54 protein-coding genes (1 of these 54 only partly in view) are annotated in these 55595 nt (G+C 72.4%); 31 read left to right on the forward strand and 23 right to left on the reverse strand.

The window, feature by feature from the left end:
• Positions 1-1508 carry the 5' portion of an NHL repeat-containing protein gene (locus ACYVGT_RS09515; RefSeq protein WP_460856105.1) on the reverse strand. 382 nt of this gene lie to the left of the window's left edge, so the window shows 1508 of its 1890 coding nt (coding positions 1-1508); it begins with the start codon at positions 1506-1508; its stop codon lies beyond the left edge, outside the window.
• Positions 1509-2166: 658 nt separating this feature from the next.
• Here ACYVGT_RS09515 and ACYVGT_RS09520 point away from each other — a divergent pair.
• Entirely contained in the window at positions 2167-3090 is a 924-nt protein-coding gene (locus ACYVGT_RS09520; RefSeq protein WP_460856106.1) for an AraC family transcriptional regulator, read from the forward strand.
• A 55-nt stretch (positions 3091-3145) separates the two neighbouring features.
• Here the strand turns inward: ACYVGT_RS09520 and ACYVGT_RS09525 are convergent, their stop codons facing one another.
• The gene (locus ACYVGT_RS09525; RefSeq protein ID WP_460856107.1) at positions 3146-3832 is read right to left on the reverse strand and encodes a maleylpyruvate isomerase family mycothiol-dependent enzyme; all 687 of its coding nucleotides are present in this window, start codon (positions 3830-3832) and stop codon (positions 3146-3148) included.
• Between the two features lie 227 nt (positions 3833-4059).
• Between ACYVGT_RS09525 and ACYVGT_RS09530 the strand changes: the two genes are divergently transcribed.
• The 3 genes from ACYVGT_RS09530 to ACYVGT_RS09540 all read left to right on the forward strand — a co-directional run bounded on the left by ACYVGT_RS09530 (position 4060) and on the right by ACYVGT_RS09540 (position 4738).
• The gene (locus tag ACYVGT_RS09530; RefSeq protein ID WP_460856108.1) at positions 4060-4248 is read left to right on the forward strand and encodes a hypothetical protein; all 189 of its coding nucleotides are present in this window, start codon (positions 4060-4062) and stop codon (positions 4246-4248) included.
• Between the two features lie 57 nt (positions 4249-4305).
• Positions 4306-4446 carry a hypothetical protein gene (locus ACYVGT_RS09535; RefSeq protein WP_460856109.1) on the forward strand — a complete coding sequence of 47 codons (141 nt, stop codon included), beginning with the start codon at positions 4306-4308 and terminating at the stop codon, positions 4444-4446.
• A gap of 64 nt (positions 4447-4510) precedes the next feature.
• A complete protein-coding gene (locus tag ACYVGT_RS09540) occupies positions 4511-4738 on the forward strand; it encodes a hypothetical protein (RefSeq protein ID WP_460856110.1) in 228 nt (75 codons plus the stop codon).
• Positions 4739-5019: 281 nt separating this feature from the next.
• Here the strand turns inward: ACYVGT_RS09540 and ACYVGT_RS09545 are convergent, their stop codons facing one another.
• Both ACYVGT_RS09545 and ACYVGT_RS09550 read right to left on the reverse strand, forming a co-directional pair.
• The gene (locus tag ACYVGT_RS09545) at positions 5020-5919 is read right to left on the reverse strand and encodes an NAD(P)-dependent oxidoreductase (protein ID WP_460856113.1); all 900 of its coding nucleotides are present in this window, start codon (positions 5917-5919) and stop codon (positions 5020-5022) included.
• Between the two features lie 232 nt (positions 5920-6151).
• Positions 6152-6784 (reverse strand): HD domain-containing protein, encoded by a 633-nt coding sequence (locus tag ACYVGT_RS09550; protein WP_460856115.1) that lies wholly within the window; start codon positions 6782-6784, stop codon positions 6152-6154.
• A 145-nt stretch (positions 6785-6929) separates the two neighbouring features.
• Between ACYVGT_RS09550 and ACYVGT_RS09555 the strand changes: the two genes are divergently transcribed.
• Positions 6930-7526, forward strand: a complete 597-nt coding sequence (locus ACYVGT_RS09555; protein WP_460856117.1) for an HD domain-containing protein — start codon at positions 6930-6932, stop codon at positions 7524-7526.
• Positions 7527-7675: 149 nt separating this feature from the next.
• Here the strand turns inward: ACYVGT_RS09555 and ilvA are convergent, their stop codons facing one another.
• A complete protein-coding gene (gene ilvA / locus ACYVGT_RS09560) occupies positions 7676-8956 on the reverse strand; it encodes a threonine ammonia-lyase IlvA (protein WP_460856119.1) in 1281 nt (426 codons plus the stop codon).
• A 474-nt stretch (positions 8957-9430) separates the two neighbouring features.
• On the opposite strand from ilvA, the gene ACYVGT_RS09565 reads away from it, so the two are divergent.
• The 6 genes from ACYVGT_RS09565 to ACYVGT_RS09590 all read left to right on the forward strand — a co-directional run bounded on the left by ACYVGT_RS09565 (position 9431) and on the right by ACYVGT_RS09590 (position 15696).
• Positions 9431-10207 (forward strand): enoyl-CoA hydratase/isomerase family protein, encoded by a 777-nt coding sequence (locus ACYVGT_RS09565; protein ID WP_460856121.1) that lies wholly within the window; start codon positions 9431-9433, stop codon positions 10205-10207.
• Positions 10208-10895: 688 nt separating this feature from the next.
• A complete protein-coding gene (locus ACYVGT_RS09570) occupies positions 10896-11723 on the forward strand; it encodes an alpha/beta fold hydrolase (protein ID WP_460856123.1) in 828 nt (275 codons plus the stop codon).
• Positions 11724-11918: 195 nt separating this feature from the next.
• On the forward strand, positions 11919-12437 hold the full coding sequence (locus tag ACYVGT_RS09575) for a toxin-antitoxin system HicB family antitoxin (protein ID WP_460856125.1): 519 nt from the start codon (positions 11919-11921) through the stop codon (positions 12435-12437).
• Positions 12438-12636: 199 nt separating this feature from the next.
• The gene (locus ACYVGT_RS09580) at positions 12637-13470 is read left to right on the forward strand and encodes a DUF4097 family beta strand repeat-containing protein (RefSeq protein WP_460856127.1); all 834 of its coding nucleotides are present in this window, start codon (positions 12637-12639) and stop codon (positions 13468-13470) included.
• Positions 13471-13858: 388 nt separating this feature from the next.
• Complete coding sequence (locus ACYVGT_RS09585) at positions 13859-14884, forward strand: ATP-binding cassette domain-containing protein (RefSeq protein ID WP_460856128.1); 1026 nt, start codon at positions 13859-13861, stop codon at positions 14882-14884.
• A complete protein-coding gene (locus ACYVGT_RS09590) occupies positions 14881-15696 on the forward strand; it encodes an ABC transporter permease (protein ID WP_460856132.1) in 816 nt (271 codons plus the stop codon). Before ACYVGT_RS09585 ends, ACYVGT_RS09590 begins: the two co-directional genes overlap by 4 nt.
• A 78-nt stretch (positions 15697-15774) precedes the next feature.
• Here ACYVGT_RS09590 and ACYVGT_RS09595 read toward each other — a convergent pair whose 3' ends face one another.
• The 4 genes from ACYVGT_RS09595 to ACYVGT_RS09610 all read right to left on the reverse strand — a co-directional run bounded on the left by ACYVGT_RS09595 (position 15775) and on the right by ACYVGT_RS09610 (position 17986).
• Positions 15775-16356 carry a hypothetical protein gene (locus tag ACYVGT_RS09595; protein ID WP_460856135.1) on the reverse strand — a complete coding sequence of 194 codons (582 nt, stop codon included), beginning with the start codon at positions 16354-16356 and terminating at the stop codon, positions 15775-15777.
• Positions 16357-16460: 104 nt separating this feature from the next.
• Positions 16461-17231, reverse strand: coding sequence for a GNAT family N-acetyltransferase (locus tag ACYVGT_RS09600; protein ID WP_460856136.1), 771 nt, complete (start codon positions 17229-17231; stop codon positions 16461-16463).
• 66 nt (positions 17232-17297) lie between these two features.
• Positions 17298-17690 (reverse strand): VOC family protein, encoded by a 393-nt coding sequence (locus tag ACYVGT_RS09605; protein WP_460856140.1) that lies wholly within the window; start codon positions 17688-17690, stop codon positions 17298-17300.
• Positions 17687-17986 carry an ArsR/SmtB family transcription factor gene (locus tag ACYVGT_RS09610; protein WP_460856143.1) on the reverse strand — a complete coding sequence of 100 codons (300 nt, stop codon included), beginning with the start codon at positions 17984-17986 and terminating at the stop codon, positions 17687-17689. The genes ACYVGT_RS09605 and ACYVGT_RS09610 overlap by 4 nt, the downstream gene beginning before the upstream one ends.
• A gap of 139 nt (positions 17987-18125) precedes the next feature.
• Between ACYVGT_RS09610 and ACYVGT_RS09615 the strand changes: the two genes are divergently transcribed.
• The 4 genes from ACYVGT_RS09615 (at position 18126) to ACYVGT_RS09630 (ending at position 22216) form a co-directional block, all read left to right on the forward strand.
• Positions 18126-18506 carry a hypothetical protein gene (locus tag ACYVGT_RS09615; RefSeq protein WP_460856145.1) on the forward strand — a complete coding sequence of 127 codons (381 nt, stop codon included), beginning with the start codon at positions 18126-18128 and terminating at the stop codon, positions 18504-18506.
• Positions 18507-18659: 153 nt separating this feature from the next.
• The gene (locus ACYVGT_RS09620) at positions 18660-19484 is read left to right on the forward strand and encodes an SAM-dependent methyltransferase (RefSeq protein WP_460856147.1); all 825 of its coding nucleotides are present in this window, start codon (positions 18660-18662) and stop codon (positions 19482-19484) included.
• Positions 19485-19784: 300 nt separating this feature from the next.
• Positions 19785-20612 carry a hypothetical protein gene (locus tag ACYVGT_RS09625; RefSeq protein WP_460856148.1) on the forward strand — a complete coding sequence of 276 codons (828 nt, stop codon included), beginning with the start codon at positions 19785-19787 and terminating at the stop codon, positions 20610-20612.
• A gap of 242 nt (positions 20613-20854) precedes the next feature.
• The gene (locus tag ACYVGT_RS09630) at positions 20855-22216 is read left to right on the forward strand and encodes a pentapeptide repeat-containing protein (RefSeq protein ID WP_460856150.1); all 1362 of its coding nucleotides are present in this window, start codon (positions 20855-20857) and stop codon (positions 22214-22216) included.
• A 20-nt stretch (positions 22217-22236) separates the two neighbouring features.
• Here the strand turns inward: ACYVGT_RS09630 and ACYVGT_RS09635 are convergent, their stop codons facing one another.
• Positions 22237-23145 (reverse strand): LysR family transcriptional regulator, encoded by a 909-nt coding sequence (locus ACYVGT_RS09635; RefSeq protein WP_460856152.1) that lies wholly within the window; start codon positions 23143-23145, stop codon positions 22237-22239.
• A gap of 376 nt (positions 23146-23521) precedes the next feature.
• On the opposite strand from ACYVGT_RS09635, the gene ACYVGT_RS09640 reads away from it, so the two are divergent.
• The 5 genes from ACYVGT_RS09640 to ACYVGT_RS09660 all read left to right on the forward strand — a co-directional run bounded on the left by ACYVGT_RS09640 (position 23522) and on the right by ACYVGT_RS09660 (position 29053).
• Positions 23522-24853 carry an MFS transporter gene (locus ACYVGT_RS09640; RefSeq protein ID WP_460856154.1) on the forward strand — a complete coding sequence of 444 codons (1332 nt, stop codon included), beginning with the start codon at positions 23522-23524 and terminating at the stop codon, positions 24851-24853.
• A 177-nt stretch (positions 24854-25030) separates the two neighbouring features.
• Positions 25031-26782 (forward strand): NAD(P)-binding domain-containing protein, encoded by a 1752-nt coding sequence (locus tag ACYVGT_RS09645; protein WP_460856156.1) that lies wholly within the window; start codon positions 25031-25033, stop codon positions 26780-26782.
• Entirely contained in the window at positions 26779-27447 is a 669-nt protein-coding gene (locus ACYVGT_RS09650; protein ID WP_460856158.1) for a DUF1028 domain-containing protein, read from the forward strand. Before ACYVGT_RS09645 ends, ACYVGT_RS09650 begins: the two co-directional genes overlap by 4 nt.
• Positions 27434-28579 carry a M20 family metallopeptidase gene (locus tag ACYVGT_RS09655; protein ID WP_460856160.1) on the forward strand — a complete coding sequence of 382 codons (1146 nt, stop codon included), beginning with the start codon at positions 27434-27436 and terminating at the stop codon, positions 28577-28579. The genes ACYVGT_RS09650 and ACYVGT_RS09655 overlap by 14 nt, the downstream gene beginning before the upstream one ends.
• 84 nt (positions 28580-28663) lie before the next feature.
• Positions 28664-29053: a hypothetical protein gene (locus tag ACYVGT_RS09660; protein ID WP_460856163.1), complete on the forward strand. Its 390-nt coding sequence runs from the start codon at positions 28664-28666 to the stop codon at positions 29051-29053.
• Positions 29054-29124: 71 nt separating this feature from the next.
• On the opposite strand, the gene ACYVGT_RS09665 is transcribed toward ACYVGT_RS09660, so the two are convergent.
• Both ACYVGT_RS09665 and ACYVGT_RS09670 read right to left on the reverse strand, forming a co-directional pair.
• Entirely contained in the window at positions 29125-30165 is a 1041-nt protein-coding gene (locus ACYVGT_RS09665) for a 2,3-butanediol dehydrogenase (RefSeq protein WP_460856165.1), read from the reverse strand.
• Between the two features lie 249 nt (positions 30166-30414).
• On the reverse strand, positions 30415-30621 hold the full coding sequence (locus ACYVGT_RS09670; RefSeq protein WP_460856168.1) for a hypothetical protein: 207 nt from the start codon (positions 30619-30621) through the stop codon (positions 30415-30417).
• 683 nt (positions 30622-31304) lie between these two features.
• Here ACYVGT_RS09670 and ACYVGT_RS09675 point away from each other — a divergent pair.
• Positions 31305-31490, forward strand: a complete 186-nt coding sequence (locus ACYVGT_RS09675; RefSeq protein WP_460856170.1) for a hypothetical protein — start codon at positions 31305-31307, stop codon at positions 31488-31490.
• Between the two features lie 74 nt (positions 31491-31564).
• On the opposite strand, the gene ACYVGT_RS09680 is transcribed toward ACYVGT_RS09675, so the two are convergent.
• A complete protein-coding gene (locus ACYVGT_RS09680) occupies positions 31565-32179 on the reverse strand; it encodes a methyltransferase family protein (protein ID WP_460856173.1) in 615 nt (204 codons plus the stop codon).
• Positions 32180-32277: 98 nt separating this feature from the next.
• Between ACYVGT_RS09680 and ACYVGT_RS09685 the strand changes: the two genes are divergently transcribed.
• Positions 32278-32658, forward strand: coding sequence for an ArsR/SmtB family transcription factor (locus ACYVGT_RS09685; protein WP_460856176.1), 381 nt, complete (start codon positions 32278-32280; stop codon positions 32656-32658).
• Positions 32651-34576, forward strand: a complete 1926-nt coding sequence (locus ACYVGT_RS09690; RefSeq protein WP_460856179.1) for a heavy metal translocating P-type ATPase — start codon at positions 32651-32653, stop codon at positions 34574-34576. Before ACYVGT_RS09685 ends, ACYVGT_RS09690 begins: the two co-directional genes overlap by 8 nt.
• 608 nt (positions 34577-35184) lie before the next feature.
• On the opposite strand, the gene ACYVGT_RS09695 is transcribed toward ACYVGT_RS09690, so the two are convergent.
• Both ACYVGT_RS09695 and ACYVGT_RS09700 read right to left on the reverse strand, forming a co-directional pair.
• The gene (locus ACYVGT_RS09695; RefSeq protein ID WP_460856182.1) at positions 35185-35412 is read right to left on the reverse strand and encodes a hypothetical protein; all 228 of its coding nucleotides are present in this window, start codon (positions 35410-35412) and stop codon (positions 35185-35187) included.
• A 511-nt stretch (positions 35413-35923) separates the two neighbouring features.
• The gene (locus tag ACYVGT_RS09700) at positions 35924-36628 is read right to left on the reverse strand and encodes a hypothetical protein (RefSeq protein ID WP_460856185.1); all 705 of its coding nucleotides are present in this window, start codon (positions 36626-36628) and stop codon (positions 35924-35926) included.
• A gap of 278 nt (positions 36629-36906) precedes the next feature.
• On the opposite strand from ACYVGT_RS09700, the gene ACYVGT_RS09705 reads away from it, so the two are divergent.
• Positions 36907-38073, forward strand: coding sequence for an amidase (locus ACYVGT_RS09705; protein ID WP_460856187.1), 1167 nt, complete (start codon positions 36907-36909; stop codon positions 38071-38073).
• A gap of 262 nt (positions 38074-38335) precedes the next feature.
• Here the strand turns inward: ACYVGT_RS09705 and ACYVGT_RS09710 are convergent, their stop codons facing one another.
• Together ACYVGT_RS09710 and ACYVGT_RS09715 are read right to left on the reverse strand one after the other, a co-directional pair.
• Complete coding sequence (locus ACYVGT_RS09710; RefSeq protein WP_460856189.1) at positions 38336-38950, reverse strand: DUF4352 domain-containing protein; 615 nt, start codon at positions 38948-38950, stop codon at positions 38336-38338.
• A 467-nt stretch (positions 38951-39417) separates the two neighbouring features.
• On the reverse strand, positions 39418-39657 hold the full coding sequence (locus tag ACYVGT_RS09715) for a hypothetical protein (protein ID WP_460856192.1): 240 nt from the start codon (positions 39655-39657) through the stop codon (positions 39418-39420).
• A 521-nt stretch (positions 39658-40178) separates the two neighbouring features.
• Here ACYVGT_RS09715 and ACYVGT_RS09720 point away from each other — a divergent pair.
• Together ACYVGT_RS09720 and ACYVGT_RS09725 are read left to right on the forward strand one after the other, a co-directional pair.
• Positions 40179-41084 carry a MerR family transcriptional regulator gene (locus ACYVGT_RS09720; protein ID WP_460856195.1) on the forward strand — a complete coding sequence of 302 codons (906 nt, stop codon included), beginning with the start codon at positions 40179-40181 and terminating at the stop codon, positions 41082-41084.
• Between the two features lie 220 nt (positions 41085-41304).
• Positions 41305-43596 carry a S9 family peptidase gene (locus tag ACYVGT_RS09725; RefSeq protein WP_460856197.1) on the forward strand — a complete coding sequence of 764 codons (2292 nt, stop codon included), beginning with the start codon at positions 41305-41307 and terminating at the stop codon, positions 43594-43596.
• 184 nt (positions 43597-43780) lie between these two features.
• On the opposite strand, the gene ACYVGT_RS09730 is transcribed toward ACYVGT_RS09725, so the two are convergent.
• From ACYVGT_RS09730 to ACYVGT_RS09750, 5 genes are all read right to left on the reverse strand, one after another.
• A complete protein-coding gene (locus tag ACYVGT_RS09730; RefSeq protein WP_460856199.1) occupies positions 43781-44293 on the reverse strand; it encodes an HAD domain-containing protein in 513 nt (170 codons plus the stop codon).
• A gap of 124 nt (positions 44294-44417) precedes the next feature.
• On the reverse strand, positions 44418-44771 hold the full coding sequence (locus tag ACYVGT_RS09735) for a ribosomal protein L7/L12 (protein ID WP_460856201.1): 354 nt from the start codon (positions 44769-44771) through the stop codon (positions 44418-44420).
• Between the two features lie 225 nt (positions 44772-44996).
• A complete protein-coding gene (locus ACYVGT_RS09740) occupies positions 44997-45320 on the reverse strand; it encodes a CU044_2847 family protein (protein ID WP_460856204.1) in 324 nt (107 codons plus the stop codon).
• A 106-nt stretch (positions 45321-45426) separates the two neighbouring features.
• Positions 45427-49593 (reverse strand): nSTAND1 domain-containing NTPase, encoded by a 4167-nt coding sequence (locus ACYVGT_RS09745; protein ID WP_460856207.1) that lies wholly within the window; start codon positions 49591-49593, stop codon positions 45427-45429.
• 729 nt (positions 49594-50322) lie between these two features.
• Positions 50323-50832 carry a hypothetical protein gene (locus tag ACYVGT_RS09750; protein WP_460856210.1) on the reverse strand — a complete coding sequence of 170 codons (510 nt, stop codon included), beginning with the start codon at positions 50830-50832 and terminating at the stop codon, positions 50323-50325.
• Positions 50833-51594: 762 nt separating this feature from the next.
• Here ACYVGT_RS09750 and ACYVGT_RS09755 point away from each other — a divergent pair.
• The 5 genes from ACYVGT_RS09755 to ACYVGT_RS09775 all read left to right on the forward strand — a co-directional run bounded on the left by ACYVGT_RS09755 (position 51595) and on the right by ACYVGT_RS09775 (position 55230).
• On the forward strand, positions 51595-51957 hold the full coding sequence (locus ACYVGT_RS09755; protein ID WP_460856212.1) for an iron chaperone: 363 nt from the start codon (positions 51595-51597) through the stop codon (positions 51955-51957).
• 291 nt (positions 51958-52248) lie between these two features.
• Complete coding sequence (locus ACYVGT_RS09760; protein WP_460856215.1) at positions 52249-53226, forward strand: phosphotransferase family protein; 978 nt, start codon at positions 52249-52251, stop codon at positions 53224-53226.
• Positions 53227-53672: 446 nt separating this feature from the next.
• Entirely contained in the window at positions 53673-54317 is a 645-nt protein-coding gene (locus ACYVGT_RS09765; protein ID WP_460856218.1) for a CHAP domain-containing protein, read from the forward strand.
• Positions 54318-54918: 601 nt separating this feature from the next.
• The gene (locus tag ACYVGT_RS09770; RefSeq protein WP_460856220.1) at positions 54919-55059 is read left to right on the forward strand and encodes a hypothetical protein; all 141 of its coding nucleotides are present in this window, start codon (positions 54919-54921) and stop codon (positions 55057-55059) included.
• A 33-nt stretch (positions 55060-55092) separates the two neighbouring features.
• Positions 55093-55230: a hypothetical protein gene (locus tag ACYVGT_RS09775; RefSeq protein WP_460856222.1), complete on the forward strand. Its 138-nt coding sequence runs from the start codon at positions 55093-55095 to the stop codon at positions 55228-55230.
• A gap of 31 nt (positions 55231-55261) precedes the next feature.
• On the opposite strand, the gene ACYVGT_RS09780 is transcribed toward ACYVGT_RS09775, so the two are convergent.
• Entirely contained in the window at positions 55262-55417 is a 156-nt protein-coding gene (locus ACYVGT_RS09780; RefSeq protein ID WP_460856224.1) for a hypothetical protein, read from the reverse strand.
• Positions 55418-55595: the final 178 nt, after the last annotated feature.

Consider the following 55595-nt stretch of genomic DNA (forward strand, 5'->3'; position numbering starts at 1 on the left):
TCACCGGGATGCCCGGGGTTCTCCCCGCCGGGCGGCGCGGGCAGCTCCGGTTCTTCGAGCTCGGGCAGCTGCAGTTCCGGGTCGGGCAGCCCGGGGCCCCCGTGCCCGGGGCCGGGCTGCTCGGGACGTCCCGGGCCGTGGCCCTCCTCGGGCCGCGCGGGCGGCGCCTCCCCGCCGTGGCCGCCGCCGGGGGCGTCCTCCGGTTCGCCCTCCTCTTCCTCCGGGCGCGCCTTCGGCTCGCCGGCGAGGTGCTCGCCCTCCTCGTCGGGGCTGCTCGCGTCGCCGAGGTCGGGCCGCTCGGGCACTTCCGGCTCGGATCCCTCGACGTAGTCGTCTCCGGGGTCGGAGCCGCTCTCCGCGGGGGCGCCGCCGTCGCCTTCGCCGCCGGGATCCGGCTCGGGCTCGTATTTGCTCACTTCGCGCACCGAACCGTCGGTGTCGACGATCAGTGCGAGGTCGGACGAGGGCGCGTTGATGAACAGGTGCTCGTCGCGCAGTTCAAGGTGGACTTCGCCGGTGTCGCCGCCCGGCACCTCGATCCGGCTGCCCTGGCCGCCGTCGGCACCGAATTCGCGCACCGAGCCGTCTGCGGGCTGCGGAACGTAGATGCGGTCCGCGAAGGCGAGGGCGGGGTCGGGCCGGCCGCCGGGCACCGCCACCTCGTCTGCGGCGAGGTCGCCGTCGAGGCCGTCGACGGCGACGACGCGCGCCGCGTCCGGAACGGTGATCGGGGCGAGCCCGCCGTGGGTGCGCTCGGGCATCTCGGCGCCGTCCAGCGGCACCGGGGAGTCGACCGTGTGCGGGCGCCCGTCTCCGGCGCGCGTGATGACGCCGGTGTCCCGGTCGGCGACGAGGACGCCGGTGTCGAGCACGGTGGCCACCAGGTCGGCGCCGGGGTCGCCCACGGCGACGCTGTCGACGGCTTCCGGTGCGCCGTCGCCCGCCGGGTCGACGGCGACCGCGGTGCCCTGCGAGGGGACCGCGAACCACAGGAGGCCCTGGCCGTCGAAGGCGCCGCCGGCGATCGGGCCGGAGACCCGCAGCGGTTCGCCCACCGGCTGCAGCGTCTCCGGGTCGACGCGGCGCACCTCGCCCGCCTCCCGGTCGATGACCACGGCGCCCTTCGGACCGAAAACCAGGTGGTGGTCGGCGCCGGCCTCGGCCGTACCCGACTGCTCCAGGCGGACCAGGTCGATGGAGGTCATGGTGCCGGCGTCGAGGTCGTGCACCACGACGTGCTCGCCGTTCTGCGCGAGGCGCACCGGGTGGTCGGCGGCGGCTTCCACCCCTTGGGCGAGCTCTACCCGTCCGCTGTAGGCGTTGACGCGGGCCACCTCCCCGGTGGCGCTCCACAGCCAGGTGGACCCGTCGGAGAGCTCGTCCCAATGGCTGACGGCGCCGACCCCGAACACTGCGGTGCCGACGAGGCCCGCGGCGATGGTGGAGACGGCGCCGACGGTCGCGACCCGTGCGGGCGAAGACCGCTGGTTGTCGGATGCGTCCTGCACTGCGCCCTCCTACCGGGATGTGGCGGACTCGTGGAGCACCGGGCGGCGCCCCGGCCGGCGGGCGCAGGCGTTGCCCCTGCGCCCGCCGTGCTCCCGATGGACCGCCGTCCCGAACGGGGGTTCCGGGCCAGCGGCTGGGCCTCCGGGATCCGGCCGCGGCCGACAGGATCGGACCATATCCGCACGGAGGCGAAATAGGAGGAAAGAAAACCTCGCCGGTGGACAACCGCAACACGAGGCATTAGGAGACACCACGGAGAGGTGTCGTTCAGCGCCACCCCGGATTGCCTGAAGCGCACACTGAGTGCGGAACATACGTGGCGAGGCCGACAGTCTGCAGCGCCGGATTCGCAGTTCCCGGATGGCGCAGAAACGCTACGATCCAGGCGATCCCCACGGCGGCGTCCGCGCTTCCGCGCCGCGGATCACGCACACTGCAGGGGGAGCGGGCGTCCAGCGGCCGGCGGGCGGGCCGGGGGCCGGACACCTGTTCCGCGGAGACGCGCCGAGGGAATCTGAGTATCCGGACGGGCCCGTCGGAAATGGCGCTGCATTCCGGAACGAAGGCCAGGATCAGCGGAATCGGACCGGCGTTTTCCTTCGGGGACGCCGACTGGGAAATGAATGCCCTGAGCGGGCGGTGTGGGGGTTCACTCCGATGACGGAATGCAGACAGGAACCCGGTGTCGCGATGGCGGCCGCGACGGTCCGGGGCGACCAGATCGACGCGGGCGGGCTGGGGCTGGCCGACGCGCGGCACCTGTGGGGCGAGTGGGGTGTGCAGGGCGACGTGCGGACGGGCCGGGTGCTCTCCGGCCGGGTCCTCAACCGTCCGCCCGACCGGCCGCCGGCCGCAGCCGGCGGCCGGAGCGCAGCAGACCCCTACCTGGTCTTCATCAGCCAGAGCGGGTGGCTGCGGCTGGAGCAGAACGGCCTCTGCATCCGGGTGGCGCCCGGCCAGGCGGGCCTGGCGACGGCGGCGCAGCCGTTCTCCATCGACCAGCCCGCATCATCCCGCTCGCTCGTGCTGTCGCTGCCGCGTGAGCAGGTGGCGGCGCGCATCGGAGCGCAGGCGCGGATGCCGAGCCCGCTCGACCTGTCGTCCGGCCTGGGCGCGGTCATCGCCGCGATGGCGTCCGCCGTGCTCGACCGGTACTGGGAGGTGACCGAAGGGGAGTTCGACGCGGTGGTGCAGCGCATCGCCGAGATCACCTGCCTCTCGCTGGGCGGCGGCCCCGGCTCCCGGTTCCGCGGCCGGCTCGCCGGAATCGAGGAAGCGGCCCGGCAGCACGTGCGGGTGCACGCCGGCGACCCGGACCTGCGCGGCGAGACCATCGCCGCCGATCTCGGCTGGTCGCTGCGGCAAGTGCAGCTGGCGCTGCAGGCCGCCGGCACCACCCCGCGCCGGCTCATCAAGGAGACCCGCCTCCAACTGGCACGGGAGCTGCTCGGCGATCCCGCCCACCGCGCCCTGCCGGTCGCCGAAGTGGCGCGGCGGACCGGCTTCACCTCGCCGAGCGCGTTCAGCGTGGCGTTCCGGGAGAGGTTCGGCCTGGCGCCGCGGGACGTCCGCCGCCGCTGACCGGTGACGGCGGCGCAGCACCGCACCCCCGGAGGCACAGCCCCGTGCCCGCCGCTCAGTACGCTGCGCCGCTCTGGCAGCGCTCCCGCAATAGGCCGACGCCGTCGCCTTCCAGCTCGGTGCAGTAGCAGGAGCGGCCGGCCATGGCCATGAGAAGGGCCAGCGTCCGGCCGGCCACCTCCTGCCCGGTCCCGCCGTTGAAGGGGCCGTCGGTCGCAATGAGCCGGAGGCCCGCGGTGCGCCGGCCGACGACGGGCAGCACGTCGGTGCGGTGGTAGTACCGGGCGGCTTCGGTCGCGGCGACGACCGATCCCTCGCGCCGGATTCCGAGGGGCCTCCGGATGTCCTCACCGTGCACCAGGACCTCGCCGAGCACCGCTGACGCCGACAGCACCGGCTTCACTGTGCTGGAGACCGTCTCGCGGAACAGTTCCAGCGTCTCTCCGGCGTCCGCCCCCAGGCACTCCTGCAGCGCCATCGAGATCTGGCGGTCGCGGTCGAACCCGGACCGCACGAACGCGACGGCCCACTGGGCGGTATTCATCCGCGCGGTGGAGGTCAGGTGCGCGAGGATCTCGCGCACGGTCAGGCTGCGGCAGAGCGAGACCGTCTCCCACCGCTCGGCCGGCAGCGCTTCGAGGTCCTCAACCAGGTCGGCGCGCTCAGTATGGATCATCGGCCACAGTCCGCCCTTGATCTCGACGGGCGTCTCCTCCGGCCGGGCCGGTTCGTCCTCCTCCATCGCGCGCCTCCCCCGTGCCGCGCGGCGCCCGGCTGCGCTGCCGCCCGCTCCGAAGGCGGCCGGCGCTCCGGGCCTTGACCACCCCCTACCCCGCAATGGGTGCCTCCATGACCACCCTGCGGCAGCTCTTCACTGCACCCCTCCGGTGCTTCCCATGACAGCCGTCATGGGAAGCACGTGATCCCGGCGACTGGGGCAGCGGCACCGCTGCGGGACAGGATCGGCCCATGGCAAACAGAGCAGAGGGCAGCGCGAAGGACGCGAACTGGGGCCTGGCCGCCGGGGCCGCCGCCGGAATCGGACTGGCCGCGGTGACGGGAGACCTCCTCGCCTCGGCCGCGACTGCCGCGTGCTTCGCGGCGGCCTTCGCGGCGGTCGGCTGCACGCGCGGCGCCCCGGAGCAGGCACGCGGCTGACGCCCGGCAGCCGCGCAGCAGAAGAGGCCGCAGCGCTACCGTTGTGAGGGTCCCCCGATGAACACCACCAAGACGGGCTCTTCCACGATGGCCCTCGGCATCGCCGTCGCCCTCTTCCTGGGCGGTCTGCCCTCCTGCATCCTCCCGGCGGGCAGCGGTCCCGCCCGCGGCGCTGAGGACCCCACCGCCAGTGCCTGACCCGCCGCCACCGGCAGCGGACCGCGCCGCCGCCCGACCGTCCACCCGCCAAGGAGCCGCTGCCATGCCCGCCGACGAAGCGCCCGAACCGCAGAAGGGCAGCCCCAACTACGCGATCGGTGTCGGCATGGGGCTGCCGATCGGCGTCGCACTGGGGACTGCGCTGGACAACCTGGCGATGGGCATCGCCATCGGCCTGTGCCTGGGTGCGGGGCTGTCCTTCGCGTTCACCGCAAAGGCCGAGAAGGCCGACGGCGGAGACGGCACCGAAGGCACCGAAGGCACCGGCTAAGCAGAGCGAGCAGCCGCTGAAGGGGCGGCTGCGGGCCGCGGCGCGTACTCAGCGCCACCCAGCCGAGGACTCTGCCCGGGTGCTTCGGGCCCGCCCGCGCGCCCAGCAGTCCTCTGCGCAGAAGAACCCCGGCGGCTCGACGCACCCACCCCCCGAAGGATGCGGAGCTCACCGGGGCCACGCCCTCTGGGGGCGTCCCTCCAGGTTATGCAGTCCGGGTAGGACTGTGCAGAACGGCGGACGTGTGCTTCGTCTCGCTCATCCGCGCCCCCTGAGCCGAGTCACGGGCGCAGGACCTCGGCCACGCGGGTGAAGCCGTCTGCTCCGTGGCCGAGCCCGATCGCGCGGCGCGCGAGCCCTTCAACCACGCGCATCACGCTGGCGTCGATTCCGTGCGCCTCCGAGGCGGCGACGATGTGGGCCATGGCCGACGCCGACGAGGTGATCGGGTTGCCCTCCCCGGAGTGGCTGCCGGCGTCGGTTTCCTGCGCCATGTCCGCGAAGACGCCCGGGAGGATCGCGGCGACGCCGTCGGCGAACGGGCCGAGTTCCGCCGCCGAGATGCCCTCGGTCCGGGCGGCCGCAGCGGCGTGGAGGTAGCCGGCGCAGGCGGTCCAGAAGATGTCCAGTACGGCCAGGTCGAACGCTGCTGCGCGGCCGATCTCCTCCCCTGCGTGTGTGCGGGCACCGCCCAGGGCCCCGAGCAGGGGTTCGACGGCGTCGGCCAGGTCGCGCGGGCCCGCGAGGACGAAACTCGCGTCCGGTGTCCCGATGGTGGTGGTCGGGGTGAGGATGGCGCCGTCCAGGTAGCCGATGCCCCGGTCCGCGGCCCACGCTCCGGCATCCCGGGCCCGGTCGGGGGTGTCGTTGCTCAGGTTGACGAGGGTGCGGCCCTTCAGCGCGGCGGCTGCAGCGTCGGTGCGCAGCACCGCGTCGGAGGCGTCGTAGTTGACCACGCACACGACGGTCACCGGACTTGCGGCAGCGGCTTCGGCGGCCGATGAGGCGACCGCGGCGCCGCGGGCCGCGAGACCTTCAGCCTTCCCGGACGTGCGGTTCCAGACGGTGGTGGCCACCCCGGCATCGAGGAAGGCGCCGGCGAGTGCACGCCCCATCGGCCCGAGGCCGAGGACTGTGACGGCGGATCCGGAAGCGCTGGGGTCAGCGGTTGAGGCAGGCATGGCAGGCCCTTCTGGTGGAGCGGGTGCGGGAAACGGAGACCAGTGCCGGGGACACTGGTGGTTCAGGGAGCGGCCGCTGCCTGCCGAGCCCTCTTCGGGGCTCGCTGTCCGACGCCTTCCACCCTGCCGCTCCCGCGGGCTGCTGCACAGTACGCACTTCAAAGTGCGTGTGAACGGCGCTGGCCAGCCCGTACCCGATGCCGGACCGCGCCTGCCCACCCCGACCGCGGCGCTACTCGGGCCAGGGCGAGTCGAGGATGGTGCGGACGAAGTCCCCGCGCTCGAAGCCGGGCAGGAAGTGGTGCAGGACATCCGCCTTGACGTTGCCGAACGTCGTCTCGGGCTTGGGCCGGACGCCGCGGGTGAACTCCTCCAGGATCTGCCGCTTGAAGTCGGGCCGCGGATGGCGGGCGGTCACGGCGTCGCGGTCGGCCTGGTCGATGTCGTGGAATCCGCTGCCGAGCACGTCGTACTCCACGCCGGCGGTGACCAGGGCGACCTCGGGCTCCATGAAGGCGGGGATCCCGGGGGTGGTGTGCAGGGCGATCGCGGTCCACACCCGCCGGACGCTGTCCTCCGGCACTCCGCGGGCGGCCAGGAAGCGGCGCGCCTCGTCGGCGCTGTCGACCTCGAAGCGCCGGCCGCTGCCGTGGAAGGCGGAGCCGAGCCCCAGGTCGTGGAAGAGGGCGCCGACGTAGAGCAGTTCGGGGTCGACGCTGAGGTCCCGGTTGCGTCCCTGCAGCAGCCCGAAGAAGAACACGCGCCGCGAATGGTGGAAGATCACGTCGTCGGTGCTCTCCCGGACCAGCTCGGTCGCCTCCCGGGCCAGCGCCGTGTCGGGCACGGCGCGCTCCACGTCCAGCATCGCTCCCCCTCGGACTGAACTCGGACCGTTCGCTCTCCGTCATCCCCGGACCGCCCTGCCCCGACACGGGCCGAGCGACGGAGGGCGGCCGTCCGGTGCGGCCTCCGAACCGGATCCGCGGCCGCACCTCCCCTATCGTGAGGGCGTGCATATCCCCAGTGACGAGGAGATCCGCTCCCTCCACGTAAGGTACGCGCCCACCGCGCACGCCCTCGGCCTGATCGAGGAGCACTGCCGGATCGTCGCCGCGATCGCCGAGCAGCTCATCGACCGCTCCGGGCTGGACGTCGACCGCGGGCTGGTGCGCGCGGGCGCGCTGCTGCACGACATCGGCGTCTACGCCCTCTACCGGCCCGACGGCGAGCTGGACCACGCGCAGTACATCCGGCACGGCGTCCTCGGCGCCGCGCTGCTGGAGCAGGAGGGCTACCCGGAGGAGCTGTGCCGGTTCTGCTCGCACCACACCGGCGTCGGAGTCACCGCCGACGACGTCCGCCGCCAGGGCCTGCCGATTCCGGAGGCGGACTACACGGCGGTGTCGGCGGAGGAGCAGCTCGTCATGTACGCCGACAAGTTCCACAGCAAGAGCGCGCCGCCGGTCCTCGTATCCGCCGAGACCTTCGCCGCCTCCACGGCCCGTTTCGGCCCGGACAAGCCGGCCCGCTTCGCCGCTCTCCGCGAGCGCTTCGGCACCCCCGACCTCGCATCCTTCGCCGAGGAGTACGGCTTCGGGCTGGTGTGAATGCCGCCGGCCGGGGCCGGAGCAGGCGGTGGCGGCGTCCGCACAGGTCCCGGTCCGGCCGATGGCGGCGACCGCGGTGGAGGATCCGGGGCGGCCGGGGCAGGGGGCAGGGCGTCCGCGCCCCGCGGCTCTGGCGGTGCCGGCGCAGCTCAGACCAGGAAGCCGAACACCGGGCTGTCCGGGCGGAGGCGCTCGATGCGGTGGGGTGCGGCGTCCATGCGCTTGAGGATGGGGTCGAGGTTCTCCGGCGCGCCGAGCTCCACGCCGACCAGCGCCGGCCCGGTCTCCCGGTTGTTCCGCTTGACGTACTCGAAGCGGGTGATGTCGTCGTCCGGGCCGAGGATGTCGTCGAGGAACCGGCGCAGCGCGCCCGGCTCCTGCGGGAAGTCCACCAGGAAGTAGTGCTTGCGGCCCTCGAAGACGAGCGACCGCTCGACGATCTCGGCGTACCGGCTCACGTCGTTGTTGCCGCCCGACAGCACGCACACCACCGTCGCTCCGTCGGGCAGCCCCAGGTCGGCGCCGAGCGCAGCCGCGGCCAGCGCGCCCGCGGGCTCGCTGATGATCCCGTCGGTCTGGTAGAGGTCCAGCATCTCGCTGCAGATCCGGCCCTCGGGGACGGTGGTCATGCGCGGCGGCTCCGCGGCCGCGATCGCGTGGGTGAAGCGGCCGACCGTGCGCACCGCGGCGCCGTCGACGAAGGGGTCGATCTGCTCCAGCGCGACGGGGCGGCCCGCGTCCAGCGCGGCCGCCATGCTCGGCGCCCCCTGGGGTTCGGCGCCGATCACGCGCACTCCGGGGTGGTGCGCACGCAGCCAGGTGAGCGTGCCGGCGAGAAGGCCGCCTCCGCCGACGGGGACGATGACGGCGTCCGGCGCACGGCCGAGCTGCTCGATGGCCTCCTTGGCGACGGTGCCCTGGCCGGCGATGGTGCGCGGATCGTCGAAGGCCGGCAGCAGTGTCATGCCGAGGGTGTCGGCGTCGGACTGGGCGGCCGCGGCGGCGTCATCGTAGGTGTCGCCGGTGACGATGGCCTGCACGCTGGGGCCGCCCAGGGCGGTGACGCGCTCCCGCTTCTGCCGGGGTGTGGTGCGCGGCAGGTAGATGCGCGCCGGGATGCCGAGCGAGGAGCAGGCGAAGGCGACGCCCTGGGCGTGGTTGCCGGCGCTCGCGCAGACGACGCCCTTCTGCTGGCTGGCGGCGTCGAGCGAGCGCACGAAGTTGAGGGCGCCGCGGCCCTTGTAGGAGCGGACGGAGTTGAGGTCTTCCCGCTTGAGCAGGACCTCCATACCGGTGCGCTCGGAGAGCCGCGCACTGCGGTGGAGGCCGGTGGGCGGGATGACGTCGGCGAGGCGGTCGGCCGCCTCGGCCACATGCGAGGCGGTGACCGCCTCCGGCGTCGGGTGCGGGTGCCGGCTGGTCTCGTTCACCGTCGTCCTCATCAATCCGGTCGGGGGGCCGTCGCGGCCAAGGGGCGCTGCAGCGGTGCGCCTGGTGGTGGGCCGGTCCGCGCAGCCGGCGCCGCGCCCGGCTGACCGGCGGCGAAGGGTGGGCCGCGCTGGCCCGGCTGGGCAGAGGAATGCGGGCCGATCCGGCGCCGCGGAGTCGGGGCGGGATCCCCGCCCGGCAAGGCCCACTCTGCCCCATTGCCTGCTCCCGTGCGGGAGATCCAGCAGAGTACGGGCCTGCTGCTCCCGACAGTACAAGGCCGAACCGGGGGTTCTGAGCAGTGCCCCGGCGGCTGCTTCGCGGCACGTCCCCGCGTTTGCGGATGCCGCCCCTGGTCACTGGCGGCCGCCCGGGAGAAGCGCGGTCCGGGCGGTGGCCGCCAGGCCCGCGGTGGCATGCTTTGCGGGTGCCCGGATCGCGGGCCAGGGACGTGCCGGACGGGCGAAGGGGAGCGCGTGGCAGCGGATATTCCCGCCGAAGGGCGGATCACGGTGGACGTCGCGGGCCCGGCGGCCTGGATCACCATCGACAACCCGCGCAAGCGGAACGCGATGAGCGTCGCCATGTGGCGGCGGATCCCCGAAGCGGTCGCCGAGGCGGCGGCCGGCCCCGCGGTGCGCTCGATCGTGCTGACCGGCGCCGGCGGCACGTTCAGCTCGGGCGCCGACATCTCCGAGTTCACGCCGGAGCCGGACGGCGGCGCCGACGAGGAGCAGGTCTCGGTCGCGGCCGAGCGCGCGCTGCTGGCCTGCCCGCTGCCGACCATCGCGGCGGTGGAGGGGCACTGCGTCGGCGGCGGCTACCAGCTCGCGGCAGCCTGCGACGTGCGGCTCTGCGCGCCGGGCGCCCAGTTCGGCATCACCCCGGCCAAGCTGGGCATCGTCTACCCGCCGACCAGTGTCCAGCGGCTCACCGACGTGGTGGGGCCCTCAGCCGCGAAGCTCCTGCTGTTCTCCGGTGAGATCGTCGACGCCCGCCGCGCGGTCGAGCTCCGCCTGGTCGACGAGGTCGCCGATCCGGTCCGCAAGCGCGCGGCAGCCCTCACCGAGACCATCGCCTCCCGCTCCCGCCTCACCGTCGCCGCCTCCAAGGAACTCGTCGATGCCGCCGTCACCGGCGACGCCCTCGAACCCCTGGCCCGCCGCTGGCGGACCCTCGCCACCACCACCGGCGAACGCGCCGAAGGCGTCCGCGCCTTCCACGAGCGCCGCCCCCCGGTCTTCCCCTACTGAGCGCCGCCCACCACCGCGCGGACGCCGAACCCACGCCAATTGCGGCCGTGATCTGGCCAACCGCTGTATCATCCCGATAACGCCGAACATCACCGCAGGTCAGTCCTTGCGACTCCCGCACAGGCGGGAATGGACCGGGGCCGAGGCCGAGCGCGGCCCCGGTGCCGGCGCGACTCCCGCGTAGGCGCGAATGGACCGCGAGCGCAGATAGGCCCTGCTCTGGCCCGGGTCGCGCATGCGGGAATGAAGCGACAGGGCCCCGACTTCTCCGCGCCCGCCCTCGTGAAGCCACCGGGGACGCCGGGAGACAGCGTGCGGGCGGGGTCGGGAAGGTGTGGCCGAGGCCGACGGGACGACGTAGCCTTCCGGCAAGCAGTGAGAGGCCAGGCGATGGTTGGAGTGGCACGAATGAGCTACTTCACAAAGGAACACTGCAGTTCAGAGAGCCTGCTCCCCGCGCGCGCGGGGATGGCCCCCCTCGCGACGTCCCGGGGGCCCTCGTGCCGGTCTGCTCCCCGCGCGCGGGGATGGCCCCAGGGCCCCGTCGGCAGTGGGGCCGTCGGTGGCCTGCTCCCCGCGCGGGCGGGAATGGGCCGCGGAGACCGTGCTCGCTGAGAGCGCGGGCCGTGCACCGTTCGGGACCGCGGTGGCGGGCGCCGGCGTCCGGGGGTGCGGATAGCGTCAAGCCATGCCCCACACCAGCCCCCGCCCCGTGCGCCGTGTCCTGGACCTGCCTGGCGGGCGGCGGATGTCCTACCTGGACTTCGGAGCGGGCGGCGCAGAGCGGACGGTGCTGGCGCTGCACGGGCACCTCGGAGAGGGGGCGGACTTCGCGGCGCTGGCCGCCGGCCTCGCCGCGGACGGGTGGCGGGTGGTCGCGCCGGACCAGCGGGGGCACGGGGACTCGGACCGGGCCGAGCGGTATGACCGCGCCGGCTATCTGGACGATCTGCGGGAGCTGCTGGACCAGCTGCGGCCGGGCGCCGCGGTACCGGTCGTCGGGCATTCCCTCGGCGCCGTGAACGGCTACTACCTGGCGGCGGAGGAGCCGGGCGCGGTCAGCGCGCTCGTCAACATCGACGGCCCGGCGCATCTGCCGGTGGTCGACCCCGCGCCGCTGTCCTTCCTGCTGGACCTGCCCTACACCGCGCCCTCGCGCGAGGAGCTGCTCGCCGCCTGCGGCCCGCTCGCCGGCCTGCTGGAGCCGGGGCTGCGGCCGCATCCCGACGGCTGGCGGCTCGGCGCGCACCCGGCGGACATGGTCGACTCCGACACCCGGATCCTCGGCGACCACTGGCCGGCCTGGCTCGGCTCTGACTGCCCCGCGCTGCTCCTGCACGGCACGGAGAGCACCGTTCTGCCCACCGCGCAGGCGCGGGAGATGGCGGCGCGGCGCCCGGGAACCGACCTGGCCGAACTGGACTGCGGCCACTGGGTCCACCAGCAGCGGCCGGACGAATCGACGCGCCGGATCCGCCGCTTCCTCGGTTCCCCCGGCCACGCCCCTGGTTCCTGAAGGCGCACCGACGAGGCACTGGCCGCAAGAGGACACCGGGCACGTGCCTCGCGTGACGCCACCATGGCGTCATCAGCTTGACGTGCGGAGAACCTTTCCTCGGGCGAATACAGGGGCCACGATTCCACCCCTTGGCGCCCTTCGGATTCGCAGGGACGCGTAGACATGACGCCACTATGGCGCCATAGTGATGTCATGGATCTCGCCCCGTACGTCGCCCGCCTCCACCGCGACCTCGCTGCAGCCGCCGAAGCCGGCGGCGAGGACGCGGTCGCCCTGGCCGAGCGCCTCGCCGCACCGCTGGACGCGACCGTGCGCCTGGTGCTCCTCGAAGCGCTTTCGGACGCCGCCGAGGAGATCACCCGCGACCTGGCCCCCGGCTCGGTCGAGGTGCGGCTCCGGCGCGGCGAGCCCGACTTCGTGGTGGCGCCGCCGGACACCGGGCCGTTCGCCTCCGAGCCGGTCGGGTCCGCAGCGGAAGCCTCCGCCCCGAGCCCTCCCGGCGCCGACGACGGCGGCACCGCGCGTGTCAGCCTGCGCCTGCCCGAGGGCCTCAAGGCCCGCGCGGAGGAGGCAGCTGCGGCCCGCGGGATCTCCGTCAACGCGTGGCTGGTGCAGGCCGTCTCCGGGGCGCTCGACCCGCGCAGTGCGGCCGCTTCGGCCGTCCGCGCCGCGTGGAACTCGGGACAGAACCTGCGGGGGTGGGCGCGGTAGGCAGCAGAACCCTGCACCGCCCCGTCCGCACCGGCCCGCCGGCCCTGCTGCCTCGGGCCACCGACCTGGCCGTCAGCACGCCGCACCCAGCACCGCAGTCCTCCACCACACCACGAGGGGTCCGACGATGAACCTGCCCAGCCGATCACCCCGTTCGCCGAACCACCCGAGCACCGCTGCCCCCGCGAAGGAGAGCCCCGTGGCCGCTGCCCCCGCGACCGTCACCATCGAAGCCTGGGGCGGCACCGTCACCGTCGTCGCCTCCCCCCGGGACACGGCAGACGTCGACGTCGCTCCCTTCAACGCGGAGTCGTCGCGCGACGCTGACGCGGCCCGGAACACCGTCGTCGACCGCGGCCCCGGCCGGGTAGCGGTACGCGTCCCCAAGCCCGGCGTGAAGAAGCTGTTCGGCCACCAACCGGCCACCGGGATCCGGGCGGAGGTGCCGGAGGGCACCAACGTTCGGGTGCGCGGCTGGTCGCAGATCGACCTCGCGGGCCCGCTGGGCGAGGTCGAGGTGGACGCCTCCGTCGAGCGGGTCAGCGTGGACCGCTGCCAGACCCTCGACCTGAAGAGCAGTGTCGGCGCTGTGCAGATCGGCGAGGTGGCCGGACGCGCCGATGTCACGTCGTCCATCGGCGAGGTGCAGATCGAGCGCCTCTGCGGGCCATCGACCGTCCGGTCCTCGGTCGGGCAGGTGGAGATCCACTCCGCCGAATCCGACCTGCAGGTGAAGGGAGCGCACTCCGGCGTGGTCCTGCACCGCGTCACCGGCGCCGCCGCAGTGGCGAGCACGCACGGCCGGGTGCGCATCGTGCGGCTCATCGCGGGCAGCGTCGACGTCTCGACGTCGCACGGCCCCGTGGAGATCGGCGTGGCGGAGGGCATCCCCGCCTGGCTTGACGTGCAGAGCCAGCGCGGGCGCATCCTCAGCCACCTCGACGGCAGCGGACCCGCACCGGAGGCCGACGAGGCGTCGGTGAGCGTCCGCACCCGCACCAAGTGGGGATCGATCACCCTCAAGCGGGCCTGACGGAGGCGGGGCCGCCCCGCCTCTCTACTTTCCCGCCAGCCCTTCCCAGCCGTACCTGGCGGCGGCCCCGCTGTCCCAGCGGCGGCCCGCCGGCCCGCAGCAGCGGCGCTGAGCCGCCCAGCAGCGCTACCTCCTTCCCTCTCCCCAGCAGCGCCGGCTGCGTTCCGCACTGCCTGCGGAGCACCATCCGCGGCCCCGCCCCGCGCACAGCGGCGGCCCGATCGCACCCTTGCCTGCAGCCGGCCCACTCCGCCGGCGCTTCCTTCGCCATGCCGTGACCCGGTCCGCTCGGCCGGGCCGGCCGCGCCTGCCCACTCCGCTCCCGTGCCCCGTGACCCGCGCACGGATCTCCCCCTCGCATCGCATCCATCCACGTCAGGAGAGACGTATGAATCGCGCTTCAGCCCGGCCGGACCCTGCGGTAGCGGCACCGGCGATCTCCGCCACCGGGCTGTGCAAGTCCTACGGCGAGTACACCGTGCTGGACGGCATCGACCTCGCCGTCGCGCCCGGCACGATCACCGCACTGCTGGGGCCGAACGGCGCCGGCAAGACCACCATCGTCAAGATCCTCACGACGCTGATCAGCGCCGACGCCGGCAGCGCAGAGATCGCCGGGCACAACGTCGCCGCGGAGGGCGACGCGGTGCGCGCGGCCATCGGCGTGACCGGCCAGTTCTCCGCGGTCGACGAGATCCTGACCGGCGCCGACAACCTGCGCCTGATGGCGGACCTGCACCACCTCGGCCGCAGCGAGGGCAGCCGGCGCGCGGCGGAACTGCTGGACCTGTTCTCCCTGACGGAGGCCGCCGGGAAGGCCGCGGCGACCTACTCCGGGGGCATGCGGCGCCGACTCGATCTGGCGATGAGCCTGATGTCGGATCCGCGGGTGCTATTCCTCGACGAGCCGTCGACCGGCCTCGACCCGCACAGCCGCCGCGACCTGTGGCACGTGGTGCAGCAGCTCGTGGACCGCGGCACCACCATCCTGCTCACCACGCAGTACTTGGACGAGGCCGACCGGCTCGCTGACCGGGTCGCGGTGCTGACCGGCGGCCGAATCGTCGCCGAAGGAACACCGGACGAGCTGAAGCAGCGCGTTCCCGGCGGGCACCTGGTGCTGCGGTTCGCCGACACCGGCGCACTCGACCGCGCCGCGGCCGCATTCGGCGGCGCGCACGGGACCGGACCGGTCCGGAACGACCAGGCACTCACCCTCCAGGTCCCCGGGGACGGCGGTGCCGCTTCGCTCCGCTCCGTCCTGGACCGGCTCGACCGCTCCGGCGCCGAACTGCTGGACCTCTCCGTGCACCGCCCCGACCTCGACGACGTCTTCATCGCCCTCACCGGGCGCAGCGCCGCTACCGCGGCGCCCGCTCCGGCTCCGCACCCGAAGGGACACGCGACCCGATGACCACCGCAACCCGCCCCATGCCGGCGCGCGACACCGCCACCATGCTGCGCCGCAACCTGAAGCGCCTCGTCCGCTACCCGTCCGTCACGCTGCTGCTCATCGGGATGCCGGTGGTGTTCCTGCTGATGTTCACCTACATCTTCGGCGGCTCGATGGGGGCGGGCCTCAGCGGCCCGGCCGCGTCGCTCAGCCCCGGAGACGCACGCGCCGAATACGTCACCTATCTGGCTCCGGGCCTCCTGGTCATGACGGTGGCCTCCGTGGCCCAGGGCACCTCGATCACGGTGGCCATGGACATGACCACCGGCGTCGTCGCCCGCTTCCGCACCATGGCCATCGCCCGGACGTCGGTGCTGTCGGGCCATGTGCTGGCCGCCGTGGCGCAGACCGCGATCGCCGTGGCGGTGGTACTCGCCGTCGCGCTGCTGATCGGGTTCCGGTCGCCGGCCGGCCCGGCCGAGTGGCTCGGTGTGGCGGGGGTTCTGGCCCTGGTCACGTTCGCCTTCACCTGGCTGTCGACGGCGCTGGGCCTCGTCGCCAGGAACGTGGAGACGGCTAGCAACACGCCGATGGTGCTGATCCTCCTCCCGTTCGTCAGCAGCGCCTTCGTGCCGACGGACTCGCTTCCGACCGCGGTGCGCTGGTTCGCCGAATACCAGCCGTTCACCCCGGTCATCGAGTCGATCCGCGGCCTGCTGCAGGGCACCGGCGCGGACGGCAGCCTCTGGTTGGCGGTCGCCTGGTGCGGCGCCATCACTGCGGCGGGCTACCTGTGGTCCAAGCGGCTCTACAACCGCGACCCCTCCGCCTGACCCCCGCCCGTCCGGCGCCCGCAGCCTGAACGCCGTTCCGCTGCGAGCGCCACGGCCTGCCGCTGCGCGGGAGCGCCGTCATTCCGGCGCCTCTCTGCGCAGCAGCGCCGCGCGCAGGGGAACCAGCGGTGCGTATCCGCGCCCGATGGCCCAGCGGCGCCACGCGCAGAAGGCGATCGGCGCCGCACCCGCGGCGAGGACCGCGGACAGCCCCGGCAGGTAGACCTCCCCGTGGGGAAGCCACTCGGGCGGGGTGCGGAGGCCGACCGCCGGATCGGCGACGCGATCAGCAGCGGCGCGGGAGCTGGCCGCCACCCCGGCCAGGGCCGCGAGCCCCCACAGGATCGATCCCGTGTAGGCGCGCATCCACCCGAAACCGCCGGCGATCCCGACACAGAGGACCGCGGCCAGCGCCCCGAAGGGGGACGGCTTCAGCTGGCCGCCGGGGAACTCCTCCACCGGCACCGAACCCGCAAAGACCTGCCGCCCCATGCTCATGGGGGCACTGACCATCCCCGTGGGCTGCTCGAATCCGGTGGCGGGATCCGCTGCCGGATTCATGATCGGCTGGTGCAGCGTCCAGGTGGGGATCAGCACGACCGCCGCCAGCAGCAGCGCGTAGGCGCCCGCCGCAACCCGGCGCTCCACGGACTCGGGCATGGGCCTCCCTCGGAGAGACGGGGCGGCCTCCTCCGAGGATAGGGAGGGCACCGCGCCCGCGCAGCCGCCAGCCGGTGGCGCTTGCGGCGGGATCGGCGGCGGGCTCAGTGCGCACTCCATGACCGCAGGAGGCGGCGGGGCCGGAACCCGAGGCGGGCGTAGAGGTGTTTCGGAGTGTCGTCGACCTCGGCGGAGATGCCGATCCGGAGCGCTCCGCCGGCGCGCAGGACGGCGACGGCATGGTGCAGCAGGGCGGTCGCGATGCCGCGTCCGCGGTGGCCGGGCCGGACGAAGACGTCTTCGATGACGCCCAGCCCCTCCGGCGACTGCCACGTGCACGCGAACCCGGCGATGTCCCCGCTCCGAACGGCGCAGTGGTAGACGGCTCCGCCCTCCTCCAGTGCGGCGCGGTGTGCGACGGTCGCAGCGGTGTGCTCGGCCGGCCGGGGCGGGTCGCCGCGCCGGGCGTCCTCCTCCAGGTGGTCGTCGCGGAACATCCCCGCGCGCACGGACCAGTCCGGGTCGACCGCGGAGGCCGGCCGGACCTCGCCGTCCGGCGGCACACCGGCCAGGCGGGCGCCCGGATCCAGTTCCAGCCGGAGCTCCCGGTCCAACCGCCAGTCGCGCATAGCCAGCTCGGCCTCGACCCACGCCGGCGTCGTGCGCTCCACGACCGCGCGGTGGACACCGAGCTCCGCGGCGCGCCCGAGGACACCCGCGAGCTCTGCGGGCCCGTCCGGACGCACCGCGTAGAGGAAGTTCGCCAGGTCCAGCGCCGGCGCCGCCTCCCGCCGCGCAACGACCGCCGCCCCCAGCGGCACCCGCTCGCTCCCCAACCCCCACAGCCGCACCGCGCCGTCCTCGGGATACTCCATTCCCCGACCCTACGGCTGCGGCCCGGTTCCGGCCGCGGTGCGCCTGCCGGCCGCCGAGGCGGGGCGCTACTTCGGCTCGGTGGCGATCTGGATCAGGTTGCCGCAGGTGTCGTCGAGGACGGCCGTGGTGACCGGCCCCGCGTCGACCGGCGGCTGGGTGAAGCGGACACCGAGGCCGTGGAGGCGGTCGTACTCGGCGCGCACGTCGTCCACGGCGAACTGGGCCAGCGGAATGCCGTCCCCGACGAGCGCATCGCGGTAGGTGCGGGCGGCCGGATGGCCGGCCGGCTCCAGCAGGAGCTCAGCGGCGTCGGGCTCTTCCGGTGAGACGACGGTGAGCCAGCGCGCCCCGCCGCCCATGTCCACGTCGTGCTTCACCGCGAAGCCGAGCACGTCGGTGTAGAACCGCCGCGCCTTCTCCTGGTCGTCGACGAAGACGCTCGTCATGTGGATCTTCATGGTGGGTCCCCCTTCGGCCCGGCGTTCGGCGCGGGCCATCGCTCGGCGATCCGCCGCAGCGGCTCGGTGTCCAGGTCGTGGAACTTGTAGCGGCCTTCTCGCCGCGTCACGACCAGCCCAGCAGCCTCCAGCACCGCGAGGTGCTGCGACACGGCCTGCCGGGACAGGCCGAGCCCGTGCTTCATGCTCAGCCGCCCGCAGATCTCGAACAGCGTCTGCCCGGACCGCTCCGCCAGCTCGTCCATGATGGTCCGCCGCGTCGCGTCAGCCAGGGCTTTGTACATTTCGTCGGGCACACCCCTACCATAGGCAAGCATCCACTTGCATGCAAGTGGATGCTTGCCTAACGTCGCGCACGGCTCCGCAGCCGTGAATGATGATCGGCATCCGGGAACCGGGAGCGAAGAGGGACCGCAAGGTCCGCCTGGAGGGGACATGATCGACCGGGAGCGGTTCGAGGCGGCGAAGCGGGAGATCCTCATTGACGGGCTGGCCGACTGGCCCATGCTGGTGAACGTTGCCGACATCGCCCGGGACGCGGTGGAGTCTGCGGACTGGCGCGTGTGGCGGGACCTGTCGCTGGAACTGCTGGGCGAGCTGACCGCGGAGGGCCTGGTCGAGATCGGGTCGTTCACCGGCAACCGGGGGTTCCGGCCCTGGGATGTTCCGTTCGAACAGGCGCGGGAGCGCATCGTGCGGGACTGGGAGAAGGTCGGTGCGGACATCACCCATGGCGATGTCTGCTGGGTGGCGCTCACCGAGGCGGGCTGCACCCTCGGCGAACGCTACGAGGCCGAGGAGCCCGACGAAGACTGACGCCCGCGCTGCAGCCCCGCGGCTGCTCGAACCCGGCCTTTCAAGCGGCTCCGCGGGGCGGGCAGGCCGCCCTGCACAAGGCGGCGCGGGACCCAACCCGCTGCCCCCGCGGGGCGTGGCACCCTTCTGTGTACCCCCCTCAGAGAGGCCCCCATGGAACAGAACGGCGCCGAGGAACACGGCATCAGCACGAGCCGGCTCTACCGCGCATACAAGTCGGGTGACCCGGACAGCGCCAAAGGGCTGCATCCCGCCGACCGCAAGGAAGCGCGCACGATCATGGCGCGACTGCCCGCAACCTCCAGTGCGGCGCGGTCCAATGTGGAGATGCTGCGGCGGGCGGTGGACGCGGCCGGCCGCGACGGGATCGACCAGATCATCGACATCGGCTGCGACCTGCCCATCGAAGGCGTCCCACCCCTGCACGACGTGCTGCGCGCCCACCATCCCCAGGCGCAATCCGTGCTCATCGACCACGACACCTACGTCGTCACGCACGCCACCGCACTGCTCGCCGGCGACGCCGAACGCACCGCCGTCGTGGAGGCGGACGCGCGGGAGCCGGAGCAGCTGCTCGACGCCGTACGAGCGACCGGCGCCATCGACTTCGACCGGCCCGCCTGCATCGTGCTGGGCGCGCTCCTCCATTTCGTCGGCGACGACGAGACCGGCGGCCGCGGCGCCGACGGCGTGGTCTCCGTGCTCGCATCGGCTGCTGCGCCGGGGTCGTGGATCGTGGTGACACACGGCGCCTCCGACATCAACGCCGAGGCGGCGAAGCTCGGTGTGGAGCTGTACCGGGAGCGCGGACTCGACCTGCACCTGCGCAGCCGCGGCGATATCGAGCGGATCATGGGCCCGGCCCGGCTACTGGATCCGGGGGTCGTCCCCGCCGCGGATTGGCGGCCCGACCTGCACACCACCCCGGTGCCGTTCGAGCAGGCGGGCGGCTGGGTCGCGGCCGCGGTCGTGGGTTAGCAGCCGGAAGCAGACGGTAAAGGGGAGGCCGCGTACCGCAGTCGCTGGATTCGGTGGTAAAAGTCCTGAGTCGACTCAGTGCGATGCCGGCCTGTCCCCTGCCGAGCGCAATTCGCAATGGAGCACGCTGCGGGCACGGCCGACGGCACCGAGCGCACCGGTTAGCCCTCTCCGGTGCCGCTGAAAGCTGGAGTCCGAGCAGGACAGCCCGGTGCTCCGCCTTCGCCGGCACCGCGGCACCGCTTCCCGGCGGCAGGCGCGCCGCGGCTCCGCCGCCCGTTTCGTGACGATCCATGACGATTGGACTACCCCGTGCCCTCTGAGCAGCAGACCGTCATCGAGCGCTCGGCGGCCCCGAAGCCGCTGCGGAAGACGCCGGCTTTCCTCGCTTCGGCCGGAGTGGTCGCGGCACTGCTCGCGGTGGGTGCGGTGGCAACGGTGGACCGCATGTTCGCCGAGCCCGCCGGCGCGGCGGCGGCAGAGCCGTCACCGTCCGCCTCCGCGGAGCCGGACACGGTCAGCGCCGGCGAGGGCGGCGCCGGGGATGCCGAGGACACCGCGGCCGCCTGCGGCATGGGCACCGGCTCCACGGACGAGTTCACGGCGTTTCCCGCCGACGCGAACTGGGACGACCGGGTGGCCGGCCTCCGGGTGCCGTCGTCAGAGGTGCACGGGCCCGGCGAGGTGCAGGAGTCCGGCTTCCGGCAGTGCTTCGCCAAGTCGCCGCAGGGAGCGGTGCTGGCAGGGATCTCCGTCGTCGCGATGAGCGCTGACCCGGCGATGGCGGACGAGGTGGCCGAGCGCGCCTTCACCGAGGGTTCCGCGCCGCAGGAGGCCCAGGGCGGAGGGGCCGCCGGCGGTTTCAGCGCTCTCGGCCAGAACGACCGGCTCGACGGCGCGCGCCTGGCCGCCTACGGCAGCGACCGCGCCCGCGTGGACGTCGCTGTCTCGGCCGCGGGCGCCGCTCCCGCTGCGGTCCGCGTCGACCTGGCGTGGGAGCAGGACGACTGGAAGGCCGTCCCGGCCGGCGGCGGCGCGGTCGCCGATCCGGCATCGCCCCTGCAGGACACCTCGGGCTTCGTTCCCACCCCGATGGCCGAGCAGGAGGAGGCGAACCCGCTCTCCTAGGGCGTGTTTGGTGAATGGCGTTCGTCGCGAGCGGTGTCCTGGTGCACCCGTCGCAAGGCCGACGAAGGAGTCAGGGCGGGTTTTCCCTGTCGAGAAGAGGAGAACGCCGCGAGGGGCGTGCCAGGGCGCCGCGCAGCAGGACAGTTGTCCACCAAACACGCCCTAGCCGGCACGGGCCGGTGGCCGGACCCGGCCCCGCTCCCCCTGCTGCGGCCGGCACGGGCCTGGCTACCGTTGTCGCCATGCCATCACCCGCCCCGCGGCAGTGGACCGCGATCGCCCTCGCCGCGGTGGCGCTCCCCCTGCTCACGGCCACCGCGTGGCCGCTGGGCGCGTTCCTGGCCGGCCGGCTGCCCGAAGGCTTCCCCCTGGTGCGCGCACTGCTGGGGCTGGCGTGCGCGGTGCTGCTCGCGGCCGCTGCCGTCCTGGCATGGCCGCAGCCCGGCGGGAAGCCGGTCCGCCTGGGGTGGCTGATCATCGGAGGGTGGGCCGTCGCCATCGCCACGGTGGCCGGCATCGTGCTCGCCATCTGGTTCGTCCTGGGCTCCCCCGGCGTGGCGACGGTGGCGCAGCTCTCGCCGCGGGCGCTGGACGCGATGGCCACCCGCGCCTTCGCCATCGTCGCCGGTCTCGGCGGAGTCGCGCTGCTCGTGATCGCCTACCGCCGGCAGCGCGCCCTCGAATCGGAAGGGCGGCGGGCGGCCCTCGCCCTCGATCGGGAGAACACCCGGCTGTTCACCGAGCGCTTCACCACGGCCAGCGAACAGCTGGGCAGCGAGCATCCCGCCGTCCGCCTGGCCGGGGTGCACGCGCTGGCGCACCTGGCCGACGACGCGCCCTCCGACGAGCTCGTCCAGATGGTCATCAACGTGCTGTGCGCGTACCTGCGCATGCCCTTCACACCCGCCCCCGATCCGCTCCCCGAGGGCAGCACCGCCGGCGAGCAGGCCGCCGAATACCGCGAGCGCGCACTGCGCTTCGGCGCGCTCCGGGAGGTGCGGCACACCATCATCCGCGCCATCGGCCACCGCCTCCGCGAACAGACCCGCTGGTGCGGCAAGGACTACGACTTCACCGGCGTGGTCTTCGACGGCGGCGACCTGCACGGCGCCGTGTTCTCCGGCGGGTTGGCGGACTTCTCCGATGCCCGTTTCGCCGAGGGAACGGCGGCTTTCGACGGAGCGAGGTTCAGTGGCGGGACGGCGCTCTTCCACGGCGCGCAGTTCGACGGCGGGACCACGTCCTTCACCGGGTCGGAGTTCTCCGCGGGAACGGTGGCCTTCACCGGCGCCCGTTTCACGAGCGGCCTGACGTCCTTCGACGAGGCCGTGTTCACCGGCGGATCCGTCCTGTTCACCGGAGCCAAGTTCACCGGCGGCGAGGTGTCGTTCCGCGACTCCGCGTTCACCGGAAGCAGCGTCTCGTTCACGGGCGCCCTGTTCTCCTCCGGGTGGGTCACCTTCCGCCAGGCTGACATCTCCGGCGGGCGGCTGGACTTCTCCACCACTTCCGGGGAGGCACCCGACCGCCTGCTGGAGGCGATGGAGCAGGGCTGGCCCGGTGTCGTCGCGCTGCCCAGGCGGTGGCAGCCGACCCCCGGATAGCACCGGAGGGCGCCCCTCCCTCACACCACGGTCTCCCGGCACACGTCGATGAACGCCTGCATCCGCCGGACGGAATGGCGGGCGGTGAGCTGCAGGACGTCGATGCCGAGGCCCTCGGGCTGGATGTCGAGCTCCTTGGCAGCGTACGGCAGGTCCTCGTAGCTGCGCTCCAGCACCGTACGCTGGGTGAGCAGTGCGCTGCCGAGGCCGCGGGCGACCAGGGCGCGGACCATCTCGAAGCTGGCGGTGCGGAAGCGCACGTTCGGGGTCAGGCCGGCCTTGCCGAACAGTCCGAGAAAGTAGCTGCCGGCGGGCGGCAGGTCGAACAGGATGAGCGGCTCCGCTGCCAGCTCGGCCAGGCTGACGGTGGGCTGCGCGCTTAGCGGGCCGCCGGCGGGGACCAGGACGTAGGGCGGGTCGGAGCGCAGCGGGTGCGCCGTCACTCCGGACTCGGTGCGCACGGGCGCGAACTCGTAGTGGTAGGTGATGGCGAGGTCGATACGGGTGTTGAGCAGGTCGTCGAGGAGCTTCTCGTGGGCGGCCTCGACGAACGACAGCCGCACCTTCGGGTGCCGGCGGGAGAACTCGTCGATCACGCGGGGAAGCAGGATCGGCGCGATCGTGGCGTAGCAGCCGATGGTCAGCGCGCCGTCGACCTCCTCCCGCTCCCGGCTGGCCGACTCGCGCAGCTGGTCGAGGCCGGCGAGCACGCCGTCGGCCGCCGCGACCGCGCGCTGCCCGGCCGCGGTGAGCAGCATGCCCTTCTGCGTGCGGACGAACAGGGCGACGCCGAGCGCGGCCTCCAGGTCGGCCAGCGCGGTGGAGACCGCGGACTGGGCGACGAACAGCTCACGCGCCGCGGCGGTCACCGAGCCGAGCCGGGCCACCGAGGTCAGGTACTCCAGCTGGCGCAGGCTCACGTCCGCCACTGCCTTGCCTCCTTCACCGGGCCCCGGCGGCCCCCCGGGCCTTCGGGCGCCGCGGCCGCCGCACCCGCTCGCGCGCTGAACGCGAGAGCCGCCGGCCCGCGGCGCCGCCGCAATCAACGCCACGATCTGGACATATCTACTTTTCCGAACGGAAACTTCGGAACGATGAATTGTACAGATGGGGCATACCGCCCTGAAGATTGATCCGGGCGCAGGGCAGGCGTCCGCCGGACCCCCCGTCCCCGGTGCGGCCGCCCGCCTGCGTCCTCCTCGGAGGCCGGCAACCCCCATCCACCCGAGATCGCCCTTGCGCAACGGCGCGCTTTCGCGACTTCTCGCACCGCCCCCACTCGGGGCCGCCCATCCAGGAGGAGACATGGCGAGCGAGGCGCCACAGGCAGCGGAGCAGAACGGACCGGAACCACAGAACCTGCGGCGGAGCGTGTTCGCCGGCGCGATCGGCGTCTTCGTCCACTGGTTCGACTGGGCGGTCTACGCCTACCTCGCGACCACCATGGCGCAGGTGTTCTTCCCCGAGCAGGACGGCGCCGCGGGCCTGCTGTCGGTGTTCGCGGTGTTCGCCGTGGCGTTCTTCGTGCGGCCGCTGGGCTCGGTGCTCTTCGGGCACCTGGGCGACCGGTTCGGGCGCAAGACGACGCTGTCCATCGTCATCATCTCGATGGCGGCCGGCACGCTCATGCTGGGGCTGCTGCCCTCCTATGAGTCGGTCGGCATCCTGGCGCCGATCCTGCTGGTGGTCGCGCGCATCATCCAGGGCCTGGCGGCCGGCGGGGAATTCGGGTCGGCGGCAGCGTTCCTCGCCGAGTTCTCGCCGCGCAAGAAGCGGGGCTTCGGCTGCTCGTGGATCGAGTTCGGCTCGGTCGGCGGGTTCCTGCTGGCGTCGATCGTCGTGTGGGCGATGCATGCGCTGTTCGCGCCGGCCGAGGTGCTCGACTGGGCTTGGCGCATCCCGTTCCTGCTGACGGTGCCGCTGGCCGCGGTCGGCCTCTACATCCGGCTGCGCATCGAGGACACCCCCGACTACCAGGCGCTGGAGGAGATGGACAACGTCCCGAAGCAGCCGGTCGTGGAGGTGTTCCGGGCCAACCGGAAGCAGTTCCTGCAGACCGTCGGCATCGAGACGTTCATGAACTCCACGTTCTACATCGTGCTCGTCTACCTGATCACCTACCAGGAGGAAGTCGTCGGTGTCCCGGCCGACCAGGCGGCGCTGCTGTCGGCGGCGGCGTCGGTGGTGGCGATGGGCGTGATCCCGCTGTCCGGCATCGCCTCGGACCGCTGGGGCCGCAAGCCGGTGCTGTACACGGCCGCGGCGCTGATGGTGGTGGGCGCCCTGCCGCTGTTCGCGCTGATGCAGGTGAACACATCGCTGGCCACATTCACGGCGACGTTCGGGCTGGCCGTGACGCTCGCCGTGATCCTCGGGACGCACGCCTCCGCGGTCGCCGAACTGTTCCCCACCCGCACCCGCCAGAGCGGCCTGTCGATGGCCTACAGCGTGGCCGGCGCGTTCTTCGCGGGGACGCTGCCCTACCTCATGACCTGGCTCATCGACCTCACCGGCAGCGCGATGGTGCCCGCGTTCACGCTCATCGTGATCGGCGCGATCGGCGCGCTGACCCTGCGGACCATGCCCGAGACGAGCGGCTCCGACCTGCTGCACGAAAGCGACCGCGCGCAGCGCTGACGCGTGCCCCCGGTGCGCCCCCTGGGCGCACCGGGCGGTGCCGGCGTACCGCCGCGCGAATCGGCTGCCCCGGAGCACCCGCGCCGCACGGCTGCCGCGTGCTGACCAGTGCTGCCCGGCAGCCGCACCTCAGCCCCCCGTGTCGACCGACCGTTCCCTGAGAAAGCAGAGGTAGTGATGTCGAGCCCCGAAAGCGAAGTCGTCGTCGTCGGAGGGGGGCAGGCCGGCATAGCGATGAGCGAGCACCTGACCGCGCGCGGCATCGCACACGTCGTCTTGGAGAAGGGCCGGATCGCCGAGAGCTGGCGGACCCAGCGCTGGGACTCCCTGGTTGCGAACGGCCCGGCCTGGCACGACCGGTTCCCGGGCATGGAGTTCGCCGACGTGGCGCCGGACGGGTTCGCCACCAAGGAGCAGACGGCCGACTACTTCGACGCCTATGCCGCCAGGATCGGAGCGCCGGTGCGGTGCGGCGTCGAGGTGGTGTCGGTGCGCAAGCGCGCGGGCGGCCGCGGCTTCCGGGTCGAGACGAGCGACGGCTCCCTGGACGCGCGCTATGTCGTCGCGGCCACCGGCCCCTTCCAGACCCCGGTGATCCCGCCGATCGTGCCGGAGCAGGACGGCCTAGTGCAGCTCCACTCCAGCGGCTACCGCAACCCCGGCCAGCTGCCGGAAGGCGCGGTGGCCGTGGTCGGATCCGGCTCCTCGGGCGTGCAGATCGCCGACGAGCTGCGCGCCTCCGGGCGCGACGTCTACCTGGCGGTGGGGCCGCACGACCGGCCGCCGCGGCAGTACCGGGGGCGGGACTTCGTCTGGTGGCTGGGCGTGCTGGGCAAGTGGGAGGCCGCGACGCCGCCGCAGGGCGCCGAGCACGTGACCATCGCGGTCAGCGGCGCGCACGGCGGGCACACCGTGGACTTCCGCCGACTGGCCGAGCGCGGCATCCGGCTGGTCGGGCGGGCGGAGTCGTTCGACGGCGGGGTGCTGCGGTTCGCGCCGGACCTGGGCGAGAACATCGCCAACGGCGACGCGAACTATCTGGCGCTGCTGGATGAGGCCGACGCCTACATCGAGCGCAACGGGCTCGACCTGCCCGAAGAGCCCGAAGCGCGCGTTCTGGGCCCCGCCCCGGAGTCGGTGCGCGATCCGCTGCTCGAACTCGACCTCGCCGCCGCGGGGGTGACGTCGATCGTGTGGGCGACCGGGTTCTCCGCGGACTACAGCTGGCTGCAGGTCGATGCGGTGGACGAGCAGGGCCGGCCGGCGCACCGGCGCGGCGTCTCGACCGAGCCGGGCGTCTACTTCCTCGGCCTGCCGTGGCAGTCGCGGCGGGGGTCGAGCTTCATCTGGGGCGTGTGGCACGACGCCCGGTACCTGGCCGACCAGATCGCCATCCAGCGCGGCTACGCGGCCTACACACCTCCGGCACACGGCGCAGGCAGCGGCGCCCACGCCGGCGCTACCGAACGGCACACGAAGGGGGACGGCGCGATGGCCACGCACACGCGCATCCGGACGTTCAACACGCGCGACACCTATCCCGAGCAGAACCTCGACAACGACCTCTGCCAGGCGGTGGTGGCCGGCGGCACGGTGTACCTGCGCGGGCAGATCGGCCAGGACCTGGACACGCGCGAGTCGGTCGGGATCGGCGACGTCCGGGCGCAGGCCGAGAAGGCGATGTCCAACATCGACCTGCTGCTCCGGGAGGCGGGAAGCAGCATGCAGGACATCGTGAAGGTGACGGTCTATATCACCGACCCGCGCTACCGGGAAGAGGTCTATCGGGAGATGGGCCGCTGGCTGAAGGGGGTGTACCCGGTGTCGACCGGCATCGTGGTGCAGGCGCTCGCCCGCCCGGAGTGGCTGGTGGAGATCGACGCGACAGCCGTCCTCTCGGCGGAGCGCGCGGACGGGGGTGCAGCATGACGTTCTCGATCGCAGCGCACCAGGACGGAAGGTTCGGCGTCGCCGCGGCATCGTCGTCGCCCGCGGTGGCGGCGCGGGTCGTGCACCTGCGGGACGGTGTCGGCGCGGTGGCTTCGCAGAACGTGACCGACCCCCGGCTGGGTGCGGCCCTGCTCGACGGGGTCGCGGCCGGCCGGAGTCCGGAGGCGGCCATCGCGGAGGTGGTGCGGAACGCGCCGAACATCGGCTACCGGCAGCTGACCGTCGTGGACGGCACGGGGGCCGCCGCGACCTACAGCGGCGCGCACACGCTCGGCGTGCAGAACGCGGCCACGGGGGCGCACTGCGCGGCCGCGGGGAACATGCTGGCCAGCACGGACATCCCCGGCGTGCTGTGCGCAGCGTTCACCGAGGCGAAGGGCGAGCTGGAGGAGCGGCTGTTCGCGGCCATGGCGGCGGCGCTGGCGGCCGGCGGGGAGGCCGGCCCGGTGTACTCGGCGGGCCTGTCGACGGTGTCCGGGAACGGCTGGCGCGACACGGACCTGCGGGTGGACTGGCAGGACGAGCCGATCGCGGCGCTGGGGCGCCTGGTGGAGGTGTGGCTGCCGCAGCGGGACGACTATGTGCAGCGCGGTCTCGATCCGGCCGCGTCGCCGGGATACGGGGTGCCCGGTGACGACCGCTGACGCGCAGCAGGGCCCGGCCGGCGGCGCGGAGCTGCCGGGCGCGGCGGAGCTGATGCCGCGGCTGACCGCGTACTCGGAGACGCTGCACGCCCACCCGGAGACGGCGTGGGAGGAGGTGCGGGCGGCGGCGTGGACGGCCGAGCTGCTGGAGGAGCTGGGGTTCGCGGTGACGCGGGGGTACCTCGGTTTCCCGACGGCGGTGCACGCGTCGTTCGGGTCCGGCAGCCGGGCGGTCGGCTTCGTCGCCGAGTACGACGCGCTGCCGGGCCTGGGCCACGCCTGCGGGCACAACCTGATCGCGGCGATGTCGGTGGGCGCGGCTGCCGCGCTGCGGCCGTGGGCAGACGCCCTCGACCTCCGCATCGACGTGATCGGCACGCCCGCGGAGGAGGGCGGCGGCGGCAAGATCGAGCTGCTCGACGCGGGCGCCTTCGCCGACCTGGAGCTGGCGCTGATGGCGCACCCGGGGCCGGTGGACGCGGCGCGCGCGGAGCCGTTCGCGGTGGCGCACGACCACGTCCGGTTCGCCGGCAAGTCGGCGCACGCCGCGGCCTACCCGCACGAGGGGCGCAACGCCAACGACGCCTTCGTGGTGGCGCAGGTGGCGCTGGGCCTTCTGCGGCAGCAGCTGCCGGCGGGGGTGCGCGTGCACGGCATCCAGACCGTGGGCGGCGAAGCGCCGAACGCCATCCCGGAGGTGACCGAGGGCCGCTGGTACACCCGGGCCGAGTCGCTCGCCGAGCTGGAGCCCCTCCGCAGCCGCGTCCGCCGCTGCTTCGAGGCCGGCGCCCTGGCTACGGACACCGACCTGGAGTTCACCCCGGAGTCCCAGCCCTATTCGGAGTTCCGCACCGACGAGCGAGCCCTGGCCCTCTACGTCCACCACGCCGAAGCCTTGGGCCGCCGCTTCAACGCTCCCCCGGAGCAGCAGACCATGAACCGCGCGTCGACCGACATGGGCAACGTCTCCCAGCTGGTCCCGGCCATCCACCCCTACATCGGCCTCGGCAGCTTCCCGGTCTCCAACCACCAGCCCGCCTTCACCGAAGCCTGCATCGGCCCCGCCGCCAACCAGGCCCTCGCCGACGGCGCGACGCTGCTGGCGAGGACGGCGCACGACTACTTCCAATAGACCACCATCGGAAGGAGTCCCCCGGCACCGGGATACCGGCGCCGGGGGATCATTCTTCTCGATCGGCGACCGTGGAGGAATGGCGTGGACGGCTCAACGGCGCTGACTGACGGAGGTCTCCCCCGCCCGCTCACCGGCCAAGAGCAGGCCGCCATCGACACCGTGCTCCGGGTCGACGCGGCGTGGGCCGAACAGGTGCGCGGGCAGCTTCCGTTCGCGCAGGTCTGCCGAGTGTGGGTCACCGGACTGGCGAGCGTGGATATCGGCGTCAGCGCAGCGGCTCGCGGAGCTGACGTGCCGGACGGGCCGCTGCCGGTGCGGGCGGTCGTAGTCGGCGACGAGGGCGAACTGGTCGGCGAGCTGCTGGTCTGGATGGCTGGCGGGTTCATCTCCGCGCTCGAATACGCCTGGTACACGGACGATCCGCCGCGAGGGCTGCCGAGGCCCGAGCAGATTCACGTCAGCGCCGAATAGGGCCGCATCCCGGGAGAACAGCAAGGGCGGCCGGTGGTGCCGGCCGCCCTCGCGGAGCTGGGCCCGCAGGGTCAGAGCCCGGAGCTGACCAGGAACTTGGCACCCTGTCCGCCGCGGAGGGCGTCGAAGGCGCCGGTGACGCCGTCGAAGCCGATCTCGTCGACCCAGCCGGTGGGGTCGTAGATGCCGCGGCCCATCGCTTCGATCACGGCGTCGAAGTCGGCGGGGAGGTAGGCGAGGGCGCCGACGACCTCCAGCTCGGTCATGACGAGCATCGTGGGCTGGAATTCCATGGTGCGCTCGTGGACGGCGACGACCACGAGGCGGCCGCCCGGGGTGAGGTTGGCCAGCCCGCTCGTCACCGCGGCGCCTGCGCCGGCGGCGTCGAAGACGGCGTCGACGCCGCCCGGGTTGAGGTCCTCGACGGCGGCCGCGAGGTCGCTGTTGACCGGGTCGATGGTGGCGGCGCCGAGGGCGGCGATCCGCTCGCGCCGGGTCTCCGAGGGCTCGGAGACGAGGACGCGCTGCACGCCGTTGGCCTTGAGGGCGAACCAGAGGCCGATGCCGATCGGACCCGCTCCAGCGATGAGGGCGGAACCGCCGGCCTCGATTCCGCTGCGCTCGACGGCGTGCCAGGCGACGGCCATCGGCTCGACCAGCGCGCCCAGCTTGAGGTCGACGTTGTCGGGGAGCTTATGGACCTTGGCGGCGTCGACGACGGTGAACTCGGCCATGCCGCCGCCGTGCGAGTTGAGGCCGTGGAATCCGACCACGCGGCAGGCGTTGTAGCGGCCCTGCCGGCACGCCGCGCATTCGCCGCAGTAGTAGACGGGCCAGACGGCGACGCGGTCGCCGACGGCGACCCCGGTGACGTCGGCGCCGATCTCGGTGACGGTGCCGGAGAACTCGTGGCCGAGGGTCTGCGGCCAGGTGGCCCCGGTGACGGGGTGCGGGGGCGGCGGGGTGCCGTCCTCCCCGAAGTAGAGGTGCAGATCGGACCCGCAGATCCCGCTGAACGCGTTCTTGATCTTCACCTGGTTCGCGGCCGGCGCGGGCTCGTCGACCTCGTCGACGCGGAGGTCTGCCGGGCCGTGGAACCGTACTGCGCGCATGCGAAAACGCCTCCCCATCCGGGCGCCGGGGGGCGGCCCTTGCCACCTCGACGAAGCGCCACACAGAAGAACATATCCGATTATTCTTGGACATTTGAGACGAATTCGCAGGCCAGCGGCGTTCTGCGCGCCACTCCGCGAGCGCCGAGCGGGCCAGGACTGCGCGGCCGGCGCCGCCGGCGGCCCGGGACACGCGCCATTGCCGGGGCCGGGGTCGAAACCTGCCCCGGCAATGGGCTGCAGCGGAAGTCAGCCGTCGCCTCCGGCCGCATCGAACGCGGTGAAGAAGCGCGTGAGCCAGTCGGAGACGGCGAGCGTCGCGTCCTTGGCGGCCTCAAAGAAGTCGGCCACGGGCGTGAGGTCGGGGGCAGCCGTACCGGCTGCGGCCGGCGACGCCCCCGCGAGCAGAAGCACGGCGATACCGGCCACCAGGACGGTCTTCACTGACGTGCGCATGGTTCCCCCGCTGGTCGCTTGTCCTTCCATCGTGTGCCGCGAGGGGCGCTGCGACCAGCGGACACGCCCGGCGTTCACACCAAAGCGGACATGCGGCGAGGGAGGTGCCGCACAGCCCTCCCCGGAATTCGCTTGGTGCGCAGAGCGATGCCGGGGCAGCGCCGCCAGCGCTGCCGATGAGGCGACGGCGGCAGCCACGGGCCAGACATCGGCGCCTGGGGTCCGCTCTGGAAGCACCCGGTGAGCCCGGCTCCGACGACCGCCGGATAGCGCAGGGCGCGCAAATGCGGCCGAGGACGGCCGGGCCGCCCTTGCGTGGAGACGCCCCGGAAGGGGCGGGCTCGCCGCGCCGGACCATTCGCGCGCCACCGGAACACCGGACTCGGCCGCCGGGCGTATCGATGCCCGGCCCGCGAACGGAAGGGCCACCCCGGCGCTTCGGAGTCCGGCGCGGTGCCTGGCGTCCGTCCCGGCCACCCCGGCGAGCGACCGGCCCGAGGGGGCGCCCCCGAACCGAGCGCGCGAAGAGAAGAACGATGGCGTCGGCGGGCAGCCTCCGCGGCGCTGCTGGTGCGGGCAGCGCCGGCGGTGGCGCAGACACGGCGTCGAGCCGCCACCGGGCACGTCCGTTCAGCCGGAGTACGGCGCCGAGGGGGTGTTGGAGGGCGCCCGCGCGTTGGCGGATGAATCGTGGAACGCTGCCAGACGGCGGCGCGGACTGGAAGCGCGTCCACCGGCGCATGGGGAATGACGGCGCGGTGCCCGGCAAGAAGGCCGCCCCCGACCTTCCGGAAGACGTGCGCATGCGGCTGGCGGTGTCGGTCGCCGACGAATCCATCGGTGCGGCGCAGGGCACCCTCGTCGCCTGAGTCCTGACCCTGTCGAGCCCCGCTCTGCGACCCGGTCGCGGCGGGGCTCGGTCGTGCGCGGAGGTTGGCGGGTCTCAGTCGGACGCCGGGCCGCTGAGGCGGCCGAGTCCGGGCAGGAAGCGTCCGGTTCGCTGAGCGTAGGCACGGTAGTCGTCCGGATGTGTGCGGAGGAGATAGGGCTCCTCCACCACGCGGACCTGGATCTGGACCGACGCGATGCAGATCGCCAAGGCCGCGACCGAGAGAGCCGAGGGCACCGCAGCCACCATGCCCGCGAGGAGCATCCCCAGTCCGGTGAAGATGGGGTTGCGGACGATCCCGAAGATGCCGCCGGTGACCAGGCCGGTCTGCTCGGAGTCGTCCACGCCGATGCGCCAGGAGTCGCCCATCGCCGCCTGGGAGGCCAGGACCAGGGCGAGCCCGGCGGCCATGAGCGCGATGCCTCCCCAACCCACGGCCGGGAGCACGGGCGCCAGCGGAGGGACGCCGGCCAGCGCCGCCGCGGGTGCGGCGGCCGCAAGGAGCGCCGCGACGATGAACATCCGCGCGCCCCACCATTCCGTGGAGAACAGGGGAGCGTCGGGCCATCGGAATCCGGTGTCGCCGGTGCGCCGCCAGGCGACGAGGCTGCGCAGCCCGAAGGCCAGGAGCAGAGCGGCGAGGTAGAGCAGGAGCGCGGTCAGTGCCATGGAAGACCTCCGCCTTCAGGACGGCCTCGGATGTTGGCGACCGGCCGGCGTGGTCGCCCCCCTCTTTAATGATCGTCCAAACCAGATATGATCGCCTTATGGCGATTGATAACACGAGCGGATGCCGGGCGGCAAGCGCCGGCGTCGGCGCTGCCGAAGCCCTCTTCCACAGCCTGTCCGACGGCACCCGGCTGGCCATCGTCCGGCGCCTCGCACAGGGTGAGGCGCGGGTCGCGGACCTGGTGGCGCAGCTCGGTCTCGCCCAGTCGACGATCTCGGCGCACGTGGCCTGCCTGCGCGACTGCGGCCTGGTCGGCGGGCGCCCCGAGGGGCGGCAGGTGTTCTACTTCCTGGCCCGGCCGGAGCTGATGGACCTGCTCTCTTCGGCCGAGGTCCTGCTGGCCGCTACCGGCAACGCGGTCGCGCTGTGCCCCAACTACGGCACCGACAGCAGGGACGAGCCGGTGCCCGATGAGTGACGCCTGTTGCGGCGAGGAGCCCCGCCCGGCTGGCGGGGCCGAGGAGCACGAACCGGAGACGCTGTGGCAGGTGGGTGAGATCCGCTTCGCCGCAGTAGCGGCGCTTCTCCTCGGTGCGGGGTACGGCGCGGAGTGGGCCGGCGCCGCCGGCCTGGTCGGCCTGGGGCTCAAGGCCGGCGCGCTGGCCGTGGCCGGCTGGACCTTCGTGCCGGCCACCCTGCGCGGCCTGGCCCGGGGGCGCATCGGCGTGGGCACGCTGATGACCATCGCCGCTGTCGGCGCCGTGCTGCTCGGCGAGGTGGGCGAGGCGGCGATGCTGGCCGTGCTCTACACCATCGCCGAGGGGCTGGAGGAGTACTCGGTGGCCCGCACGCGCCGAGGCTTGCGCGCCCTGCTGGACCTGGTCCCCGACCATGCGCGGGTGCTGCGCGGCGGTGCGGAGCAGAGCGTCGCCCCCAGGGACCTGGTGGCCGGCGACACGCTGGTGGTCCGGCCCGGCGAGCGGCTTGCCACCGACGGTGTCGTCCACTCCGGCCGGTCAAGCCTGGACAGCGCGGCCATCACCGGGGAGTCGGTCCCCGTGGAGGCGGGGCCGGGGGACGAGGTGTTCGCCGGGTCCGTCAACGGCGCCGGGGTCCTCGAGGTCACCGCCACCTCCGCTGCCGCCGACAACTCCCTCGCCCGCATCGTGGCGATCGTCGAGTCCGAGCAGTCGCGCAAGGGCGCGGGACAGCGCCTTGCTGACCGGATCGCCCGCCCGCTCGTTCCGGGGGTGATGGCGGCGGCGCTGCTCATCGCCGTTCTCGGGTCGGTGCTCGGCGACCCGCTCGTCTGGATCGAGCGCGCACTGGTGGTGCTGGTGGCGGCTTCGCCGTGTGCTCTGGCCATCTCCGTACCGGTCACCGTGGTGGCCGCGATCGGAGCCGCCTCCCGGCACGGCGCTCTGGTCAAGGGCGGGGCCGCCGTGGAGGCCCTGGGCCGGGTGCGCACCGTGGCCCTGGACAAGACGGGCACGCTGACCCGCAACTCCCCCGCCGTAGTCGGGACCGTCGCGGCGTCCGGCCAGACTCGCGAACGGGTTCTGGCCGTGGCGGCGGCTCTGGAGGAGCGCAGCGAGCACCCTCTCGCACCGGCGATCCTGGCGGCTGCTCCGGCGCCGCAGCGGGCGGCGGACGCGGCGTCGGTCCCGGGCGCCGGGCTCGTCGGAACCCTGCACGGGCGGGCCGTGCGCCTGGGCCGGCCGGGCTGGATCGATCCGGGTCCTCTGGCCGCAGACGTGCAGCGCATGCAGCGGGCCGGCGCCACCGCGGTTCTGGTGGAGGACGGCGGGGCGCCGATCGGGGCGATCGCCGTCCGCGACGAGCTGCGCCCCGAAGCGGGCCAGGTGGTAGCCGCACTGCGCGGCGCGGGCTACCGGGTGGCGATGCTGACCGGGGACAACCGGGCCACCGCCGCGGCGCTCGCAGTCGAAGCGGGCATCGAGCCCGGCAGTGTGCACGCGGAGCTGCGTCCCGAGGACAAGTCCCGCATCGTCGGCGACCTCCGCGCACACGGCCCGGTCGCGATGGTGGGCGACGGCGTGAACGACGCGCCCGCCCTGGCGACCGCCGACGTGGGCGTGGCAATGGGGGCCATGGGCACCGATGTCGCCATCGAGACCGCCGACGCGGCGCTGATGGGCGAGGACCTGCGCCACCTCCCCCGGCTCCTGGCGCACGCCCGCCGGTCGCGCGTCATCATGTGGCAGAGCGTGGGGCTTTCGCTGGCCATCATCACCGCCCTGATGCCGCTGGCCCTGTTCGGCGTCCTGGGGCTCGCCGCAGTCGTCCTGGTGCACGAGGCGGCCGAGGTGCTGGTCATCGGCAACGGATTCCGCGCCGCCCGCGCGCCGGCGCCGATCCCTCGCTCATCGCAATAGCGGCCACAATGCGGCCATTCTCTGTATCATCTGAATAACGCCGCACATTATCGCAGTTCGGCGCTGCGACTCCCGCGCAGGCGGGAATGGACCGATCTACACCGTGGCCGCCTGGAAGGGCGGCGTGCGACTCCCGCGCAGGCGGGAATGGGCCGCTCCGTAGGGGCACCCCGTATGCGGTGCCGTCTCTGGTGGACGCGGCGACGGGCCCAACCTGGTCGGCCACGAGGGAGTTCGCCGGGTTGCCTGCCACGTCCACGCCGAGTCCGCGGGCGACGTGGCCTGGGCACACGCCGCCGGGCGGACTCCCTGCGGCAGAGGCGGCCGCGAATGCGGGCAGCGCGACGATGAACCGGTGCACCGCTAGCCCACGCGCCTGGGCAGCCCTTGCGGCGAGATCACGGGCGCTCTGTTCTGGTTCAGCGGCTCTGCCGCCCCCTCGAGCCGCCCGGCGGAATCACGGTTGGGACTTTTGACATCGCCGAGGGGGTGGGCGCGGCGCACGATAGGCGGCGTTTCCTCCCTCGACTCGGAACAGGCTCCTGCGGCCCGCTGAGCTCTTGTGTGCGCCCTCGCTCAACGCGACGCGGGCAGCGCCACGTCCGGGCTTATCCGAAGTACAGCGGGCCGGAGACATTTCCGGCCTGGATCACTTGGCCGGTGACCGTGCCGCTGACGATGGTGTTGCGAACTTGGCCCTGAGGCCGTTCGCCGCGGGACTCGTCCTCGCCTCCGACCTGGGTGACGTCTCCTTCGACGCTTCCATCGTCGGGCGCTGCCATGGTGTTCTCGACGCTGCTCTCGTCGCCGCCGTTGTCTGCCGCGTGTCTACCCATGGTGCGCAGGGTATGCGGTCGGCGCCTGCCCAGATCACCCGGGACTGGATCAGTGAAAACGCGCACCCAACCGGGTGCGGGCGCTTTTCACGGCCGCTCCGATCGCCGCGAGCATACACAGCAGTCGGAAGATTCCCTGTGAAAAAGCGGGCACGTATTCTGCGGTCCCGCTATACCGCCGCGACGCCTACGCCGCCGGGCTCACTCAGCGGGCCGCCTCCGGATCGCGGTTGCTGATGTTCGGCTACGGCCCCGCGCTGGGACCTGATCGATGTCACGCAGGGCACCAACCCGGTGCCGACCTTCTGGTTCCCGCTGCGCCGCACCGCCTAGCCATCCCCGCCCGCGGTCCTCAGGGTTGCGGGGCCCGCGCCGCTCGGGCACGTCGAGCCCGGGCGTCCGCCGGCCATCCCCGCCGCCCGGCGGACGCGGATACACCGGCCCCGCGGCCAAGGGACCCGGCCTCCGGACGAGTCCGAGGCCCCTCACCAGCGCCGCCTGTGTTCCCTGGTCAGTCCGGTTTCTCGCTCGCCCGGAGCTCGTCGCGGCTGGCCTCCGGCCCGCCCATCTGATCCCAGCCGCTCTGGTCGAGGCGCTTGAGTTCGCGGGCGGCGTGGCCCAGCTTCTCGGTACGCGTTTCCTGGGCCACGCGCGCAGCCTCCGCGGCCGCCCGTTCGGCCTCTGCAGCGCGGGCTTCCATCTGCGCCACGACCTCTTCCGCTTCCGTCCGGTCGTCGCCTTCGCGCAGCGAGCAGGCGACCTGCCACTCGGCCTGCTCCATCACGACTCCGGCAGCGATGCGGTCCCGGCCGGCGTCAGGGCGCAGCGTGTACACGGTGTCGGAGGCGTGCTGCGCTCGCCGGAGGAGGGCCGCGGCCTGCTGGTCCAGAGAGGCGGGATCCACCACATCGCGCGGGTGCTGTTCGGCGAACGCGCGGCGCTTGCTGGCGGGGTGGCGGCGGATACGGAGACGCTGGGCCACATGGCGGCTCCCCGCGCCCGCAGCGAGGGTGGCGACGAAGGCGCCCACGATCGCGTCGAAGCCGAAGCCGATCAGGTTGACCGCCGATCCGGCCAGGCCCGCGCCGACCAGGAGGGCGGCGGGCACGGCACGGCCCATGGCCGGCGGCTCGGGATCTTCCGAGCCGCGCAGCATCTCCCGACGTTCGGTCGGCAGGTCGGGGGAAGGTGTGAGCCGGGGGCGACTGTCGGCCATGAGCGTTGTCCAGTTCTAGCGGATCGCGGACGGGCGGGCCCCGCGGGTTCGGCGTCCGCAGGGGCACAGAGGATCTCCCATCACTTCGATTGCCGGACGGCACACTCGGTTCCGCCCCGTGTGCGGGAAGTCGCGAAAGTTGCCGGGTCGTGCCGACGCACGGTGGGTTTGGAATTGAGGCACCGGACTCCGGCGCGTGTTTCCACCCCCGGGCAGGTGGCCGTGCTCGCCTCTGCTATCTGTTGCTTTTCACGGCCAAGGGGGCTATCCGCACTTCCATGTTGCAGACCGCCTGCGAAATCGCTGCCGATGTCCGAGCGGGCGAGCTGACCGCCACCGAGGCAGCAGCCGCAGCGCTCAGGCGGGCCACCGAGGATGACGGTCTCCGGGCGTTCACCGAGGTGTGGCCTGATCAGGCGCTGGCGCAGGCCGCGGCGGTGGAACGCCGGGTCCGGTCGGGCGAATGGCTGCCGCTCGCGGGTGTGCCGCTCGCGGTCAAAGCGACCGAGGGGCTGAACAGCCGGCAGACTCGGAAGCTCGTCCGGGCCGGCTGCGTTCCGATCGGGGCGACGTCCACTCCCGGTCGAGGCACGCGGTGGCAGACCTGGGGCGAGACCGGCCGCGGCCCCACCCTCAACCCGCACGATCCCCGCTGGTCGCCGGGCGGATCGTCGGCGGGATCGGCGGCAGCTGTGGCCGCCGGGACCGTGCCGCTGGCGACCGGGAGCGACGGCGCCGGATCGGTGCGGATCCCCGCGGCCTGGTGCTCGGTGATCGGCCTGAAGCCGACCAACGGCCTGGTGCCCGCCCGGGACCGGGCCGGGCTGAACATCGGCGGCCCGCTCGCCCGCTGCGCGGTGGACGCCGCCCTCTACCTCGACGCGCTGACCGGGGCCGCAACGTCCTGGCCTCCGCTTTCCGCCGAGCGGCCTTTGCGCGTTGCCTGGTCGGCCACGTTGGGATTTGCCGACACCGACGAACAGGTCGCTGGCGCGGCGCGGATCGGTCTGGACGCCCTGGCCCGCGCTGGAGCCGTGACCGTGCACGACGTCCCGGTGCGCCTGCCTGACCCGGCCGCCTGCTGGACGGCGCTCAGGAGCCGCAGCGGCACGATTCCGGATGGCGTTCGGCGGGACATCGCGAGTTTGGCCGAAGCCCTTACGCGCGTGTTCGCCGAGGTCGACCTCATCGCGACCCCGACCACCCCGAACCCGCCGCACGGCCACGACGGGCCCGGCGACATCATGAGCACTGCACTGACCTGGGCCTTCAACATCAGCGGCCACCCGGCGATCAGCCTCCCCGCCGGCTTCACCCCGGCCGGCGAGCCAGTGGGGCTGCAACTGGTCGCCCGCAAGCACCAGGAGCCTGACCTGCTGGCTGCCGCCTCCGCCGCCGAAGCGGGCAGCTGCACGGAAACGCGCACTGTGCGACGCCACCGGTAGCAGCGCGAGCGCCGGCGCAATCCAGGTGTACGGCCGCACCGACCACCCCCTCCGCGGAGGCGCGTCCACGGCTGACAACCACGGCCTGTCCTGACCAGGCCGCCCGGCATGCACCCTGCACCGGCTCATCCTCTGGTCCGCGAGAACGACACCGTGCAGAGCGCCCGTTTCACCGAAGACGCCGGTCCATTCCCGCCTGCGCGGGAGCGATGGACCCGGCCGTGAGCAGTGCGCTGGCGCACGGCCCGTTCCGGTGGAGTGGCTATTCGGGAAGATCCACCCGGACGCCGTCGTCAACCAGGGTCTTTCCGTTGACCATCATGTGGGTGATCGCGGCGTCTTCCGGAACGTCGTAGACGATTTCGGCCTCGGCGCTCTGGCCGGGGTTCACCTGGTCGAGGAAGCTGGTGTCCGTGCTCGCGCTGAGGTCGTACTCGTACTGCTTGCCGTCGTCGTCCATCAGCAGCTGGTTGGAGCCTTCGAGGTACTGCGCCTCAGAGGAGACGTTGGCCGCGGTCATGGACACCACGACATAGGTTCCGCGCGGTTCGCTGGAGAGCCCGAACTCGTCGGTGACCGACGGGAGTCCGCGCTCAACCCCGTTGACGGTGAACGCGAAGTTCCCGTGCTCGAACTCCTCACCCACCGCGTAAGTCGCCGCCTCATCACCGCCTCCCTCCGCACCGCCCCCGCCGTCGGCGGCCTGCTCCGCGTCCGCTCCGGTACCGGTGTCCGTCTGCGGCGCCCCGGCGATCAGAGCAGTGCAGCCGACCATTCCGACGATGCCGGCGAGGGTGAGGCAGCCGCATCCGCCCAGGATCCACGGCAGCGGCCCTGCCTTCTTCTTTGGAGGCTGGGGTTGGGCATTGGGGTACACGGGGCTACCTCCTCGTTGCCGCGGCGCGGCATGGGGGTGAAGTGTCCGGGTGATTCCGGCGTGATTGTGACGCCGCAGAGTGACAAAAGGAGCACCTTTTCGCCGGGTTTTTTCACTCCGGGTAATCAAGATCGTTTGGAGGATTCCGACCTGACACCCCTCGCCCCATCGCGCGCCCCCGAAACCGAAGCCGCCAGGGACACTTCACCCCTTGCAGAGCTCCGGGCACCGCTTTGGCCACGGATCTGCCGGTGGCCCCGAGCCCTCCTTCTCGGCCGGGCACCTCCGTCGCCCGGCCGGAGTGGGCCGGCCACCTGAAAACCAGAAGCCCGCAGAGCCGGTTGCTCCCAGATCTGCGCGCCGCTACGGCGGATATCAGGTAGCCCAGACAATGGAAAGCCCCCGCCGCGATGCACGATCGCGGCAGAGGCTTCCCCGATAAACCGGTTGGGCTCGATCCAGCGCGGCTAGCGCGCGAAGAGCGTCCAGGAGCCGCCGCCGGTTTCACACTTCCACTCGGTGTAGTCCACGTACGGCTCCGCCAGGTATTCCTTGGCTTCAGCGACGCAATCGTCCATCGTGCCCTTGGCCCCGCCGACCGTCTCCCAGCCGTCGTCCGCGGACGCGGCGCCCGCGGTCAGCGGAAAGACGACCGCGGCGGCACCCGCCACGAAACCGGCGGCAGCGAGAGAACGCCACGACTTCATAGAAACCTCACTTTGCTGCTAGAGAGAACGAGTCCAATGGGCATCTGCTGGCAAAAAGTTCGGTGCGCAGCTTTCGAATGAACCCAGGTCGGACATCACGCCCCACGGGGACGACAGTGCGCCGATCACCCCTTATTGCGTCCGCTTTCGGCACGCTATCGGCCACCCGCATCAATTCGAGGTAAAGAGATCGCTCCTTCCCCATCGCGCCGGTTCCTCCCACTCCGGATTCGCGGACGCCGACCATGCTGTGCCCGCTCCCTTCGGTTCGCTGCGCCGCTGTCCGGCGTCACCACGAATCTAGAGATCCGGCCTGATGGGCACATCGACCGCGCGAGCCAACCCGCCACCGACGGAAGTCGCCGCCCGCAAAGCTCCTGGGGACCGACGAAAGGCGGATCCACCGCACGTGAACTGCGGCGGCGAGGTGCATGCAGGGCGAAGCGCTTCGAGTTGCACCTTCCGTAGCGTCATGTGGTCCGCTGGACTCACATCCAGCCCCGCTGAGGAAGGCCCCGATCGTGCATCCGTCCCTCATTCCGCCGCGCCAGGTCAAGATCGGTGACGCGGCATCGTTCGCCGGCACGACGCCGCGGGCGATCCGCCACTACCACGAGATCGGCCTGCTCCCCGAGCCCGAGCGGGGTGCTGACGACCGCCGCCGCTACGGCTATGAAGACATGATCCGGCTGCTGTGGATCCGCAAGATGGCCGACGCCGGCATCGCCCTGGACGACATCCGCGACGCCTTTGCCGACGCGGATCCTGCTGGTACCGACAGCGACCACGATGTCGCGGCTGTCCTGGAGCGGCTGGAGGGAACCCTCGCCGCCCAGGAAGCGGAGCTGCAGCGCCAGCGGGCTGCCGTGCAGCGCATGCGAACCCGGGGCGGCAGGATGGGGCTGCTCTCCGATTTCGTCACCGAACGCCTCAAGGACCTGCCCGAGGGCTCCCTGCGCCAGGCAGACCTGGACAATCTGCTGGTCGTCGAGCGGCTTCTCGGCCCGCTCGGCGCGGCCGTCCACGCCGGCCGCTACATCGCCCTGGCCACCCACCCGGAGCTACGGGAGGAATCCGACCGCGTCGACGCCGCCGAGGAGGCACTCGACGACACGGTCGCTGTCGACGACCCCCGCGTGGCGCAGGTGGCAGCTGAACGGCACGCCTTCGAACAGGCCCTGAACGCCGCCAGCGAGGCTTCCGGCCTGGATGAGAGCGACGACGCGCTCTTCGACGCCTGGGACGAATTGCACCCCGCTGACAATGGCGAAGGCGAGGACGGGGCCGACCAGGGCTCGGGCAGCGGGCAGGGGTACATGAGCATGTCCGAAGCCATGCAAAAGCTGCCCTACGACCTGTCCCCGGCCCGCCTGCGCTGCATGGAGCTGCAGTTCGAAATGGACGCCCACGAGGCGTCCGGTACCTGAGCCAGGAGGCCCGGCCCAGGCTTCCGGCGCGTCTTTCGGGGAGCTCGCCGGTGGAAGCGGTCCGCACGGCTTCGCGCCCGCGCTGACCGGGCCGGCCGCCTCGGGGCCCCGGCGCCGGAGTTCGCCACGGCGGAGTGCTGAGCCGGCTCCGCGCCGGTTGACTCCGACGCGGCGTCACGGTGTGCGGTGGTCGGACCGGCCCCTGACGAAAGGCTCCGACGTGTTCGACTCCGCCCGGCAGATCCAGCTCACCGATGCCGACTACGCCCGCGCAGAGCAGATGCTGGCGCCCTACCGGGCCCGGCTGATTCCGCAGGCCGCGGTCGAGCCGCAATGGCTCGGCGGCGGAGAGCGGTTCTGGTACGGGTCCGGCGCACGCTACGTGATGGTCGATCCGGCGGCGGGCACGCGCCGGGACGCGTTCGACCACGAGCGCCTCGCCGGCGCGCTGACCCGGGCGTCCGGGCACGCGGTGGTGGCGGACGATCTGCCGCTCGGCTCGATCGAGTTCGAAGACGGTGACGGGCATGGGGACGGGGATGCGGACATGGTCCGCTTCACCGCGTTCGACGCGCGGTGGGAGTGGTCGGATCGGGCCGGAACCTGCACGCGGATCGACGAGGGCCCCGCCGTCGCCCCGGGGGAGATCGTGTCGCCGGACCGAGCGTGGGTGGCGTTCCGGCGCGACGGCAACGTGTGGGTGCGCAGCCGGGACGGGAAGCGGGAGTTCGCGCTCACCGACGACGCCGAGCCGCAGTGGGACTACGGCGGCTTGCTCGAGGCGGCGGCGAAGGTGAAGCTGCCCCTGCTGGGGCTGGAGTCGCTGCTCGTCGCGGCGTGGTCGCCGGATTCCACGCGTCTGATCACTCATCGGATCGACCAGCGCGCGCTGCCGGAGCAGGTCCTGGTGGAGGCCGCGCCGCAGGACGGCGGGCGGCCGGTGGAGCACCGCGTGCGCTACCCGATGCCCGGCGACGCGGCGCAGGCGACCGTGGAGTGGCACGTCTTCGACGTCCGCACCGGACACAGGGTGACCGCCGAGGGCGGGCCGGAGGTCCTGGTGGCCCCCTATGCCCTGGATCGGCGGTGGTGGTCCGGGAAGGGGGACGCCGTCCACATGCTGCACCAGTCCCGAGACGGACGCACGCTCGAACTGCGCCGTCTCGACCCCGACTCCGGTGCGGTGACGGCGCTGATCACCGAGAGCGACCGGACCCGGGTGGACGCGGCGCCCTACCTGCACGTCCCGCCCATGGTGCGCTTCCTGGACTCGGGGGAGATCCTGTGGTGGTCCCAGCGCGACGGCTGGGGCCACCTCTACCTCTACTCAGCCGAGGGAGAGGAGATCGGCCAGGTCACCCAGGGGCAGTGGCTGGTGCGCCGGGTCCTGCGGGTCGACGAGGAGCGGCGCAGGGTGTGGTTCCTGGCCTGCGGCCTGGATGCGGACCCCTATGTCCGCCAGATCTGCCGGGCGGACCTGGACGGCGGCGGGTTCGAGCGGCTGACCGAGGACGGCCTCGACCACGACGCGGTCGGCCCGCCGGCCGGCGGCTACCTCCTCGACCGCGCTTCCGGGGTCGCGAGCCCTCCCCGCGCCCGGGTGCTCGGCGACGACGGCCAGGTACTGGTCGAACTCGAGGCTCCGGACACGGCTGCGCTGGAAGCCGCTGGCTGGAGCCCGCCTGAGCGGTTCCGGACGACCGCTGCCGATGGGCACACGCCGATCTACGGGCTGCTCTGGCGCCCGCACGGCTTCGACCCGGAACGGCGCTACCCGGTGATCGACCACTCCTACCCCGGGCCCAACATCCACCGCGCCTCGCCCGGCTTCGGCGACCTGTTCACCGGCGAGCCGGAGGCGCTGGCGGCGCTCGGCTTCGCGGTGGTCGCGCTCGACGGCCGGGGCACTCCGGTGCGCAGCAAAGCCTTCCTCGACTACTCCTACGGGGATCTGGGCATGGCCGCGGCGCTGGACGACCATGTCGCCGCAATCCGCGAGCTCGGGCGGCGCCACACCTGGCTCGACACCGACCGGGTCGGCGTCACCGGCCACTCGGGCGGCGGGTTCTTCACGGCCCGGGCGCTGCTGACCCGCCCCGAGTTCTTCTCGGTGGGGGTCGCGCAGGCCGGCGCGCACGACTTCTCGATCTATCTGCCGTTCTGGGTCGAGCAGTACCACGGCGACATCACCGAAGAGAACCGCCGGTCCCTGGTCAACACGGCGCTGGCCGCCAATCTGCGCGGCAAGCTCCTGCTGATCGACGCCGAGCTCGACGACAACGTGCTTCCCTACCAGGGCCTGCGCCTCGTCGACGCGCTGATCGACGCCGACGCCGACTTCGACATGCTCCTCGTCCCCGGCGTCGAGCACAGCTTCCACGGCCGCGACCACTACGTCACCCGGCGCACCTGGAACTACCTCGTGCGCCACCTGCACGGCACCGAGCCTCCCGGCTACCGCCTCGCACCGTTCCCCGAAATGCCGGCCTGGGCCGTCCAGCCGCCGGGATGAGGCGGGGCGGCGACGGCTGCGTCGGCGCAGGCAGGTGGACCCGCACCGCGTCGGCGTCCCTGAACTGGGGAAACGCAGGAGTCAGGTATCGGACCGGTGCGAGCTCGGCTGCGCTGGCCCCCACGGAGCGCGGCGATGCGAGCCGGTCGCGAGCGCACGTGGCCGGTCCGGCGCCGCCCGCCGATCACTGCGGCGTATCCCGGATGGCACGCAGCCATTGTTCGAGGACGGCGAAGTCCGCACTGCTGAGACCGCGGGACGGCTCGACGCGGTGGAGGAGGGCCGGGGCGGGGTGGCGGGCGGCGGCCCAGTCCCGGTCGGCGTCGGTGATCTCGTCATCGACCCAGGCGAAGGGGCGCCCCTCCGCCCACGCCATCAGGCTGCGCGTCTTCCAGTGGAGCCCGAGCCAGCGGTCCTCGCGTTCCCGCGCGTCGGAATCCTCCGGCCACTGCACGACCGGCAGGGGCGGCAGGCCGAGGCGCGGCGCTAGGTCGGCGTTCGCCGCCTCTTCCCAGGTGGTGGCCCACACCAGCACGCAGGGCAGCGCCGCCAGGCGGGGTCCGGTATCCGGGTTGATCCGCGCCAGGCGCGTATCTGCACCGGGGCTGGCCGGCATGCGCGGCGCGCCGTCGCCGAACGGCAGGAGGGGGCCGTCGACGTCCAGGAACAGCAGCGGGCGGTCTCCCTGCTCGCTCATGGGCATCCTGCTCCTGCTCGACCGGGATGCCGTGAAGCGGGCGCCGGTTGCGGCGGCTGCCGAAGCCGCGGAGCAATCATCCCGCTCAGCACGGCCGCACCGGGATCTCTCGGCTCGCGCCGGGTCAGCGGTCGAGGGCGTCGAGGAAGCGGGAGGCCTCGGTCTCGGTCATTCCGGTGGTGCGGGACACCAGGATGACGGCTTCGGCGAGGCGGTCCTGGGCGAGGAGCTCGCGGGCCTGGTCGGCGAGGCTGATTCCGTGCCCGGGCGCGGGAACCCACTGGCCGGACTCGATGGCATCCACGGTGTCCTTGGCCTCGGCCAGGCCCATGCCGGTGTGCTCGCGCACGAGCTTGACGGCCTGGATCTTGCGGTTGGAGCGGACGAGGGCGAGGGCCTCGTCGGCGCCGGCCTGGTCGAGCGGCCTCTTCGGAGTTTCGGGTCCGGTGCCGAAGAAGTCTTTGAAGAAGCCGGCCATGCGCTGCAAACCTCCCAGAAGTAACGGGGCGGGCGCCCTGGGGAGGGAGTGTAGCGAGGCACCACGCCCCGTCCCGCACTGCGGACCGGACCTGCGGGGCGGCCGTGCCCCGGCCTCGGATAGAGCGGCTGCACCGCGCGCCAGGCCCATGTTCGGCGGACAGACGCCGGGAAAGCGCCCGAGCCGCGAGCGCGCCGCAGACCGGTGGAGCGGCGCGCCGAGCGCTCACTCCTCCTTGCCCCAGGTGAGTTTCACCGAGATCTGGGCCTCGCTGGCGGTACGGGCGACGATGACCCCGGCATCCACGGAGAACTTCATGCCGAACTCTGCGGTCACCGAGTCCGGGCGGACGGCCATCCCCGCCAGCTTCCCGGTGATCACCTCGGCCATCGGCCGGATTCGGTCCATCGCCTTGTCCAGGGACTCCGACAGGCGGCCCACCTGCGTATCGTCGTCGGCCGCCGCCGGGACGAGGCCTCCCTCGGGGGCCTCCACCTCGACCCGGACGGGTGAGCCGCCTTCGATCGGCACGTCCATGTAGAGGACCATGCGTTCTCCTTGATCGTGTCTCGTCGCCGAAAGCAGTACGGCCTCGCCCTGCCGCCCCGGCCTCGCCGTCGGCCCGGGGCCGGCCCCGGCGGCCCGGAGGGGGACCTCACTCCTCGAACTCGCAGACGCCGTCGGCCTCGACCGCGGCGGGCAGATCGCTGCGCTCCTCCTCGGTCAGCTCCCGGTCGCCGGCCACCTGGCACACGTGCCGCATCCATTCCTGCGGGTCGAGGGAGTAGGTCTGCGCCCCGCCGTGCCGCCCCCGCACGAGCAGGGTCTGGGTATCGCCGTGCACCGCCAGGGGCTCGTTCGCCGACTCCGACGGCAGCTCGGCTCTCAGCAGCTCCTCACCGGAGTAGTCCCACATGCGCAGAGTGGTGTCGCCGTCCATCACCGCGATGACGCTCACGTCGCTGGCGAGCGAGGAGATCCCGAACCCGGTGAGCAGGGACTTCTCCCGCCGCGGTGCGTCACCGCCCAGGTCCCACAGGGACAGGTCCCACCCGTCGTTGTCGGTGAAGGTGTAGGCCAGTCCGCGGTCAGCCTCGTCCGGGGAATGGTGGAAGGCGATCAACGCGCCGCCGGAGGGCAGCGGGGTGGTGGCGGTCCGCTCGCCGGAGCGTGCGTCCCAGGTGGTGAGCGCGTCGTTGTCCGGGGAGACGGCACGGAAGAGCAGTCCCTCACCCGGGACAGGGTCTATCCGCAGGCGGGCCTTACCCCCCGCCGGGGAGTCGCCCTCGGGGACGGGGATGGTGAACTCGGGCCCGGCCGGGTCGCCGTCTGCCAGGTCGTAGGCGCGGGCGCGCCCGGAGTCCTGGACCACGAGCAGGTGCTCACGGTCGGCGGCGGACACCTGCGGGAGGGCCGATCCGGGCAGATCCAGGTCCCACAGGAGCCGCTGGTCGTTCATCGCGTGCACCTGCACACGCTCCTCACCGACGGCCACGATCCGTTCGTCGTCAGCGGTGGCGGCGAACGCGCCGGGCAGGTCTATCTCGCCGAGGCGTTCGGTGCCGTCGGGGGCCCAGACCTCCACGCCGTCACCGCGGACCGGTTCGTCCTGGCGCTGCTGGAAGGGGGCGCTCAGGTTGAGCACCCGGTCGCCGCCGGTGGTGAGGGTCAGCCCGAGGGTTTCGGGGCTGGCGGACATGCTGCGGGTGTCGACGGTGGAGATGCCGACCCCGTCGAAGGCGCCGTCGAAATGGGCTGTGCGCAGGACGCCGGGCCCAGCAGGTGCTGGAAACGCCGGTGTTCCCTTGCCGTACCCGGTGTCGACCGCTTCGACCTGGCCATTCTCGGCGTCCACGTAGGCCATGCCGTAGGCGGACGCGTCGGCGGTGAGGTAGCGGCCGTCCAGGCCCAGCCCCATGCCGATACTGCACCTCACCGGAGAGGTGTACTGGTCGGTGGGGCCGTCCTCGACGGGGCGGTGGACCTCGATCTCGGTCTCCGCGGCCTGGGCGCCGGCGAGGTCCTGCTCGTCGCAGGCCAGCAGCCGGGTCCCGTCCGGCCCATGGGAGAACATCGTGATGCGGTCCGAGATTCCGTCGTTCCCGAGCGCGGGGGCCTCCAGCCGGGTGCGGGCTCCGTCGGCGAACGCGACGGCCACCGGGCCGTCGTCTTCGGGCAGTCCGTCAGCGTAGAGGGTGTCCTCGGACAGGGCGAAGATGTTGTGTGTGCCCTCCTTCGGGGGTGCCGGGACCCGGAGCACCTCCTCGGGGCGCGGGCCGGTGGTGTGAACTGCCAGGTCGCCGCGCTCGGCGTCGTAGAACCCGACGTGTCCGCCGCTCGGCGAAAATTCGATCGCCTGCCACAGGGGTTCGTCGGAGCCCAGCGGCAGTTCGGCGATGGGGGCGCCGTCGGCGCCGTAGAGACGCACCCCGTCGGGGGTCTGCAGCGCGGTGCGGGACCCGTCCGGGGAGACTGCGCCGGCGAGCGCGGCGGTGCCGCTGAGCGCCTCTTCCTCGTACCCCTGGTCGGTGCGCCGCCACAGGTACATCCGGTCGTCCAGGTGGAGGCCCACCCGGTGCAGGTCCCGCGTCACCGTCGGGGAGGGCGCGTCACCGACGGCCATGCCGGGCGGGGTCATCAGCCGGTCCAGCGCCCGGGTGCGAAAGTAGGCGCGGGACAGGAGCTCGGTGGCGGCCCGGGTGGGGGCGGTGCGGTAGGCGGCGACCGACTTGAGGAGGGCGGTCTCGCCGTGCCGGAGGGCCTGGGCGAACTCAGCGGCCAGCTCCTGGGAGGCGGCGGCGCGCTCCTCCTGGCCCGCCTGGCGGCGCCAAGCCTCGGCCGCGACCGCGGCGACGAGGGCGAGCGCCACCAGGATGCTCAGCCCGGCCGCCCACTGCCGTTTGCGGGTGCGCCTCTGCGCTTCCTCCTCGGTCGAGGCGGCGAGGTAGCGGTGTTCGGCCGCGCCCAGGTAGTCCGGCCGTTCCTTCATCAACTCCTGCATGCGGGTCAACGTGGGGCCGCGAAGCAGCAGCGACTCCTCTTCGTCGGCCCGGGACCACCGGTCGGCATCGGCGTGCAGATCGTCACGGTGAATGAGCAGGGCCCGGTCGTCGTCGATCCAGGTGCTCAGGCGGCCCCAGTGGGCGATCACCGCGTCGTGGGTGAAGCGCACCACCGCCGCCTCGCCCCGCCCGTGCACGGCGAGAAGGCCGTCGGCAGCGGGCCGCCGCACCAGGTCGGCCTCGGCCCCACTGAGGTCGGAGAGGGGCACCGCGCGGCCGATGGGAGGGGCATCGCGCAGCACTCGGACCAGCCGCAGGAACAGGCGCCGGGCCACGTCCCGATCCGGCTCGCCGAGCCGTTCCCAGATCTGCTCGGCGTAGCCGTGCACGGCGCCGCGCAGACCCCCCACGCGCTCGTAGGCCCGGTGGTCGATGACTCCGTCGCGTCGTTCGTCCCACAGCCGGGCCAGGGTGAGCTGGAGCAGCGGCAGTGCGGGGGTGTCGGTGTCCCATTTCCGGGCGGCTTCGAGGAGGACCGGGAGGAGCCCGGGGCCAAGGGTCACCCCGGGTGGCAGGGGGCCCTCGACCACCCGGGCCACCTGCTCGTCGGTCATCGGCGGGACTTCGTGGCGCCGCCAGGCGACCGGGCCGCCCTCCTCATCCTGCACTCCGGCCGCGGCGGGGGCATGCCCGTCGGGGAGCCCGAGCCGGTCGCACACGGCCCCCAAGTGGTCCGAGCGCACCGCGAACAGGCAGCGCACCGGGCTCTCGGGGCGGGACGCGGCCGCGGCGAGCCGACGTAGCAGGTCCCGGTCGCGGGGGTCCTCCACCTCTTCGACCTGGTCCACGGCGACGAGGCGGACGCCGCCGTCATCGCCGCTGCCGTCTCCGCCGGAACCGTCGCCGTCCCCGCGCCGGACTGCCGCCTCCAGCTCGTCCCGGTGTCGGGACAGTTCGTCAGGGCGCACCAGCAGGCAGCGCTCGCGGACCGACTCGCCCAGCAAGGGCAGGACGCCGGCCATCAGTACCGAAGACTTGCCGGCGCCGGACGGCCCGGTCAGCAGGACGTTGCGGCGGCGTTCGTCCCAGTCGGCAGCGAGGGCGCGGGACAGCTCCGCGCGGCCGAAGAACAGGTGGGCGTGGGCGGCCTCGAAGGGGCGCAGCCCGCGGTAGGGCGTGGGGGGCACCGCGGCGCGGGCGGGCTCGGGGACGACCCGGGACAGGGCGAGGCCGCTGACGGCGAAACTGGTGCGCCGGTCGCGCGAGGGGTCGACCAGCGCGACCATACCGAGCACGCCCTGGTGCACGTCCGACCAGAGCGGGCCGCCGCTGAAGCCCTTGCCCACCCGCGTGCCCATGATGCGCTGGTCCTCGACCTGGAGCAGCCCGAGACCGGCCCGGCCCACGACGGTGCAGTTGGCCCAGGCGGCGAGGCCGCGGCCCAGGGGGAAGCCGCCGACACGCACGTCGCTTTGGGAGGCGTCGTCATCGGCGACGATCCGGACCGGCCTGGCCCCGCCGGGGACGGGGCCTCGGAGCCGGAGCACGGCCACGTCGGCGGGGTCGCCGGTGGCGCTGGATTCCAGGCGGACGACCTCGGCCGACACCTGGGCGCCGGCGTCGACCAGGGGGAAGGCGAGCAGGATTCGGTCCTCGGGCGAGATGCGCGCGTCCTCGGGGCGGCCCAGCGCCCGTGATACGACGTGCGCACAGGTCAGCACAGTCGATTCGGACACCAGGAACCCTGATCCGACCGATGATTCCGGAGCGCCCGCGCGGCGGACGCTGACGAGCGCCGCCTCCACCGGAGCGATGGCCACGTCGGCCCTCCTCGGTCGTCGGCAGCCCAGTGACGGTCCCCGGGGGACTTGGCCGGGCCGAGTGGTCTCTGGTCCCCTGTCGGCGCACGTATTGCTGATTCGCCGCCGTTCCGATCCGCCCTCGGAACACAGCGCCGCCAGATTAGTGTGGGTTCGGGACGATGCGCAGGCCCATCCCGCTATTGCTTCACTTCGCCGCCACCGCCCGGGCATCGGAGGCATCCGAGAGGAACGCAGGTGATTACCGGCGCCTGACGGATTCGCCGGTGGAGCCGCCACTCCTCCCGCGCACTCCAGCCGCTTGCCCGGCCTCAGCGGGCCCACCACCATGCGGGGAACCCCGAAGCCGCCCCGCTCACCCTGGCCGCCGACCGCCGTCCGCGACCGGAACCCCCGGCAAGTGCCCACCGGAGCAGGAGAGGGTCCGGGGCGTCCTACGGAACCGGTGCCGTTCGACACCGCCAGTACCTGCGGAGGTCCCTTCGCCCTCTCCCACCACTTCGACCGATCAGGGGGCGCGGCGACGGCCGGGCCGGGCCGCGAGGCCGCCGCGGTCACGCCAGCAGCGGCACTCGCGCCCTGGGCTCCCGGACCGCTGCTCCTCGGACCCGATGCGCGACGTGAAGAAGAGCTGCGGCGTCACGAGGAGAAAGAGAGGAAGCTGAGACCACTCGGCCGACCGCGCCTTCCCACGCACTTCGCCCCCACCCCGGGTTCGGAATCAGATCCTTAATCGGAGTCGGACTCCTTCTGCCTCGGCCCCCCTTCAACGTCATCGAGTTCCGCACCCAACGTCGCAACCAGGACTCTATACCGCGCTCCCGCCTTCACGGCCTTTACCGAAACCGCGGCAAATGCCACCATGAGAGCCAATACGGCAGTCATGCCACTCGCAAACCAAGAGGAAATTTCCCCAAAGAATCCTTCAAGCTCGAACTCGAAGACCACCTCGACAACTATCCACGCCGCCGCGAGGGCTGCACCGATGACCAGAACTTCGATCCCGAGCTTTCTACTCAATCGAATTGTTTCGATCTGCTGGTCCAGCTGCTCCGCGTAGTAGTTGTAGCGGGTCTTCAGCGACCCGTTGATCAGAATGTCTTCCTCAACGATGTCGTGGACGGCCTTCGAATGCCCTCGCCTAAATCCAGTCAGGTAGGCGATGACCGCGCCGGCAATTGATCCAAGGGCTCCTGCCGCCGTCCAGAAGCCGCTCCACTCGATGCCGCTGAGATCCAAGGTCACTCCGTGTTGCCCAGTGGGGGTCCCGCAGAGAATATCGAGACTCAGCCCCTTTGGATACGGGAGCAGCCAGTAACCACCGGGGCCCTTGTCCCTCTGTTCGGCCTGTTCCCTCCCCGAGGGCGCCATCTCAGCGGCTTCTGAACCAGGATGAAGGGATTGCACGATGCGCAGACCAGCTCGAACGGGCGGGTGCCGTTCCCCGAAAACAGACGTGGAGCTCCGGGCAGAAGCGAGATTGCGAACCCTTCCGAGCTAGGCCGATAGGCACCACTGGCGGGCACCGGAGGTCGGAGGCCCTGCACCCCTCACGTGGACACGGAGTCCGAGTACAGCGCCGACGGCTGACCGCCAGGTGCGCGGACCGGAAGTGGGCACCCGCCGAGGACGAGACACCGGAGCCTCGGAGCACTCATCGCCGGCGCCAGCGCCGCGGCAGCCATCGGCGCCGGCCTCGTCTACATGACCCGCCGCCGCACTCCCGCGGAACCCTCCCCAGACTCGATCGGGCAGGAGAAGCCGCCCCGCCCGTGGACGGCGGGCCGGGCCCTGCGGCCCAACCCGCGCGGCCCGGAGCCATCCGGGCCTGCGCCGCAACCGCATGCAGACCGTGAGGGACGCGCCGGGAAGTATCACCACGAGCCTCCACCACCGTGGGGTTCGCCAGGGCAGGAAGCGGGAACGCCCGCGAAGACGCGGAGATCGTGCGACCCGAATCTGCCGGTGCTGAACGCTGATCACCCGGAGAGGACCAGAGCGATGAATCAGAAGGCGGCGAGCATCGACGAGTACCTGGAGGGGGTTGATCCAGCGTTCCGGACGGAACTCGAAAGGATTCGCGCGCTCGTGGCCGAACTGGTGCCGAGTGCCGAAGAATCGATCAGCTACCGCATGCCGACGCTGAAGTACAAGAACCGCGCCCTGGTGTATTTCACTGCTTCAAAGAAGCATATGAGCTTCTTCCCATCGTCCTGGGCGATCGAGGAGTACAAGGACCGCCTAGCGGACTACACGACTTCAGAACACGCGATTCGGTTCACGCTGGAGAAGCCGCTGCCCGCCGATCTGATCAGGGACCTCGTTCGGTTCCACGTACGCCAGATCGACGCCGGCCGGCACTGACCACGCTCCGTGGGCGGCCCGTGGGCCTGGAGAACTCCGCCGTGGACCACCGCCCCGGCCCAGACGTGCGACCGCGCGGATGGGGCCGGCCGCTCCGGCCACTCGACTCCCCTCAGGCCGGCACCCCCGCCACGCAGACTCAAGCACAGATCCACCCGCGCCGACCGGCGCCAGCGCCGAACCGGCCACAGCCATCAGCAGCCGCTACGAGCAACTCCGCGGGGTCGTGCTGGAATGCAGGGCGCCGCTCCGCACGGATCAGCGCCAGCACGGCTGTGGAAAAGTACGCGTATGACGCCAGAACCGAGCGCCGACGCCCATCCGCTCGACCAGTTTCGCGACCCGTCCGACGCGGCATACGTCCGAGGCTTGGCCGCCGTGGTGGCAGCCCGCTACGGCGGCGATCTCACCCGGATGCGGCGGGCGAACGGGTACTCGAACGCGACGTGGGTCGGGGGCGGCATCGCCGTGCGGATCGCGCAGACACCCGTCGGTATGGCACGCGAGGCCGCGCTCGTGCGTGCTCTGCCAAGCGGGGTCGGGCACCCGGAGCTGCTTGGGGAGGGCACAGCCGAGGGCCACGGCTGGTTCGTGACCGCGGAGGTTCACGGCCAGAACCTGCACGAGGCGTGGCCGGCGCTGGCACCCACGGAGCAGCAGCAGGCGATCCGCCAGCTGTGGGTTCGGACCAATACCGTGCACGGAGCGACCCCGTCTCTCCGACCGCATGTCGCATCGCACGGGGGTTTCGTGCCTGCCACGCTCGGCGACGCCGCCGCGGCGGCTCGGCGCGCCGACGCTGCACTCAGTCTGTCCAGCGCCCACCGATCGCGGCTCCACGAAGTCATCGAGGGGTACTTCCGGGCTGCGCCCCTGGTTGAGCAGGTCGTCAACCACGGCGACCTCGCCCTGATGAACGCCCTGTGGGACGGCGAGGTCACCGCCCTGCTGGACTTTGAGTTCGCTGTGCTCGGCCCGGCCGAGATCGACCTCTGCCGGCTGGTGTGCGAGGCCCGCGTATCCGAAGAAGGCCAGCGCGTTGATTCGGCAGCAGGCACTGCCGCACTGGAGATCGCCGCCCGTCACATGGATCCGGTTCATGGCCCCGCCCTCATCCACGGCGCCGCTGCCCTCGACCAGCTCCGCGACCTCGACCTCTGGCTCGCCAACGGCACCGCCGAAGAGCAGCCCGAGGACTGGCGCCCATGCCGCCTGCTCAAAGACCTCCTCAACGCCGAGGGCGGCTATCTCGCACCGCTACTCAGGTAGCCAACCCGTACCCACTGCACGAGGGTGGCATCGTGGCGAGCCGGCTGGCCGTGCATGCCGGCCCCTCCACGGGCGCGGCGGCTCCCGCGCAGGCGGGAATGGAATCTGCCATTGCCGAGTCGGCGATAAGATAACTCCAGCCCCGCCGATCTGTGGCCCATTACTACTGGGCCCCTGGACCCCAATTCCTGAACCCGGGGCCCAATCGCCTGGGCCCCTGGACCCTTTTTCTGGCCTCTCGATGGCAGTCTCGGGAATCACCGATTGCACGACGAGGAGTTATTACGCACAGTCTTTAGGCACATCGCAGCCCTCTTCCCCGAACCCTCTCAGGGGTCCTTGACCGCACTGGACGGCAATGCAACCTTGGATCCACATCGCCCCCCATAAGGGTGCCGGACCAACGAGAGCACCGCACTCTGGGTGGCCCGACGCAGGGACGTGAGATGACGGCACGAGCAAACAGAACCGGCGGCGAACTCAGTAGACGGACCGTGCTGACCGGAGTGGGTGCAGGCGTCCTGGCTGCCGGTTTCGGATTGAGCGCAGCCCCCGCTGCCGCCGGCCCCAGCGCCAGCAGCAAGCAGGCTGCGGCAGTGCTGGATATCGCCGACGCAGAGGTGGGCCAGGCCGGCGAACCCAAGGGGTACTCGAAGTACAACTACGCATCCAATTGGAAATCCAGCATGTCCAGCGACCACCATGCTGCATGGTGCGCCATGTTCCTTTCCTGGTGCTTCGATCAGCAATGGGGTGCGGCGGCTACGAAACGCGCGGTCGGCTACCAGGGCGGCCATTCGTATCCGACCGGGTGGTCCGCGACCTGGCTGTGGCGCGACTACCTCCGGTCCAATGACCAATGGGTCGGCTGGGAGGCGGCCCAACCCGGCGACCTGGTGTTCTTCAAATTCGGCAGCAACGGCAACCCGACCGATCACGTGGGAATGGTGGCGGACCCGCACTCCACGAACACGTACACCCTCATCGAGGGCAATGTCCCCGGCGATGACAAGCGTGTCGTGAAGTACAGGGAATACACGCGGAACAGCTACCTGATTGCCGTCTACCGTCCACTCTGGAGCGCAATCTGACGAACCGGGGCGTCCCTACGCCGCCCACGGCCGCCGGTGCCACTCAAGCAGGAAATGACCGATGCGACTTCAGGAATGGCGGTGTGTCAGGCGCCGGGACACGTGGTGTGCGGCGCCAGGTGGGCGACCACGCTGGTGACGATCGATGACCGTGGCGGCAGTGCCTCGAAAGCTGCTGGACGTCCACCACTGGTAGTTCTTTGTGCGCTGCGCGCCCACCACCGTCCAGCCGCGGCTCTCGCAGGCCGTGCCCCGTTGCGGTCGGCGAGGAAGTTGCGGCCGACGTCCGATCACCTGTTGCCGCCCGTGCGGAAGTCTGGATCTGGCGCGGCGTCTGCGATCCGGGGCCGGCCCAATAGTTCAGCGACGCCTCGGGGCGGCTGCCCCACCCGGCGGTTTGCCGACTGCGGGATGTCCGCGCTCGCCATCCGGAGCGCGAGACGATGCGGACCATAGATGTCCTCCCTGGCTATAGGTGGGCCACCCGGCGCGGTGGCCGGGGCTTTTCGGTCGGTGGCGGTTCGCCGGTGACCACATCCGGGCATTGCGTCAGCACCCGGCGTGAGCGCACAGTGGGCGGCACCCAAGAGAGGGAGCCCTCATGGCGCCAGCACTGCAGGTAGAGGACCGGATCAGCCCGACCCGCGACGAACCCGACGAAGGACCCAACCCAAACGAGTTCGACGGCCCCCCGGAACCCGACGATGACGAGGCCACCGACGACGGGCCCGACTGGGCATAGACGACCCCAGCATCGCGGAGGAAGGAAGCCCTCATGGCGCCAGCACTACAGATAGAAGACAAGCTCGGCCCGACCCGCGACGAACCGGACGAGCAGGGGCCGGCCCCCGACGAAATCGAGGCCCCGGAGCCGGACGACGAGCCGGCCGACGACGGGCCCGACTGGGCGTAGACGCACCCCAAACACCGTGGCCGGGGATCGGTCAGTGGCTGGCGGGGGGGGCGCCGGTGGGGCCGAACTGGGCGCAGTCCCCGCCGGCGCGCCGGTACAGCTCGCTGGTGTGCATGAGCTGGTCGCGGTACCACCACGCGCGGCGCTGCGCCCGTTCGGGGCCGCGGTGCCGCGCCAGCGTGCGCACAGCGACACGGCAAGCGCGGTGTGCAGGACAGCCAGCCCAGTGCGGGTGAGGGGCTGGCCGACGGTCGCCCACAGCGCCACAGCCCAGACTCGAAGTGGCTCTCCCACGCAGGCGGGAATGGACCGTAGACGCTCTTCTGACGCTCCTCCTTCTTCACGTGACTCCTGCGCAAGCGGGA

The organism is Nocardiopsis coralliicola (assembly GCF_054779695.1).

What these genes read in the sequence shown, in the direction of transcription:
- ACYVGT_RS09575 (WP_460856125.1), top strand. Translation starts at nt 11,919, where the DNA reads ATGGATCTCGCCCCGTACGTCGCCCGCCTCCACCGCGACCTCGCTGCA.
- ACYVGT_RS09690 (WP_460856179.1), top strand. Translation starts at nt 32,651, where the DNA reads ATGAGTGACGCCTGTTGCGGCGAGGAGCCCCGCCCGGCTGGCGGGGCC.
- ACYVGT_RS09670 (WP_460856168.1), bottom strand. Translation starts at nt 30,621, where the DNA reads ATGCGCACGTCAGTGAAGACCGTCCTGGTGGCCGGTATCGCCGTGCTT.
- ACYVGT_RS09620 (WP_460856147.1), top strand. Translation starts at nt 18,660, where the DNA reads ATGGAACAGAACGGCGCCGAGGAACACGGCATCAGCACGAGCCGGCTC.
- ACYVGT_RS09705 (WP_460856187.1), top strand. Translation starts at nt 36,907, where the DNA reads ATGTTGCAGACCGCCTGCGAAATCGCTGCCGATGTCCGAGCGGGCGAG.
- ACYVGT_RS09755 (WP_460856212.1), top strand. Translation starts at nt 51,595, where the DNA reads ATGAATCAGAAGGCGGCGAGCATCGACGAGTACCTGGAGGGGGTTGAT.
- ACYVGT_RS09540 (WP_460856110.1), top strand. Translation starts at nt 4,511, where the DNA reads ATGCCCGCCGACGAAGCGCCCGAACCGCAGAAGGGCAGCCCCAACTAC.
- ACYVGT_RS09760 (WP_460856215.1), top strand. Translation starts at nt 52,249, where the DNA reads ATGACGCCAGAACCGAGCGCCGACGCCCATCCGCTCGACCAGTTTCGC.
- ACYVGT_RS09715 (WP_460856192.1), bottom strand. Translation starts at nt 39,657, where the DNA reads ATGAAGTCGTGGCGTTCTCTCGCTGCCGCCGGTTTCGTGGCGGGTGCC.
- ACYVGT_RS09570 (WP_460856123.1), top strand. Translation starts at nt 10,896, where the DNA reads ATGCCCCACACCAGCCCCCGCCCCGTGCGCCGTGTCCTGGACCTGCCT.
- ACYVGT_RS09605 (WP_460856140.1), bottom strand. Translation starts at nt 17,690, where the DNA reads ATGAAGATCCACATGACGAGCGTCTTCGTCGACGACCAGGAGAAGGCG.
- ACYVGT_RS09585 (WP_460856128.1), top strand. Translation starts at nt 13,859, where the DNA reads ATGAATCGCGCTTCAGCCCGGCCGGACCCTGCGGTAGCGGCACCGGCG.
- ACYVGT_RS09740 (WP_460856204.1), bottom strand. Translation starts at nt 45,320, where the DNA reads ATGGTCCTCTACATGGACGTGCCGATCGAAGGCGGCTCACCCGTCCGG.
- ACYVGT_RS09630 (WP_460856150.1), top strand. Translation starts at nt 20,855, where the DNA reads ATGCCATCACCCGCCCCGCGGCAGTGGACCGCGATCGCCCTCGCCGCG.
- ACYVGT_RS09665 (WP_460856165.1), bottom strand. Translation starts at nt 30,165, where the DNA reads ATGCGCGCAGTACGGTTCCACGGCCCGGCAGACCTCCGCGTCGACGAG.
- ACYVGT_RS09685 (WP_460856176.1), top strand. Translation starts at nt 32,278, where the DNA reads ATGGCGATTGATAACACGAGCGGATGCCGGGCGGCAAGCGCCGGCGTC.
- ACYVGT_RS09520 (WP_460856106.1), top strand. Translation starts at nt 2,167, where the DNA reads ATGACGGAATGCAGACAGGAACCCGGTGTCGCGATGGCGGCCGCGACG.
- ACYVGT_RS09550 (WP_460856115.1), bottom strand. Translation starts at nt 6,784, where the DNA reads ATGCTGGACGTGGAGCGCGCCGTGCCCGACACGGCGCTGGCCCGGGAG.
- ACYVGT_RS09530 (WP_460856108.1), top strand. Translation starts at nt 4,060, where the DNA reads ATGGCAAACAGAGCAGAGGGCAGCGCGAAGGACGCGAACTGGGGCCTG.
- ACYVGT_RS09615 (WP_460856145.1), top strand. Translation starts at nt 18,126, where the DNA reads ATGATCGACCGGGAGCGGTTCGAGGCGGCGAAGCGGGAGATCCTCATT.
- ACYVGT_RS09590 (WP_460856132.1), top strand. Translation starts at nt 14,881, where the DNA reads ATGACCACCGCAACCCGCCCCATGCCGGCGCGCGACACCGCCACCATG.
- ACYVGT_RS09735 (WP_460856201.1), bottom strand. Translation starts at nt 44,771, where the DNA reads ATGGCCGGCTTCTTCAAAGACTTCTTCGGCACCGGACCCGAAACTCCG.
- ACYVGT_RS09650 (WP_460856158.1), top strand. Translation starts at nt 26,779, where the DNA reads ATGACGTTCTCGATCGCAGCGCACCAGGACGGAAGGTTCGGCGTCGCC.
- ACYVGT_RS09700 (WP_460856185.1), bottom strand. Translation starts at nt 36,628, where the DNA reads ATGGCCGACAGTCGCCCCCGGCTCACACCTTCCCCCGACCTGCCGACC.
- ACYVGT_RS09695 (WP_460856182.1), bottom strand. Translation starts at nt 35,412, where the DNA reads ATGGGTAGACACGCGGCAGACAACGGCGGCGACGAGAGCAGCGTCGAG.
- ACYVGT_RS09545 (WP_460856113.1), bottom strand. Translation starts at nt 5,919, where the DNA reads ATGCCTGCCTCAACCGCTGACCCCAGCGCTTCCGGATCCGCCGTCACA.
- ACYVGT_RS09680 (WP_460856173.1), bottom strand. Translation starts at nt 32,179, where the DNA reads ATGGCACTGACCGCGCTCCTGCTCTACCTCGCCGCTCTGCTCCTGGCC.
- ACYVGT_RS09640 (WP_460856154.1), top strand. Translation starts at nt 23,522, where the DNA reads ATGGCGAGCGAGGCGCCACAGGCAGCGGAGCAGAACGGACCGGAACCA.
- ACYVGT_RS09645 (WP_460856156.1), top strand. Translation starts at nt 25,031, where the DNA reads ATGTCGAGCCCCGAAAGCGAAGTCGTCGTCGTCGGAGGGGGGCAGGCC.
- ACYVGT_RS09765 (WP_460856218.1), top strand. Translation starts at nt 53,673, where the DNA reads ATGACGGCACGAGCAAACAGAACCGGCGGCGAACTCAGTAGACGGACC.
- ACYVGT_RS09525 (WP_460856107.1), bottom strand. Translation starts at nt 3,832, where the DNA reads ATGGAGGAGGACGAACCGGCCCGGCCGGAGGAGACGCCCGTCGAGATC.
- ACYVGT_RS09535 (WP_460856109.1), top strand. Translation starts at nt 4,306, where the DNA reads ATGAACACCACCAAGACGGGCTCTTCCACGATGGCCCTCGGCATCGCC.
- ACYVGT_RS09600 (WP_460856136.1), bottom strand. Translation starts at nt 17,231, where the DNA reads ATGGAGTATCCCGAGGACGGCGCGGTGCGGCTGTGGGGGTTGGGGAGC.
- ACYVGT_RS09595 (WP_460856135.1), bottom strand. Translation starts at nt 16,356, where the DNA reads ATGCCCGAGTCCGTGGAGCGCCGGGTTGCGGCGGGCGCCTACGCGCTG.
- ACYVGT_RS09770 (WP_460856220.1), top strand. Translation starts at nt 54,919, where the DNA reads ATGGCGCCAGCACTGCAGGTAGAGGACCGGATCAGCCCGACCCGCGAC.
- ACYVGT_RS09730 (WP_460856199.1), bottom strand. Translation starts at nt 44,293, where the DNA reads ATGAGCGAGCAGGGAGACCGCCCGCTGCTGTTCCTGGACGTCGACGGC.
- ACYVGT_RS09775 (WP_460856222.1), top strand. Translation starts at nt 55,093, where the DNA reads ATGGCGCCAGCACTACAGATAGAAGACAAGCTCGGCCCGACCCGCGAC.
- ACYVGT_RS09675 (WP_460856170.1), top strand. Translation starts at nt 31,305, where the DNA reads ATGAATCGTGGAACGCTGCCAGACGGCGGCGCGGACTGGAAGCGCGTC.